The 57,671-nt window shown below is 62.9% G+C and carries 51 protein-coding genes (2 of these 51 only partly in view); 40 read left to right on the forward strand and 11 right to left on the reverse strand.

All coding sequences use genetic code 11. From position 1 onward, the window contains the following. The 18 genes from VGK27_14040 to VGK27_14125 form a co-directional block, all read left to right on the forward strand. A protein-coding gene (locus VGK27_14040; protein HEY3491224.1) for an ABC transporter ATP-binding protein crosses the window boundary here: on the forward strand, nt 1-66 show its final stretch. It extends 711 nt beyond the left edge of the window; only the last 66 of its 777 coding nucleotides appear in the window; its start codon lies off the left edge, out of view; it ends in the stop codon at nt 64-66. Nucleotides 67-155: 89 nt separating this feature from the next. Then, the gene (locus tag VGK27_14045; GenBank protein HEY3491225.1) at nt 156-1,109 is read left to right on the forward strand and encodes a 4Fe-4S binding protein; all 954 of its coding nucleotides are present in this window, start codon (nt 156-158) and stop codon (nt 1,107-1,109) included. A gap of 3 nt (nt 1,110-1,112) precedes the next feature. Beyond that, complete coding sequence (locus tag VGK27_14050) at nt 1,113-1,343, forward strand: sulfurtransferase TusA family protein (protein HEY3491226.1); 231 nt, start codon at nt 1,113-1,115, stop codon at nt 1,341-1,343. Nucleotides 1,344-1,404: 61 nt separating this feature from the next. Further along, on the forward strand, nt 1,405-2,436 hold the full coding sequence (locus VGK27_14055; protein ID HEY3491227.1) for a sulfate ABC transporter substrate-binding protein: 1,032 nt from the start codon (nt 1,405-1,407) through the stop codon (nt 2,434-2,436). Between the two features lie 28 nt (nt 2,437-2,464). After that, nucleotides 2,465-3,295: a sulfate ABC transporter permease subunit CysT gene (gene cysT, locus VGK27_14060; protein HEY3491228.1), complete on the forward strand. Its 831-nt coding sequence runs from the start codon at nt 2,465-2,467 to the stop codon at nt 3,293-3,295. Nucleotides 3,296-3,305: 10 nt separating this feature from the next. Next, nucleotides 3,306-4,130, forward strand: coding sequence for a sulfate ABC transporter permease subunit CysW (cysW, locus tag VGK27_14065; protein ID HEY3491229.1), 825 nt, complete (start codon nt 3,306-3,308; stop codon nt 4,128-4,130). A 4-nt stretch (nt 4,131-4,134) separates the two neighbouring features. Continuing rightward, on the forward strand, nt 4,135-5,205 hold the full coding sequence (locus VGK27_14070; protein HEY3491230.1) for a sulfate ABC transporter ATP-binding protein: 1,071 nt from the start codon (nt 4,135-4,137) through the stop codon (nt 5,203-5,205). Between the two features lie 20 nt (nt 5,206-5,225). Further along, complete coding sequence (locus VGK27_14075) at nt 5,226-5,918, forward strand: phosphoadenylyl-sulfate reductase (protein HEY3491231.1); 693 nt, start codon at nt 5,226-5,228, stop codon at nt 5,916-5,918. Nucleotides 5,919-6,183: 265 nt separating this feature from the next. After that, nucleotides 6,184-6,987, forward strand: coding sequence for a sulfate adenylyltransferase subunit CysD (cysD, locus tag VGK27_14080; protein HEY3491232.1), 804 nt, complete (start codon nt 6,184-6,186; stop codon nt 6,985-6,987). Continuing rightward, nucleotides 6,987-8,516 carry a GTP-binding protein gene (locus tag VGK27_14085; protein HEY3491233.1) on the forward strand — a complete coding sequence of 510 codons (1,530 nt, stop codon included), beginning with the start codon at nt 6,987-6,989 and terminating at the stop codon, nt 8,514-8,516. Before cysD ends, VGK27_14085 begins: the two co-directional genes overlap by 1 nt. A 97-nt stretch (nt 8,517-8,613) precedes the next feature. Next, entirely contained in the window at nt 8,614-9,645 is a 1,032-nt protein-coding gene (locus VGK27_14090; protein ID HEY3491234.1) for an OmpA family protein, read from the forward strand. Between the two features lie 7 nt (nt 9,646-9,652). Beyond that, on the forward strand, nt 9,653-10,882 hold the full coding sequence (locus VGK27_14095; protein HEY3491235.1) for a 6-phosphofructokinase: 1,230 nt from the start codon (nt 9,653-9,655) through the stop codon (nt 10,880-10,882). 21 nt (nt 10,883-10,903) lie between these two features. Further along, a complete protein-coding gene (locus tag VGK27_14100; GenBank protein HEY3491236.1) occupies nt 10,904-12,550 on the forward strand; it encodes an ATP-binding protein in 1,647 nt (548 codons plus the stop codon). Beyond that, nucleotides 12,547-13,011, forward strand: a complete 465-nt coding sequence (locus VGK27_14105; GenBank protein ID HEY3491237.1) for a response regulator — start codon at nt 12,547-12,549, stop codon at nt 13,009-13,011. The genes VGK27_14100 and VGK27_14105 overlap by 4 nt, the downstream gene beginning before the upstream one ends. Beyond that, nucleotides 13,008-14,888 (forward strand): PAS domain S-box protein, encoded by a 1,881-nt coding sequence (locus VGK27_14110; protein HEY3491238.1) that lies wholly within the window; start codon nt 13,008-13,010, stop codon nt 14,886-14,888. Before VGK27_14105 ends, VGK27_14110 begins: the two co-directional genes overlap by 4 nt. Further along, nucleotides 14,885-16,273 carry a sigma-54 dependent transcriptional regulator gene (locus tag VGK27_14115; GenBank protein HEY3491239.1) on the forward strand — a complete coding sequence of 463 codons (1,389 nt, stop codon included), beginning with the start codon at nt 14,885-14,887 and terminating at the stop codon, nt 16,271-16,273. Before VGK27_14110 ends, VGK27_14115 begins: the two co-directional genes overlap by 4 nt. A gap of 184 nt (nt 16,274-16,457) precedes the next feature. Then, the gene (locus tag VGK27_14120) at nt 16,458-17,000 is read left to right on the forward strand and encodes an RNA polymerase sigma factor (GenBank protein HEY3491240.1); all 543 of its coding nucleotides are present in this window, start codon (nt 16,458-16,460) and stop codon (nt 16,998-17,000) included. Then, nucleotides 16,987-17,430 (forward strand): bacteriohemerythrin, encoded by a 444-nt coding sequence (locus tag VGK27_14125; protein HEY3491241.1) that lies wholly within the window; start codon nt 16,987-16,989, stop codon nt 17,428-17,430. The genes VGK27_14120 and VGK27_14125 overlap by 14 nt, the downstream gene beginning before the upstream one ends. Here VGK27_14125 and VGK27_14130 read toward each other — a convergent pair. The 4 genes from VGK27_14130 to VGK27_14145 all read right to left on the reverse strand — a co-directional run bounded on the left by VGK27_14130 (nt 17,414) and on the right by VGK27_14145 (nt 21,295). Continuing rightward, nucleotides 17,414-18,529, reverse strand: a complete 1,116-nt coding sequence (locus VGK27_14130; GenBank protein HEY3491242.1) for an ABC transporter permease — start codon at nt 18,527-18,529, stop codon at nt 17,414-17,416. The two genes, VGK27_14125 and VGK27_14130, sit on opposite strands and share 17 nt — an antisense overlap. Beyond that, complete coding sequence (locus VGK27_14135) at nt 18,526-19,536, reverse strand: ATP-binding cassette domain-containing protein (protein ID HEY3491243.1); 1,011 nt, start codon at nt 19,534-19,536, stop codon at nt 18,526-18,528. The genes VGK27_14130 and VGK27_14135 overlap by 4 nt, the downstream gene beginning before the upstream one ends. A gap of 26 nt (nt 19,537-19,562) precedes the next feature. Next, nucleotides 19,563-20,612 (reverse strand): efflux RND transporter periplasmic adaptor subunit, encoded by a 1,050-nt coding sequence (locus tag VGK27_14140; protein HEY3491244.1) that lies wholly within the window; start codon nt 20,610-20,612, stop codon nt 19,563-19,565. 83 nt (nt 20,613-20,695) lie between these two features. Beyond that, a complete protein-coding gene (locus tag VGK27_14145) occupies nt 20,696-21,295 on the reverse strand; it encodes a YaiI/YqxD family protein (protein HEY3491245.1) in 600 nt (199 codons plus the stop codon). Here VGK27_14145 and VGK27_14150 point away from each other — a divergent pair. Beyond that, nucleotides 21,294-22,067, forward strand: a complete 774-nt coding sequence (locus tag VGK27_14150) for an SEC-C domain-containing protein (protein ID HEY3491246.1) — start codon at nt 21,294-21,296, stop codon at nt 22,065-22,067. The genes VGK27_14145 and VGK27_14150 overlap by 2 nt on opposite strands. Nucleotides 22,068-22,204: 137 nt before the next feature. Continuing rightward, nucleotides 22,205-30,433, forward strand: a complete 8,229-nt coding sequence (locus VGK27_14155) for a PASTA domain-containing protein (protein HEY3491247.1) — start codon at nt 22,205-22,207, stop codon at nt 30,431-30,433. A gap of 591 nt (nt 30,434-31,024) precedes the next feature. On the opposite strand, the gene VGK27_14160 is transcribed toward VGK27_14155, so the two are convergent. Further along, complete coding sequence (locus VGK27_14160) at nt 31,025-31,336, reverse strand: helix-turn-helix transcriptional regulator (GenBank protein ID HEY3491248.1); 312 nt, start codon at nt 31,334-31,336, stop codon at nt 31,025-31,027. 84 nt (nt 31,337-31,420) lie between these two features. Here VGK27_14160 and VGK27_14165 point away from each other — a divergent pair, with 84 nt between their 5' ends. The 3 genes from VGK27_14165 to VGK27_14175 all read left to right on the forward strand — a co-directional run bounded on the left by VGK27_14165 (nt 31,421) and on the right by VGK27_14175 (nt 32,561). Then, on the forward strand, nt 31,421-31,645 hold the full coding sequence (locus VGK27_14165; GenBank protein ID HEY3491249.1) for a helix-turn-helix domain-containing protein: 225 nt from the start codon (nt 31,421-31,423) through the stop codon (nt 31,643-31,645). A gap of 224 nt (nt 31,646-31,869) precedes the next feature. Then, nucleotides 31,870-32,172, forward strand: a complete 303-nt coding sequence (locus tag VGK27_14170) for a type II toxin-antitoxin system HigB family toxin (protein HEY3491250.1) — start codon at nt 31,870-31,872, stop codon at nt 32,170-32,172. Between the two features lie 14 nt (nt 32,173-32,186). Next, complete coding sequence (locus VGK27_14175; GenBank protein ID HEY3491251.1) at nt 32,187-32,561, forward strand: transcriptional regulator; 375 nt, start codon at nt 32,187-32,189, stop codon at nt 32,559-32,561. Between the two features lie 7 nt (nt 32,562-32,568). On the opposite strand, the gene nudC is transcribed toward VGK27_14175, so the two are convergent. Continuing rightward, nucleotides 32,569-33,381, reverse strand: a complete 813-nt coding sequence (gene nudC, locus VGK27_14180) for an NAD(+) diphosphatase (protein HEY3491252.1) — start codon at nt 33,379-33,381, stop codon at nt 32,569-32,571. Nucleotides 33,382-33,433: 52 nt separating this feature from the next. On the opposite strand from nudC, the gene VGK27_14185 reads away from it, so the two are divergent. Together VGK27_14185 and recQ are read left to right on the forward strand one after the other, a co-directional pair. Next, nucleotides 33,434-33,952, forward strand: a complete 519-nt coding sequence (locus VGK27_14185; protein HEY3491253.1) for a hypothetical protein — start codon at nt 33,434-33,436, stop codon at nt 33,950-33,952. Next, a complete protein-coding gene (gene recQ / locus VGK27_14190; protein HEY3491254.1) occupies nt 33,952-35,766 on the forward strand; it encodes a DNA helicase RecQ in 1,815 nt (604 codons plus the stop codon). The genes VGK27_14185 and recQ overlap by 1 nt, the downstream gene beginning before the upstream one ends. Before the next feature lie 13 nt (nt 35,767-35,779). On the opposite strand, the gene VGK27_14195 is transcribed toward recQ, so the two are convergent. Genes VGK27_14195 through VGK27_14205 form a run of 3 tightly spaced genes read right to left on the reverse strand, consistent with a single transcriptional unit; the run spans nt 35,780 to nt 37,734 of the window. Continuing rightward, entirely contained in the window at nt 35,780-36,814 is a 1,035-nt protein-coding gene (locus tag VGK27_14195) for a metal-dependent hydrolase (GenBank protein HEY3491255.1), read from the reverse strand. 34 nt (nt 36,815-36,848) lie between these two features. Beyond that, complete coding sequence (arfB, locus tag VGK27_14200; GenBank protein HEY3491256.1) at nt 36,849-37,268, reverse strand: alternative ribosome rescue aminoacyl-tRNA hydrolase ArfB; 420 nt, start codon at nt 37,266-37,268, stop codon at nt 36,849-36,851. 22 nt (nt 37,269-37,290) lie between these two features. Beyond that, complete coding sequence (locus tag VGK27_14205; GenBank protein HEY3491257.1) at nt 37,291-37,734, reverse strand: FKBP-type peptidyl-prolyl cis-trans isomerase; 444 nt, start codon at nt 37,732-37,734, stop codon at nt 37,291-37,293. A 96-nt stretch (nt 37,735-37,830) separates the two neighbouring features. Between VGK27_14205 and VGK27_14210 the strand changes: the two genes are divergently transcribed. Continuing rightward, entirely contained in the window at nt 37,831-38,127 is a 297-nt protein-coding gene (locus VGK27_14210; protein HEY3491258.1) for a flagellar basal body protein, read from the forward strand. A gap of 23 nt (nt 38,128-38,150) precedes the next feature. Here the strand turns inward: VGK27_14210 and VGK27_14215 are convergent, their stop codons facing one another. Next, entirely contained in the window at nt 38,151-38,636 is a 486-nt protein-coding gene (locus VGK27_14215; GenBank protein ID HEY3491259.1) for a ferritin family protein, read from the reverse strand. A gap of 90 nt (nt 38,637-38,726) precedes the next feature. Between VGK27_14215 and VGK27_14220 the strand changes: the two genes are divergently transcribed. Further along, nucleotides 38,727-39,182 (forward strand): YhcH/YjgK/YiaL family protein, encoded by a 456-nt coding sequence (locus tag VGK27_14220; protein HEY3491260.1) that lies wholly within the window; start codon nt 38,727-38,729, stop codon nt 39,180-39,182. A gap of 47 nt (nt 39,183-39,229) precedes the next feature. Then, on the forward strand, nt 39,230-40,540 hold the full coding sequence (lpxC, locus tag VGK27_14225; GenBank protein HEY3491261.1) for a UDP-3-O-acyl-N-acetylglucosamine deacetylase: 1,311 nt from the start codon (nt 39,230-39,232) through the stop codon (nt 40,538-40,540). Here the strand turns inward: lpxC and VGK27_14230 are convergent. Further along, complete coding sequence (locus VGK27_14230; GenBank protein HEY3491262.1) at nt 40,537-42,111, reverse strand: tetratricopeptide repeat protein; 1,575 nt, start codon at nt 42,109-42,111, stop codon at nt 40,537-40,539. The genes lpxC and VGK27_14230 overlap by 4 nt on opposite strands. A gap of 185 nt (nt 42,112-42,296) precedes the next feature. Here VGK27_14230 and ychF point away from each other — a divergent pair, with 185 nt between their 5' ends. From ychF to recB, 12 genes are all read left to right on the forward strand, one after another. Next, complete coding sequence (ychF, locus tag VGK27_14235) at nt 42,297-43,388, forward strand: redox-regulated ATPase YchF (GenBank protein HEY3491263.1); 1,092 nt, start codon at nt 42,297-42,299, stop codon at nt 43,386-43,388. Nucleotides 43,389-43,516: 128 nt separating this feature from the next. Then, the gene (locus VGK27_14240; GenBank protein ID HEY3491264.1) at nt 43,517-44,686 is read left to right on the forward strand and encodes a hydrogenase small subunit; all 1,170 of its coding nucleotides are present in this window, start codon (nt 43,517-43,519) and stop codon (nt 44,684-44,686) included. Next, nucleotides 44,683-45,624: a hydrogenase 2 operon protein HybA gene (gene hybA / locus VGK27_14245; GenBank protein HEY3491265.1), complete on the forward strand. Its 942-nt coding sequence runs from the start codon at nt 44,683-44,685 to the stop codon at nt 45,622-45,624. The genes VGK27_14240 and hybA overlap by 4 nt, the downstream gene beginning before the upstream one ends. Then, nucleotides 45,621-46,892 (forward strand): Ni/Fe-hydrogenase cytochrome b subunit, encoded by a 1,272-nt coding sequence (hybB, locus tag VGK27_14250; protein HEY3491266.1) that lies wholly within the window; start codon nt 45,621-45,623, stop codon nt 46,890-46,892. The genes hybA and hybB overlap by 4 nt, the downstream gene beginning before the upstream one ends. Next, nucleotides 46,880-48,577 (forward strand): nickel-dependent hydrogenase large subunit, encoded by a 1,698-nt coding sequence (locus VGK27_14255; protein HEY3491267.1) that lies wholly within the window; start codon nt 46,880-46,882, stop codon nt 48,575-48,577. Before hybB ends, VGK27_14255 begins: the two co-directional genes overlap by 13 nt. Then, the gene (locus tag VGK27_14260) at nt 48,559-49,131 is read left to right on the forward strand and encodes a hydrogenase maturation protease (protein ID HEY3491268.1); all 573 of its coding nucleotides are present in this window, start codon (nt 48,559-48,561) and stop codon (nt 49,129-49,131) included. The genes VGK27_14255 and VGK27_14260 overlap by 19 nt, the downstream gene beginning before the upstream one ends. Nucleotides 49,132-49,261: 130 nt before the next feature. Beyond that, on the forward strand, nt 49,262-50,386 hold the full coding sequence (serC, locus tag VGK27_14265) for a 3-phosphoserine/phosphohydroxythreonine transaminase (GenBank protein ID HEY3491269.1): 1,125 nt from the start codon (nt 49,262-49,264) through the stop codon (nt 50,384-50,386). A 55-nt stretch (nt 50,387-50,441) separates the two neighbouring features. Then, complete coding sequence (mdh, locus tag VGK27_14270; protein HEY3491270.1) at nt 50,442-51,395, forward strand: malate dehydrogenase; 954 nt, start codon at nt 50,442-50,444, stop codon at nt 51,393-51,395. Nucleotides 51,396-51,500: 105 nt separating this feature from the next. After that, nucleotides 51,501-52,691: a Xaa-Pro peptidase family protein gene (locus VGK27_14275; protein HEY3491271.1), complete on the forward strand. Its 1,191-nt coding sequence runs from the start codon at nt 51,501-51,503 to the stop codon at nt 52,689-52,691. Nucleotides 52,692-52,802: 111 nt separating this feature from the next. Beyond that, entirely contained in the window at nt 52,803-53,186 is a 384-nt protein-coding gene (locus VGK27_14280; protein ID HEY3491272.1) for a hypothetical protein, read from the forward strand. Nucleotides 53,187-53,238: 52 nt separating this feature from the next. Beyond that, a complete protein-coding gene (gene recC, locus VGK27_14285) occupies nt 53,239-56,481 on the forward strand; it encodes an exodeoxyribonuclease V subunit gamma (protein ID HEY3491273.1) in 3,243 nt (1,080 codons plus the stop codon). Continuing rightward, on the forward strand, nt 56,478-57,671 hold the 5' end (the start) of the coding sequence (gene recB, locus VGK27_14290) for an exodeoxyribonuclease V subunit beta (GenBank protein ID HEY3491274.1). Its footprint extends 2,424 nt past the window's final position; only the first 1,194 of its 3,618 coding nucleotides appear in the window; it begins with the start codon at nt 56,478-56,480; its stop codon lies off the right edge, out of view. Before recC ends, recB begins: the two co-directional genes overlap by 4 nt.

Below are 57,671 nucleotides of genomic sequence, written 5' to 3' on the forward strand. Positions count from 1 at the left end.
GTCAAGGAACAGGTGCTCGAGGAATTCCATCTCCAGTCCGAAAGACATTTCAGCTACGCGATTTGACCGGGATCGTGCTCCTCGGAAATACCGGATTGACATTGTCTATAGGTCTTGTATAGAATGGAGTCAATTCGTGATCGAGGGGCATGGGAATGGCCGACCGGAACGACAAACCGAAGATCGACCTGGGAAACCTGAAATCGGGCGGGTTCATCAAGGAGCGCGGGAAGGATCTGTTCACGATCCGGCTGCGCGTCCCCGGCGGGCGCATGTCGTTCGACCGGCTGAAGAAGATCGCCGAGGTCGGCGAGAAATATGGCGGCGCGTTCGTGCACCTGTCCGTTCGCCAGTCGATCGAGCTGATCAATGTCGATTTCCGTCACTTCGACGCGGTGGTCGCGGAGCTCGGCGAAGCCGGCCAGAAGGTGGCCTCGTGCGGCGCCCGGGTGCGCGTGCCGGTCGCGTGCGGCGGTTGCGAATACAACCCGAACGGGCTGGTCGATACCCAGCAGGCGGCGCTCGACGTCGATGCGCACCTGTTCGGCACCCCGACCGACCACCACAAGTTCAAGGCGGCGTTCGCCGGTTGCCCGTTCGACTGCCCCAAGTCCGCCACCAACGATGTCGGTTTCCAGGGCGCGCTCTGGCCGACGCTCGATCCGGACGCCTGCATCTCCTGCGGCCTGTGCGCCAAGAATTGCGAGCCGAAGGCGATCGTCATGGGCCCGGACAAAAAGCCCGTCTTCGACCCGGAGGCGTGCATCTACTGCGGAGACTGCGTCAAGGTCTGCCCGACCTCCGCCTGGACCGAAGAGAAGCGGGGCTACACCGTGCGGATCGGCGGGAAGTGGGGGCGATCCCCGCTCGTCGGGACGCTCTTCGCGAAGTTCCTCCCTGAATCCGAAGTGATCCCGTTTCTTGAGGCCGTGCTTGCTTGGTACAAGGACAAGGCCTCGAATCTCGGAAGGATTCGTATCGGTGAGATCATCCGCCGGGAAGGGGTCGAGTCTCTGCTGGGCCACCTCCGTGATCGATTCCCAGCGTATATAGTGGAGGGGACGATCCCCCCCCGGAAGATCGAGACCCAGATCGGGAAGGAGAGGTGACCTATGCGCACGGTTGATCTGCGCGGCATTTGTTGTCCCACGAATTTCGTGAAAGCCAAGCTGGCGCTCGAAGAGGTCGAGCCGGAAACCGAAGTGGAATTCCTGCTCGACGACGGGGAGCCGGTCAAAAACGTTCCCCGGAGCCTGAAAGCGGAAGGGCATGCGCTTCTGGGGCTGACGGAACTCGCGGGAGGCGGTTATTCCCTCAAGCTGAAAAAAGGGGCTGACGAATAAGAATTTTTTTATCGATAAAATCTATAAAAACTATAGACCATAAAAGGCAAAGGGAGATGAGATGAAACCGAAGACGATTGTCGCCGCGGCATTGTCCGCACTGTTGCTGGGAGGCGCCTGGGCCGGAGCAGCTTCGGCCGCAAGCGAGACCACGTTGCTCAACGTTTCCTACGACCCGACGCGGGAGCTGTACCAGGACTTCAACACCGCTTTCGCCGCCCATTGGAAGAAGACGACCGGGCAGGACGTGACCTTCAAGCAGTCTCACGGCGGGTCCGGGAAGCAGGCCCGGTCGGTCATCGACGGGCTGGAAGCCGACGTCGTCACGCTGGCACTGGCCTACGACATCGATGCGATCCAGGAGAAGGGGCTGATCAAAAAAGGATGGCAGAAGCGGCTCCCGAACAACAGCGCTCCGTACACCTCCACTATCGTCTTCCTCGTGCGCAAGGGGAATCCGAAACAGATCAAGGATTGGGGCGATCTCGTCAAGCCCGGCATTTCCGTGATCACCCCGAACCCCAAGACCTCCGGCGGGGCCCGCTGGAACTACCTGGCCGCGTGGGGATACGCGCTCAAGCTGAAGGGCGGCAACGACGCCAAGGCCGAGGCGTTCGTCAAGGCGCTCTACAAGAACGTCCCCGTGCTCGATTCCGGCGCCCGCGGGTCGACGAACACCTTCGTCCAGCGCGGGCTGGGCGACGTCCTGCTCGCCTGGGAGAACGAGGCGTTCCTCGCGATCAACGAGCTGGGCAAGGACAAGTTCGAGATCGTGACTCCTTCGGTCAGCGTCCTTGCCGAACCGCCGGTCACCGTGGTCGACTCGGTGGTCGATCGGCGCGGAACCCGCAAGATCGCGGAGGCTTATCTGAAATATCTCTACACCCCCGAAGGGCAGACCATCGCCGCGAAGCACTACTACCGCCCGACCGACAAGAAGATCGCCGCTGCGTCCTCCAAGCTGCCCAGGCTCAAGCTGTTCACCGTCGACCAGCTGTTCGGCGGCTGGCAGAAGACGCAGAAGCGGCACTTCGCCGACGGCGGGATCTTCGACCGGATCGCGGTGAATGCCGCGGCTCCGGCGGCGAAGTAAGCGCGATAAGGAAAGCGGGAAACCGGACATGGCCGCAAGCGGGCATCGACACAACGTGCTACCGGGGTTCGGCCCGGCGCTCGGGTACACGATCTTCTACCTGAGTCTCGTCGTGCTGATCCCGCTCTCCGGCCTGGCGATCCGGTCGGCGTCGCTGACCTGGACGCAGTTCCTCGCGGCCGTCGCCGCCCCGAGGGTGATCGCTTCTTATCGCGTAACCTTCGGGGCGGCGATCGCGGCCGCGGGCGTCAACACGGTTTTCGGATTGCTCGTCGCGTGGGTCCTCGTCCGTTACCGGTTTCCCGGCCGGAAGATCGTGGACGCCCTGGTCGACCTGCCCTTCGCGCTGCCCACCGCGGTGGCGGGCATCACGCTCGCGACGCTCTATTCGCAGAACGGCTGGATCGGGAAGCAGCTGGAGACCGCCGGGATCAAGGTCGCCTACACTCCGCTGGGGATCGTGGTGGCCATGGTGTTCATCGGGCTGCCGTTCGTCGTCCGGACGGTCCAGCCGGTCCTCGAGGATCTCGAGGCCGAGCTCGAGGAAGCGGCCGCCTGCCTCGGGGCGAACCGTTTCCAGACCTTCACCCGGGTCATCTTTCCGGTCCTGCTCCCGCCGCTTTTGACCGGCTTTGCGCTGGCCTTCGCCCGGGCGGTGGGGGAATACGGCTCCGTCATCTTCATCGCGGGAAATTTGCCGATGGTGTCCGAGATCACGCCGCTGCTCATCATCACGAAGCTGGAGCAGTACGACTATGCCGGGGCGACCGCCATCGCGATGGTCATGCTGCTCTTCTCCTTCGCGTTGCTTCTCGGCATCAACCTGCTCCAGAAATACTCGCGCCGTTTTTCGGGATAAGGAGGGCATCGTGCCGAAAAGGAACCACCGTGCGCTTACCGAACCGCCGGCGCTCCGGATCATTCTCACGCTGGTTGCGCTCTCGTTTCTCGCGCTCTTCCTGATTCTCCCGCTGGCCGCAGTTTTCTCCCAAGCGTTAGAGAAAGGATGGGGAGTCTATACAACCGCGCTGGCCGACGCCGATGCCGCATCCGCGATCAAGCTCACCCTCGTGACGGCGCTGATCACGGTTCCGCTCAACACGTTCTTCGGGGTTGCCGCGGCCTGGGCGATCGCCCGCTTCGAATTTCCGGGGAAGGCCTTCCTGACCGCGCTCGTCGACCTTCCGTTTTCGGTGTCCCCCGTCATATCGGGACTCGTCTTCGTCCTGCTGTTCGGGCTCCAGGGGTGGTTCGGCCCTTGGCTGATCGGACACGGCTACAAGGTGATCTTCGCCATCCCGGGCATCGTGCTGGCCACGCTGTTCGTCACCTTTCCCTTCGTGGCGCGCGAGCTGATCCCGCTGATGGAATCGCAGGGACGCGAGGAAGAGGAAGCCGCGCTGACGCTCGGCGCCTCCGGCTGGAAGACGTTCTTCCTCATTACGCTTCCCAACGTGAAGTGGGGACTGCTTTACGGGATCCTGCTTTGCACGGCCCGCGCGATGGGCGAGTTCGGCGCGGTGTCGGTCGTCTCGGGGCACATCCGGGGGGAAACGAACACGATCCCGCTCCACGTCGAGATCCTCTACAACGAGTACAACTACACGGCCGCCTTCGCCGTGGCCTCGCTCCTGGCCGTCATGGCGCTCGTCACCCTGGTGGCGAAGCAGGTCGTCGAATGGAAGGGGCGGTAAAACGATGAGCATCGCGATCGACGGCCTGACGAAGCATTTCGGGGACTATGCGGCGCTCGACGACATTTGCCTCGACGTTCCGGACGGCGAGCTGGTGGCGCTCCTGGGCCCTTCCGGATCGGGCAAGACGACGCTTTTGCGGATCATCGCGGGGCTTGAGGCGGCGGACCGGGGGCGCGTGCTGTTCGACGGGACCGACGTTACGGACACACCGCTCCGCGAGCGGAAGATCGGATTCGTGTTCCAGCATTACGCGCTTTTCCGCCACATGACCGTGGCCGCCAATGTCGCCTTCGGCCTGTCCGTCCGGCCGAGGAAGGATCGTCCCTCCAAGGGCGAGATCCGGGACCGGGTCCGGGAGTTGCTCCGGCTTGTCCAGCTCGACGGGTTCGCGGACCGGTATCCCTCGCAGCTCTCCGGGGGGCAACGGCAGCGGATCGCCCTGGCGCGCGCCCTCGCGGTCCAGCCGAAGGTGCTGCTGCTCGACGAGCCGTTCGGGGCGCTCGACGCGCAGGTGCGGCAGGAGCTCCGGCGCTGGCTTCGCCGGTTGCACGACGAGATCCACGTGACGAGCGTCTTCGTGACCCACGACCAGGAGGAAGCGCTCGAAGTCGCCGACCGGATCGTCGTCATGAACAAGGGGAAGGTCGAACAGGCGGGAACGCCGGACGAGGTGTACGACCACCCGGCCTCTCCCTTCGTGCTCAATTTCCTCGGCCGGGTCAACCTGTTCCGCGGGCGGATCCACGAAGGGCGGGCGCTGATCGGGGATGCGTCCTTCGACGCGCCGGAACATGCGGATGCGGACAATGCCCCGGGCGTCGGGTACGTTCGGTCGCACGACCTGGAGATCGAGCGCGGCTCGAACGGAAGCGACTCTCTTCCGGCGGAGGTACGCCACATCCGGAAGCTGGGCCCGATGGTCCGGGTCGGGTTGACCCTTGCGGAGACCGGGGAAGCGCTGGAGGCCGAGCTGACGCGGGAACAATACCGGAGGCTGGAAATCCGCCCGGGCGAGCACGTCTTTCTCCGGCTTCGAAACGTGCGGGTATTCACCGCGGACTACCAGATATGACCTACCGAAAGGAGATTCGCATGAACGGGCTCCCGTTCCTGACCGACCAGCCGACCCCGGAGGAGATCCTGGCCGCGGGAATGGCCGCAGCCGAAGGACGCGTCTCGCTCGCCTGCTCGTTCTCGATGGAGGACGTCGTGATCATCGACATCGCGCTCAAGGCGGGGCTTACCCCGGGAATCTTCGCGTTGGATACCGGGAGGCTGAACGAGGAAACCTATGAAGCCGCCGACGCCGTCGCCTCGCGTTACCGTCTCAAGATCGACTGGTACTTCCCGGACCGGGAGCGGGTCGAGCGGCTGGAGCGCGACAAGGGGCTCCATTCCTTCTACGAATCGCTCGATAACCGGCACGAGTGCTGCGGGATCCGGAAGGTCGAACCGCTTTCCCGGGCGCTTGCGGGTCTCAAGGGGTGGATCACGGGCATGCGGCGGGAGCAGGGCGTCACCCGGCAGGCGATCCAGCCGGTCGAGCGGGACGCGGCGCATGGCGGAATCCTCAAGATCAACCCGCTCGCCGACTGGACGGAGTCGCAGGTCGTCGCCTACGTGGCGGCACATCGGCTTCCGGTCAACCGGCTGTACCAGCAGGGCTACCGCTCGATCGGCTGCGCCCCTTGCACGCGGGCCGTGCAGCCCGGCGAGCCGGTCCGGGCCGGCCGCTGGTGGTGGGAAGACCCGGAGCAAAAGGAGTGCGGGTTGCACCGTCGATGAGGGGGCTGCCATGAGATTTGGATATCTGCGGAGGTCCGGCGCTTTATACGTCGCCGGGTGTCTCCTTCCTTGGGCACGTCGGATACTTGGGACCCACCGGGACAGGCAGATGCCATTGCTCCCGTAAGAGAGGGGGGTGGGGGTCTGAGCGAAGTGCCGGTGGATAGGAAGGTTGCGGCTGACTACGGAGCGAACGGCCCCCTCCCCCGATCGCAGGGAATCGGGCATCTGCTAAACGTTCGATCGAAGAAAGGGAGAAGTTGAGATGGCGGACCACCTGGACGCGCTGGAGGCGCAGAGCATCTATATCTTCCGCGAGGCGTACCGCAAGTTCGACAACCTCGCGATGCTGTACTCGATCGGGAAGGATTCCACGACGATGATCCACCTGGCGCGGAAGGCGTTTTTCGGGCGCATCCCGTTCCCGCTGGTGCACATCGACACGAGCTACAAATACCCCGAGATGATCGCCTACCGCGACCGGATGGCCGCGGAATGGGACGCCAACCTGATCGTCGGGCAGAACAGGGAAGCGCTCGCCGAGGGGATGGGCCCCGACAAGGGGCGCCTCGTCTGCTGCGAGAAGCTCAAGACCGACGGGCTTTCGCGCATCATCGAGGAGCACGATTTCCACGGGCTGTTCCTCGGCATCCGGCGCGACGAAGAGGGGAGCCGGGCGAAGGAGCGCGTCTTCTCGCCGCGCGACCGCAACTTCGAATGGGCTTACAAGGATCAGCCACCCGAGCTGTGGGACCAGTACAACACGAACTTCGCCCCCGGGACGCACATCCGGGTCCACCCGATCCTCCATTGGACAGAGCTCGACATCTGGGAATACATCCGCCGGGAGAAGATCGAGATCTGCTCCCTGTATTTCGCCCGGGACGGCAAGCGGTTCCGGTCGCTCGGCTGCATGCCGTGCACGAAGCCGATCGATTCGACCGCGGTAACGGTCGACGAGATCATCGAGGAGCTGAAGACCATCAAGGCGCCGGAGCGCGCGGGCCGGGCGCAGGACCAGGAAAACGCCTACGCGATGCAGAAGCTGCGGGCGAAGGGGTACATGTAATGGGAGCTGCCATCGAGCAATCGGAACCGTTGAAGATCGTCATCGTCGGCCATGTCGACCACGGGAAGTCGACGCTGATCGGCCGCCTGTTCTACGACACCGGCAGCATCCCCGAGGTGCGCTACCGGGAGATCGAGGCGACCTGCAAGGCGCAGGGGCGCGAGTTCGAATTCGCCTACCTGATGGACGCGCTGGAGGAAGAGCGCGACCAGAACATCACGATCGACACCGCGTCGACCTACTTCAAGACGGCCAAGCGGCCGTACGTCATCATCGACGCACCGGGTCACAAGCAATTTCTGAAGAACATGATCACCGGCGCGGCGCGCGCCGATGCGGCGATCCTGCTCGTGGACGGCGCCGAAGGCGTTCGCGAGCAGACGCGGCGGCACGCCTACGTGCTGTCCCTTCTCGGCATCCGGCAGGTGATCGTCGTCGTCAACAAGCTCGATATCGTCGGCTACGACCGGGCCGTGTTCCACGCGGTCGAGAACGACATCCGGTCGTTTCTCCACGCCGTCGGCATCGCGCCGTCGTTCGTCATCCCGGTTTCCGCGCGGGAAGGGGAGAACATGGCGAACCGGCTGGGTCATACACCGTGGTACGCAGGGCCGACCGTCCTGGAGGCGCTCGACACTTTCAGCGATACCGCCGTCGACGAGGATCTGCCGCTTCGCCTGCCGGTGCAGGATGTCTACAAATGGGACGGCCGCCGGATCTACGCAGGGCGGGTCGAGGCGGGCGTCGTTCGACCGGGGGATGACGTCGTATTCCTCCCCTCCGGCAAAAAGACGCGGATCAAGACGGTCGAGAAATGGCAGGAACCCGCGCTCGCGCGGGCGCGCGCCGGTGAATGCATCGGCATCACGACCGAGGACGAGCTGTTCGTCGAGCGGGGCGAGGTGATCGCGCCCGCCGACCAGCCGCCGTCCCTGGCGCGCGAGATTCGGGCAAGCGTCTTCTGGCTCGCCGAAGTCCCGTTCCTGTCGGGGAAGACGTACACGCTCAAGCTGGGGACGGCCGAGGTCGAGGCGACCGTCGTCTCGATCGAGGAGCGGCTGGATTCGTCGACGCTCGAGGTCACCGAGCGCCGTGCGCCGGAGCTATCGCCGACCGAGGTGGGCACCGTCGTCTTCTCGCTGAAGAACGACATCGCGGTCGACCAGTGCGCGGATAACGCGCGGCTCGGGCGATTTGTCCTCGAGGATGGCGTCCACATCGGGGGCGGCGGCATCGTCCGCAGCGTGTCGGACGGGGCAGGTCTCTCCGCGCGGCGGATAGATCTTGGGGCGAAACGGATCGACGGCGACGAGGGGAACGTCGTGGATCTCACGTCGGAACGCGGGAACGTCGAGTTCGACGTGTCCGCCGGATTTCTCGATGCGCTTGCCAAGGGGAACCGAGTGCTCATCCGGCTCCGGGATCTCTCCCAGCTGGCGCCGATCGGGCTTCTGGCCTACGAACATTCTTTCCGATTCGAATTCAGTCGTTCGGGCGACCGCATCAACGTGATCCTATGCAATAGCTGAGGCCCTTGCCCTTCCCGCCCCATGCATCGATAATGGTGGGCGTTCCTCCGGTCGCTCATTCGGATCGTCGAAACGCCAGTTCCAGGGGAGGGTGGTCATGCTGCGAAGATGGATGCCGCTGGCAGTGGTCGTACTTGTGTCTTTGGGACTAGGCGCATGCACCCGGTTCGAGAGCACCTATGTAAGGAAGGTCCAGGAAGCCGACAGCCTTGCGAAGCAACTGGCGGCCCAAAAGCAGAAGTACCAGGAATTGTCCGCGGAAAATGCCTCGCTCAAGTCGAAGCTCGAACAGATGACCGCCGAACGCGACAAGTACGTGGCCGATCTCACCGGGATGACCGCCCGACGCGACCAGCTCGCCACCGACCTTGCCGGAATGACCTCCCTGCGCGACCGTCTCGCGGCCGACAACAAGGAGCTCGATAAAGTGCTCCAGGCGAAGTCCGATTCCCTCTCCCAGTCGATCGCCGAGCTTCGCGGCAAGAATGCCGAGCTCGAGAGCCAGAACGCCCAGCTGAAGCAGCAGATCGCCGGCCTCAACCAGCAATTCGCCAACCAGCAGCGATCGCTCGACGAGAAAACCGCGGCGGCGTCCCGCCTCGAGCAGGAGAACGTGAAGCAGCGCCAGGACATCGCCGCGCTTCAGCGGGCCGAGGAGGAGAGACTCCAGAAGACCAGCAAGACCTACGAGGACCTGCTCCAGAAGATGAAGGGCGAGATCGCCCTGGGCCAGATGACGATCACCGAGCTCAAGGGCAAGCTGACAGTCAACATGGTCGACGCGATCCTGTTCGACACGGGCAAGGCCGAGGTCAAACCCGAGGGGATGGAGATCCTGCAGAAGGTCATCTCGATCCTCAAGGACGTCAAGGACAAGTGGATCCGGATCGAGGGGCACACCGACAACGTCCAGATCATCGGACAGCTGGCGAAGAAATTTCCGACCAACTGGGAACTGTCCGCCGCGCGGTCGATCAACGTCGCGCGCTTCCTGCAGGAGCAGGGGATCGATCCCGCCATCCTTTCGGGCGTGGCCTACGGGGAATACCATCCCGTCGCGAGCAACGAGACGCCCGAGGGGAAGCAGAAGAACCGACGCATCGAAATCATCCTGGTTCCGAAGGAGTAGCTGTCATATGACCCCAGGCAAGAAGACCATCCAGCGTATCGGCGTCATCACGAGCGGCGGAGATGCCGGCGGCCTCAACGCCGTCATCAAGGGCGTCGGGCGCGAGGCGTTCCATCACGGGATCAAGGCCTTCATCGTTCCCAACGGCTACGCCGGGCTCTACAACCTCGTCGACATGGATCGGCTGGCCGAGCTTGACGCCGACCGCGTCAGCCGCATCACCGCGTCGCTGGCCGGCTCCGAGGCGGGCCACTCGCGTGTCAAGATCAGCAAGATCGACGACCCGGAGGCCTACAAGCGGATCCGCGACGGTCTCGCGAAGTTCGGGATCGACGCCCTCGTCATCAGCGGCGGCGACGACACGGGCAGCGTCGTGGTCGACCTGTCGCGGCAGGGGGTTCCCTGCATCCACGCCCCCAAGACGATGGACCTCGATCTGCAGACTTACAGTGTGGGTGGCGATTCCGCGGTCAACCGGATCGCCACGATGGTACGCGACCTCAAGACCACCGCGATGAGCCACAACCGGATCATGGTCGTCGAGGTATTCGGTCGCTACGTCGGTCATACCGCCTTCCTCGGCGGAGTGGGCGCCGAGGCCGACTGCATCCTGATCCCCGAGATCCCGGTCGACATGAATATCGTCTACGAGAACATCAAGCAGACCTACTTCGGCCGGATCGAGCGGAGCGACGTCAAGGCGGGCGCCTACATGATCGTCGTCGCCGAAGGGATCCGGGACGCGAACGGCGAGATGCTCTTCGACGAGACCGCCGCCCCCGATTCCTTCGGGCACAAGAAACTGGCCGGAGCCGGACGCTACGTTCGCCAGCAGATCGAGAAACGGCTCATGGGCGACAAGGCGGTCGTCCAGTTCATGAAGCGCACGGGGATGTTCGTCCCTGGGGTCTACGAGATTCCCGAGGTCCGCGACATCGTGCCGAGCCACCTCGTGCGGTCGGGCGCCACCTCGGCGTTCGACGTCAATTTTGGTTATCGCGCAGGCGCGGCGGCGGTCCTGCTGCTGATCAAGGGCGAGAGCGGCAAGACGGTCGTCAAGGTCGAGGGCAACCAGATCCATACCATGCCGACCGAGAAGGTGATCGTTCGCCGGGAAGTCAATCTCGACGAAGTCGCGCTCTTCGAGACCCTCGGCACCTGCTTCGGCCGCAACCCGCAGAAGGTAGACTATTCCGTGCTCGACGAAAGGCGGACCCCCGGGTTCCCGATCGGCTGACGGGCGCATCGGGGCAGGCAGATGAGCGGCAAGGGCGAATACGGGCACATGTCCGTCTTTCCGCGGATTCCCCGGATTGCGGCGGGCCTGGTCGTTTTGGTAGGCGGGGTGGTCCTCGCCGGTTGGTTTTTCGACCTCGACGCGCCAGGTCTTAACCCCGTGAATATGGTCCGGATGAAGGCGAACGCCGCTTTCGCCTTCATCTGTGCCGGCACCTCCCTGATCCTGACGGATCTCCGGAGCAAGAGGAAGACCGTGAGGATCGCCGGTCGGCTGTTAGCATGCGTGACGGCGCTGATCGGGATCCTGGTCCTGTTCGAATACGCGACCGGGATCGACCTGGGGATCGACCAGGCCCTGGTGCATGAAGCGCCCGGCGCGTTCGGAACCTCCAGCCCGGGCCGGATCGCCCCGAACGCGGCATTCAATTTCATGCTCCTGGGATGCGCCCTCCTGCTGCTCGAATTCCCGGCTTGGGGATGGGTCGTCTCTGTGATCTCCTTCGTCGCAGGGTCGGTGTCCGTGCTCGCGTTGATGGCCTACATGTACAACGCCGAGCCGTTGCCGGGCGTCCTGACCTATACCACCATCGCTTTTTACACCGCCGCCGCTTTCTTTATCCTCGCAGTGGGAGTCCTGTTCGCTTTGCGCAACCGGGGCGCCATGCGGCTCCTGGCTAGCCGCAGGCTGGGCGGCAAGATGGTGCGGCGTCTCCTTCCCATGACCGTCCTGGTGCCGCTCGCTCTCGGCTGGTTGCGGATGGCAGGGTATCGGGCGGGCTATTTCGGGGATGAATACGGGGTCGCCCTGATGGTCACCGGCACGATCGTGCTGCTGATCCTCATGGGCTGGAACAGCGCCGCCGCCGTCGAGCGGACCGATATCTCCCGGCTGCGGGCCGAGGAATCGCTGCGGACGCGCGCCGAGGAGCTGGCGCAGTCCAACGAGGAGCTCGAGCAGTTCGCCTACGTTGCCTCCCACGATCTCCAGGAACCGCTGCGGGCGATCTCGGGCTTCACCCAGATCCTCGCTCGCCGCTACCGGGGCAAGCTCGACGCCGAGGCGGACGAATTCATCGCCTACGTCGTCGAAGGCACGCTCCGGATGCAGACGCTGATCAACGATCTGCTGGATTATTCGCGAGCGGGCCGGATGAGCGGCGAGGTCCTTCCGACGGATTGTTCCGCGGCGCTGGACCAGGCGCTCGAAAACCTGAATGTCTCCATCGCCGAAAGCGGGGCCGAGATCCGCCGGGATCCGCTTCCCGTGGTGAGCGTCGACGAGAAGCAGCTGGTTCGCGTTTTCCAGAACCTGATCGGAAACGCCATCAAGTTTCGCGGCCCTGTCGCTCCCCGGATCCGCGTCCTTGCCGCCGGGGACGGGAAGGAATGGGTGTTGTCCGTGCAGGACAACGGTATCGGGATCGAGCCGAAATATTTCGAGCGGATCTTCCTGCTCTTCCAGCGCCTCCACCGGCGGGACGACTACTCCGGGACCGGGATCGGGCTTGCGATCTGCAAGAAGATTATTGAACGCCGAGGGGGACGGATCTGGGTGGAATCGGAATTTGGCCGCGGGACGACCTTCCACTTCTCGTTGCCGGCGGCGGAGCCGGAGCCAGAGACGGAGACGGAGCTGGAGAGGGAGCTGGAGACGGAGGGAACATGACGCACGACAACGGGGCAAGGCCGATCGAGATCCTTCTGGTCGAGGACAACCCGGGCGACGTGCGCCTGACCCGGGAAGCGCTCCGCGAGGGAAGGGTACTCCACCGGATGACCGTGGCAGCCGACGGGGTAGAGGCGCTGGAGATCCTTCACCGAACGGGGAAACACCGGGATACACCCAGGCCCGACATCATCTTCCTCGACCTCAACCTGCCCAAAAAGGATGGCCGCGAAGTGCTGGTCGAGCTCAAGGCCGATCCCGACCTGGCCGTCATCCCGGTGGTGATACTGACGACGTCGAATGCCGAGACGGATATCCTGCGGAGCTACCAGCTTCATGCGAACTGCTACGTCACCAAGCCGGTGGACCTGACCCGCTTCATCGAGGTCGTGAAAAGCATCGAGGAATTCTGGTTCGCCGTGGTCGTCCTGCCAAGGAGAGGAGCGAGGCCGCAACAATGATCGAATCCCGCATCCGCGTCCTGCTGATCGAGGATAATCCTGCAGACGCCCGGCTATTGCAGGAATCCATGGCCGACGCAACCGGGGCCGCGATCGTGATCGTGATCGCCGATTCGCTCCGGGAGGGCTTCGCGCGAATCGACGAGGGAGGGATCGACGCGATCCTTCTCGATCTCAACCTGCCAGACAGTCGCGGACTCGACAGCTTTCTGCAGGTGCGATCGCGTGTCCCCCGCCTTCCGGTCATCGTCATGACGGGATTCGACGACGAAAGACTGGCGGCAAGGACCATGCGGGAAGGGGCCCAGGACTATCTCGTCAAGGGGGCGCACGACGGCCACCTGATCGCGCGTTCCATTCGTTATTCGATCGAGCGGAAACGGATCGAGGAACAGCTCCGCGAAAGCGAGGACCGTTACAGGGCCCTGTTCGAAAACAGTCTCGATGCGATCCAGCTCGAGCGGGGAGACGGGACGGTGATTGCGGCCAACCCGCCTGCCTGCCTGCTCCTGGGCCGTTCCGAGGAGGAAATCTGCCGGAGCGGGACGGGGCTCAACGAGAACCGGGCGGATCCCGGATTCGCCATCTTCCTCGAAGAGAGGCGTCGCACGGGAAGAACCTTCGGAGAAACGGCGGTTACCCGGAAGGACGGAACGCGGATCCCGGTCGAGGTGTCTTCCACGACGTTCCACGACCGGGACGGGATCGAATGCACCGCTGTTTCCTTTCGGGACATTTCCGAGCGGAAACGGAGCACCGACGCCCTCGCCGCGAGCGAGGCGAAATACCGATCGCTGGTCGAGCAGCTTCCGGACGTCATCTATGTCGCACGGGATGACAATCCAGGCGCCCTGATTTACATCAGCCCCCAGATCGAGCCATTGCTGGGATATGCTCCCGAGGAGCTGATCTCCGATCCGACGCTTTGGGCGCAGTGCCTTCACCCCGAGGACAAGGACCGGATCCTGTCCGATCGGGGGAGCTTCACCGGGGAGGAAGAGGTTCGCCACCAGTACCGGATGTTTTCCCGGCAGGGCGCCGAGAAGTGGTTCCACGACAAGGCGAGGATCATCCGCGACACCGATGGGAAGCCGCTCTTCATTCAGGGCATCCTTACCGACATCACGCGACTCAAGGAGATCGAGCGCATCGCCCTCCTCCAGGAGAAGATGGCCTCGCTGGGGCACATGGCCGCCGGGATGGCCCATGAAATCCGAAATCCGCTTTCGGGCGTCAATATCTACCTGGGGACTGCCGGGCGGTTCATCGAGGATTCCGAAGGCATCGACGACGATTCGAAAGAGAAGCTCCTGAACATCATCGCGTCGGCGCTTGCGGCTTCGGCCAAGATCGAGGACGTCATGCGGCGGGTGATGAATTTCGCACGGCCGGGCGGGGTCCTGCTCCGGCGCACCCGGATCGACCAGGCCATTCGGGAAGCGGTTGAATTTTCCCTCCTCGGGTTCCGCCAGAACCGGGTCCGGATCGAGGTGTCGTTGCCGGAGACGCTGCCCGAGTGTTACGCCGACCTGCGCATCATCGAGCAGGTAGTCCTGAACCTCATCGTGAACGCGGCCCAGGCGATCGAGGGGCAGAACAAGCCGGGCATCGTCTCGGTGGTGGCTGTCTCCGAGGGGGACCACGTTGTTATCCGCGTGTCCGATTCCGGGCCCGGCGTCCCCGATCACCTCAAACAGAAGATCTTCGAGCCTTTTGTCACCACCAAGCCCACCGGCATGGGGATCGGACTGAGTTTCTGCAATCGCGTTATCGCAGAGCACGGGGGGTACATCGAGGTCGGCGACAGCCGCCTTGGAGGAGCGGAATTCATTACGCACATTCCGGTTGACGGGAGAAGGAGGGCAACGGGTTCATGATCTCCTATTCGGTCTACGTCGTCGACGACGAGGACAGCATCCGGTCCGGGCTGACCGCCGTTCTGAAGGGGAAATACCGCACAAGCGGTTTCCCGACGGCCGAGGACGCGCTGGCGGCCGCGAAAGAAGAGATTCCGGACCTGGTGCTTCTCGACCTGGGCCTGCCCGGGATGAGCGGGATCGACGCGCTTCGCGAGCTGAAATCGATCTCCCCCGATATCCAGGTGATAGTGATTACAGCATACGAGGACGTCCGCAGCGCGGTTTCCGCGATGAAATTCGGGGCGCACGATTACATCCTCAAGCCGCTCCAGATGGAGACGCTCGAGGTGAGCATCCGGAACGCGCTCGCCACGGTGCGCTTCAAGAAAGAGGTGGAGGCGCTTCAGGAATTAGCGCTCCGGGAGAACATGCCCGATTTCGTCGGGAAGAGCGACACGATCCAGGACGTGATGGAACTCGTCGGCACGCTGGCCAAGAGTTCGGACACACCTATCCTGATTCTTGGCGAGACGGGAACAGGCAAGGAGCTGATCGCGAGCGCGATCCATTACCGAAGCCCGAATTTCAACGGGCCGCTGATCAGCGTGAACTGCGCGGCCATTCCCAGGGACCTCGTCGAAAGCGAACTGTTCGGATACGAGCGGGGGGCATTTACGGGCGCGAGCGCGTCCGGCAAGACGGGCCTTGTCGAGAAGGCGGCGGGGGGTACGCTGTTCCTGGACGAGATCGGCGATCTGGGCATCGAGGCGCAATCGAAGCTGCTCCGATTCCTCGAGGAAGGGGTGTTCTACCGGGTCGGGGGAACGAAGAGCCACAAGGTGTCCACGCGGGTCGTCTCGGCCACCAACAAGAAGCTCGAGGAACTGATTGAAAAGGGGCTTTTCAGGGAGGACCTGTATTACCGGCTCGCGGTCGCCCGGATCGAGGTCCCGTCGCTGAACGAGCGGCCCGATGACATCCTCCCGATGGCGTGTCACTTCCTGCTCGAATTCAACCGGAAGTTCGGCAGAAACTTTACCGGTTTCACCCCGGATACCGAGGCGGCACTCAAGGCCTATCGATGGAAAGGGAATGTCCGCGAGCTGAAAAACATCGTCGAGCGAGGGACGCTGGTCGGCAAGGGGGCCGAGATCTCGATGCGAGACCTCTGCCTGAAGGAGATGGAATCGAAGGAGGCCGGCTGCGGCGGGGACGGAAACGGGATGGAATTGCCCGAGTTCCCCCCGGGAGGAATCGACCTGGACAATATCGTAAGTACGGTCGAGAAGCTTTACTTCGAAGAGGCGCTGCGGCGGACCGGCGGAAACGAGAGCCAGGCTGCGAAGCTGCTCAACCTCAACCACCACACCTTCCGCTACCGAAGGAAGAAGCTGCGTATCTAGAAGTTTCGAATAAACTCGAATTTACCTGATTAAAATTTATATTATTCGACACCCTCCATGCCTGACGCTGCGGGTCCCGCCTTCTTAACTTGTCGAAATGATTGCCATAAACCGGGCACGGCTGTTTGGTGCGACTCTTGCTAATAATTTTCGAAGGAGTCTTGCGCCATCCGGGGGGCAATCGATGGAACAAACAGAGGTCATCCTCAACTATTACGAAAAGATCTGTTCGCTGGCGACTTCATTCCTCGGGAACGCGGACGATGCCCGCAAGACGACGCTCGATGTCCTGTCGACCGCAACCGTGGTGGCCGAGCGTCGCGGCGCCGATTTTCCCGTTTCCGACTGGCTTTACCGCAACTGCATCCGGACCTGCCTCCGAAAAACCGGGGCGGCAGCCAGCGTTAAGCCGGTCGCGTTGGACGACTGCATGCCCGCTTTCTCGGCGGAGGGGAGGCATGCCATTCCGCTCGACGACTGGACCGGAACGGTCGAACGGATCCCCCTGTCGCTGGTCCGCAACACGATTCGGCGGTTCATCGGGGATCTTCCCGAAAAAAGCCGGGTGGCGGTCATCCTGGTCGATGTCGAGGGGCTGTCGGTCGCCGACGCCGGCCGAATCCTCGGTCTGCCCGTTCCGGCAGTGATTCTCCTTCTCCACAAGGCGCGCCTTTGTCTCCGTGAAAAGTTGGCGCGGTATACACGAGTGGATCATGAACCTGCTTGAATCCGTCGAACGATGGACGGACATCATCTGGACTCCCGAGTATTCGGTCGGGGTCCCGGTAATCGACCAGGAACACCAGGAGCTGTTCCGGCGCATCAATGATTTCGGAAGAGCGGCGATGGGGCAGGGCAACAAGGAAGCGGTCGGGTGGCTCCTGAACAATCTCGGGGGATACGTCATCGCCCACTTTGCAACAGAGGAGGGGTACATGGTCCGTCATGGCTATCCGGATCAGGCCGAGCACATGGCCGAGCACAACCGGATGATCGCCGAATTCACGAAGTTCCGCCGTGAATTCGATATTGCCGGCCCTCGCCTGTCCGTCATCAGCGGCAAGCAGGCCCAGGTCGCCGGTTGGCTCGAGCGCCATATCTGCCACGCCGACCGAGATCTCGGCGAATTCATCCTGCGGGTCACAATGTCCTCCTGAAGGTCAAGATCGAGACGGTCATCATCACGACCGTGAAGCACGCGAGAAACAGGATGTCCCCCGCGATCGTCGCAAGCCCGGCCCCCTTGAACATGATCGCCTTCAGGGCATCGACCGCGTAGGCCTCGGGGTTGACCCGCGCAAAGGCCCGGAGCCAGGGCGGGAAGCTCGCGATCGGATAGACCGAGCCGCTCGGGAAAAAGAGGATGACGTTCAGGAACCCGCTGATCACCCCGACGATCCGCGGATGTCCCGCCCTTCCCAAGATCACGAACATCAGGCTGAGCAGGCATAGCGTCGTGAGCACCACCACGACGAGGAGCGGGACGAATCCGTGCAGCCCTCGTGACAGCGGGATTCCTGTGATCGTCATGCTGACCACGCAGATGACCGAGGCGATCACCGTGGTGATCGAAAGCCCGCTGACGACCAGGCCGGTGACGATGTCGAACTTGGTCAGCGGGGTGAGCAGGTAGCTCTCGTCGATGCCGAGGAACCGGTCCATGACCAGATTGAAGACGCCGGTCGTCAACGTCCCAAGGAAAATCGCCATGATCATCACGCCCGGCACGAGCGACTGGTAGTAGTCCACCTTCGCGTACAGGTTGATGTCCCTCAGGATCACCGCGGTCCGGTCCTCCCGGATCGGTACATAATCTGAGCGGATCGACGACACCGAGGCGCCGACCAGCCCCCGGATCGTTTCCGAAGAGATGGGATCCGGGTTATCGAGAAAAAGCCCCACCTCGGGGCCGCCCTTGACCGACACCCGCTTGCTGAAATCGGAGGGGATGACGAGCGCGGCCTTGTATTTCCCGTCCCGGACGCCCTGCACGGCTTCCCCGGAGTCGCTGACCATGAGAAGCCGCAGCGTCCCCGGGCCTTCCTCGATGGCCCGAAGGTTTTCCATGACCCGCTTCGCCTGAGGCCCCGAGTCAAGGTCGACCACGGCGACGGGGAGGCCCACCAGCTTCCCCTGGAACGAATTCCCCAGGATCACTAGGTAGATGATCGGCATGAGGATGCTCATCGCAATCACGATCGGGTTGCGCTTGAATTTCTTGAGATCCCTTTCGATAACCGCGAGCAGCCGGATCATCTTCCGCTAAGCCTCGTCGGAAGGCCGGCGCCGATCAGGAAGTTGACCTTCCGCGCTTCCTCCTCACGAATCGATTTGCCGGTGTGGTGGATGAAGACGTCCTCGAGCGACTGCTCGTGGACCGTGGCCGACAGGATGGTGCCATCCGCGGCCCGGACGGCGTCGATCAGGAGCGGGAGGTTTTTTCCCCCGTTGTCCACGAAGATCCGGAGCGATTCCTCCTCGACGACCAGTTTGTGAACGAAAGGCAGCCTTTCGATCTCCGCGGACATTTCCGGGGAAATCGCGTCCACGGCCAGCGAGACGATGTCGCTTCCGGGAATCGCGGCTTTCAGCTCGGCGGGGCTGCCCATCGCGACGATCTTCCCCGAGTCGACGATCGCGACCCGCCCGCACAGCGACTCCGCCTCTTCCATATAGTGCGTCGTCAGGAAGATCGTGATGGAATCGCCCCCGGCCAGGTTCCGGAGGAATTCCCACACGACTCGCCTCGACTGGGGATCGAGCCCGATCGTCGGCTCATCGAGGAAAAGAAGGCGGGGGCGGTGGACGAGGACCCGCGCGATCTCGAGCCGACGGCGCATCCCGCCGGAGTAGGTCGCCACGAGGTCGTTCGCCCGCTGCGAGAGGCCGACCATCTCGAGGAGGGAGCGGATCCGCTCCTTGCGCTCCCGCGCATGGATGCCGTAGAAACGGCCGTAGAAGTCCATGTTTTCGAAGCCGGTCAGGTCGAGGTCGCTCGTCATCGCCTGGGGGACGACGCCGATGCGGTTGCGGACTTCGGCGGGGTCGGACGCCACGTCGACGCCCGAAACGATCGCTTTCCCGCGGGTGGGCTGGAGCAGCGTGGTGAGTATCCGGATAAGCGTCGTCTTACCGGCGCCGTTGGGTCCGAGAAAGCCGAAGAACTCGCCCTCGTCCACGTCGAAGCTGACGTCGTTGACGGCTGTGACCGAACCGAATGCCTTCGTCAGTCCGGAGACGATGATCGCTTTTCCATTCGGCATGGCTCGCGCCTTTCCCACCCGGCTATTCAGCGCGCCAGGGGAATCCGGACTTCCACGGTCATCCCGGGCTTGAGCGTCCCGGACGAGTCGTCGAAACGGACCTTCACCCGGAAGGTCTTGATGTCTTCACGCCCGCGGACCACGTCGCGCTGGGTGGCGAACTCCCCGAAGCGGCCGATCTCTGCGATGCTGCCGTCGAAGGTCTTTCCCCCCACGCCTTCCACCGTCACGAACGCCGGCCTACCGAGCGCGATCCGCCCGATCCGAGTCTCGTCGATGTCGACCCTGGCATACAGGCTGCCCAGGTCCACGATCGTCAAGATAGTGGCGCCGGGGCTGACCATCTCGCCCTTCTCGAGCGCCTTGAAGATGACCGTGCCCGAGACCGGCGCCTTGATCCCGGTGTCGGCCAGCTTCGACCGGTAGAAGGCCAGGTTCGCTTCGGTCTCCGCTAGCCCCGCCTTCGCGGATTCGAGCTGGTTTGCGGCCGCAACCTTCTGGCTGATCGCGATCTCCTTCCGGGTGCGAGCTGCGTTCAGCTTTTCCCGCGCCGAATCAAGAGAAGCCGCGTTCACGTCCGAGACGAGCGCCGCCTGGTCGAGCGTCTCCTGGGGGATGAAGCCCTCCGCCAGCAGCGACTTCCTGCGTTCGGTCTCTTGCCGCGTCTCTGCGAGCTGCGACTCCGCCTTGGCCTGGTCGGCGCGCGCGCTCCGGATGTCGGCCTCGGCGCCGACGATGTTCGACGCGGCGCTCTCGACCGCGGCGGACGCGACCCGAATGTCCGCCCGGGCCCGGGCGACTGCGGCGGCTGCCTGGGCTACGGATGCCTTCACGTCGTCGCTGTCGAGGGTGACCAGGAGCTGCCCCTCGCTGACGCGATCGCCCTCCCGGCAGCCGATCGATGCGATCTTCCCGGCGACCTTCGGAGCCAGGTTGACCTCGATGCCGTCGACGATCCCGGTGACTTTGAGGTCGGTCGGTTCCTTGCGGGAGAAATTGAGATAGAGGAGAAAGGCGACGAGGGCCGCCGCCAGGATTATCAGCGGAATCAAGAGCGGGCGGGATCTGAAAGCCATCAAGTATCCCCCAAAGCCGCGGCGATTACGTGCCTTCAGATATTATTGTGTCCCAAGCCGGTGAAACGTCAACATAAGGCCGCTCAGCCCCGTATTAACCGGTTGATGGCCGTATCCAGCGCCTGCAGGAATCGCGAGCGGTCGGCGCGCTCGAACGGTTTCGGCCCGCCGGTCTGGATTCCCGTCTGGCGCAAATGCTCCATGATCGCGCGCGACGCCAGCGCCGTCCCGATCGAATCTTCCGTAAAAGGGCGCCCGCTCGGCGAGACCACGGCGGCCCCCACCTTGAGACAGCGCGAGGCCAGCGGGATGTCGGCAGTCACCACGACGTCGCGTGACGTGACGTTCCCGGCGATCCAGTCGTCGGCGGCATCGAAGCCTGCCTCGACCTCGACCCGCTCGATCAGCGGATCGTCGGGGACGAAGAGGGGCATGTTGGCGACGACGATCACCTTCAGCCGAAAACGTCCGGCCACCCGGTAGACCTCGTCCTTCACGGGGCAGGCGTCGGCGTCGACGAAGACGCGGGGAGCGTCCGGCGGGGCGGGAGTTGGGGTCCGGCGGTGAGGGGTCATTTCGGGCCAATCTAGCACGAAGGGTTCGCCGTTGCATTCCGGCGCGGATTCCCCGATCCTGCAACAGGACGGCCGCTCGGAAAACGGGCCGTCGACGGAGGATTCCATGAGCGCCGCGCTCCTCGGCCGCAACGCGCCCTGCCCCTGCGGCAGCGGTCTCAAGTACAAGAAGTGCTGCTACGAAAAGGACCGCGCGGAGACGTCCAGGGCGCGGGACGAGCGCTCCGCAGTCGACATCGCGCTGGCCTACCTTTACGACGAATTCCCCGACGAGGTCGACGACGCGATCGACCACGGCTTTCTGGGCGGCCTCGAGGACGAGGAGTACGCGCGGCTGGAGCATCTGCCTCCCGAGGACCAGGCCGAGCTGGATATCAACATCGGCGAATGGCTGCTGGCGGATGCGGTGCTGCAGGTGGACGAGGAGTCGGTCTTCGCGCTCGACCTGGTGTTGGGCGAAGGCGGGCCGATGCTGCCGCCGCAGGGTCGGGACCGGCTGATCGCGGCGAGCGAGCGCCCCCTGAGCCTGTACGACGTGATCCGCGTTACAAAGGGCGAGGGGATCGAGCTGCAGGATTTGGTGTATCCGGCCGACCCGCCGGTCCGGGTGCGCGATGCGTCATTATCGGAAAGCGCCCAGCGAGGCGACATCTTCGGCGCCCGGATCGTCCGCCAAGGGGACGACTGGCTCCTCTCGGAAGCGTTCTACCCGATGCCGGAGGATTTCGCCCACGACTGCCTCAATGCGATCTTCCTCGAGCAGGAGGAAGCCGCGAAGGAGACCGCGGCCCGGCCGACGGACCCGGAATCGGACGCGTCCCGCGAGATCCCCGGCCCGATCATCATCGATTACTGGCTGCTGGGGCTGGCGGAGGAGTAGGAACCCTTTTCCTGTAAACTGCTGCCTCGAACCGGATGACATTATCCTGCAGCGGGTATATAGTCCGGCGTCATAAGCAGGCATTCGTACAACCGGCCGCATCGGTTCCTGCACATTTCCCTTCGAAAGGAAGACCGATGCGCCTCAGTTCCATTCCACCGTACAAATTTGTCCCCACCATTCTCTTGTTGTCCCTGCTCCTGATCTTTACGAGCGCCTCTCATGCCGGCACCACCATCACGCAGACGCTTTCCGGACCCGAGCGGTTCAATTGCTCCAGCGGCACATCGACCCGGACGTTTTCCTGCCCGGCCACGCAGGGGGCGTTCACGATGAACGTCGTCAACGGCAACGGCAACGGGGCATCCACGATCTCGTCGGCGATCATCACGATCAACGGAACCACGGTCGTCAGCAGCAAAGACCTGAATGCCAACGTCAAGCAGATCAGCAAGAATGTGACCAATCTTGTGAAGGGCAACAACACGCTGACGGTCCAGACCAAGACCTGCGGCGCCGGCAGCTATCTCACGGTCACGATCACCGGCGTCTACACGCTTGAGGTCAAGATCACCTCGCCGGTCGCCGGTGCGCAGATCGTTTCGCGCAGCACGGCGGTTTCGGGAACGTACGCAGCGTATTCGGGCGCCAGTTTCACGATCAAGGTCAACAATGTGAGCGCCAACGCTTCGGGCGGCACGTTCAGCGCGGCAAGCGTTCCTCTTGCTGGTGGGAGCAACGTGCTCAATGCCGTCCTCACCACGTCCGACGGACTGTCCGACTCGGACAACGTGACGATCAACTCGAACCTGCCGCCGGTTGCCGAGGCAGGCCCCAACATGAATGTCCGGATATTCGACAACGTGATGCTCGACGGGCGCACGAGTTCCGACCCGGAAGGCGCGTTGATCACCTATCGGTGGTCGCTGGCCGCAAAGCCGCAAGGCAGCGCCTCGATCATGAACAACAACACTTCAGTCACGCCGTTTTTCATGCCCGACCTGCAAGGGACCTACATTCCGCAACTGATCGTGAACGACGGGTTCCAGGACAGTGTTCCCGACAACCTTGCCGTGACCGCGGTCCGGCCCAATCCGGCACCGACAGCGAACGCGGGCGCAGACCAGAGTGTCATCACCGGGAGTCAGGTCAACCTCGACGGAACGCTCAGTTTCGATCCCGACGGCGATCCGATTTCCTACACGTGGCGTTTCTTGTCGCGTCCCCCGGCCAGCGTCGCGGCGTTGAGCAATCCGAATGACAATGTATCGTCGTTCATCGCGGACAAGGACGGCCAGTACCTGCTCGAACTGATCGTGAACGACGGCCAGGCGAATTCGCTTCCGGACAATGTTGCGATCGTCTCCTCGACGCCGAACGCGCCGCCTGTGGCGTTTGCGGGGCAGGACCAGACCATCTCAAGGGGAAGCATGATCCACCTGGACGGCACCGGTTCCTACGATCCGGAAAACCAACCGCTCATTTATGCCTGGAGCATCGTGTCGCTACCGACCGGAAGCACCAGCCTGCTGGATAATGTGGCGTCGCCCACCCCGGCGCTGCCGGCCGACAAGTTGGGCGACTACGTCGTCCGACTCACGGTCAATGACGGAGCGCTCGATTCGGCGCCCGACACTGTGATCGCCACGGCGCTCAACGATGCACCACTCGCGGTTGCCTCGGCTTCGGCCTCGAATGTGACGGTCGGTACGGCGGTCACGCTCGACGGATCCGCAAGCCACGATCCCAACGACGACCCGATTTCTTATGCATGGAGTGTCGTGTCGGCGCCGGTCGGAAGTACGGCGAATGTTGTAAATATCACATCCGCCGTTGCCTTCTTTTCTCCCGACAAGGCCGGCAGTTACACGATCAACCTGGTCGTGAACGACGGCCTCGCCAGCAGCCTGCCATCTTCGGTCGGGATCACCGCCTACATTCCGACCGTGTCCGTTCCCGACGTCGGCGGGTTGCCGCAGGCAAATGCCCAGACTGCGATTGTCAACGCCGGATTAATCGCGGGAATCGTCACGAATGCAAACAGCGACAACGTGACCGCGGGCAACGTGATCGGCCAGTCGCCGGTTGCCGGCTCGATCGTCCCGCAGGGATCGGGCGTCAACCTGACCGTCTCGTCCGGGCCACTGATGGCGGTTGTCCCGACGGTGACAGGCTTGAGCCAAGCTGCGGCGCAATCGGCGATCGTCGCGGCTGATCTTTCTGTCGGAAGCGTGACGACTGCCAACAGCAGCACGGTCGCGGCAGGTAACGTATTAAGCCAGATGCCGGATCCGGGAACCAGCGTAATTCACGGGACGGCCGTGAATCTCGTTATCTCGCTGGGGCCTAGGATGGTCAGCGTGCCGGTCCTGCTCGGGATGATCCAGGCCGAATACCAGAGCGCCCTGGCAAGTGCACCATTGTCGTTGGGAACGATCTCCAACGCTCATTCCGATACGGTTGCTCTGGGTCGGGTGATCTCCCAGAATCCCAAGAGCGGAACCTCGATTCTGCAGGACTCTCCGATCGCATTGGTTCTTTCGCAAGGTCCCGAACCTGTGGTGATCCCCCCTGATCCATTGACGGTTATTTCTCCGATCGATCCGACTGTTGCTACGAGTACGTTCGAAACTACCCGATTTCTGTATACCGGCAGCAATCCCATCCAGACCGGTGTGTTGCCCGAGACGATCAATATCCATCGTGCAGCTGTTCTTCGAGGCAAAGTAAAGACGCGCGATGATGTTCCGCTTTCGGGGGTGAAAGTAACCTTGCTGAACCACACCGAGTTCGGTCAGACGTTCACCCGGAACGATGGGATGTTCGATCTGGCGGTCAATGGGGGCGGGCTACTGATTGTGAACTACACCAAACCCAACTATCTGCCGGTCCAACGGCAGATTACTCCCGGCTGGCAGGATTATTCCACACTCCCGGACATTGTAATGGTTTCACTGGACAACCAGGTTACGGTTGTGGACGCCGCATCCCCGGCGGCCATACAGGTGGTGCGCGGGAGCGTGACATCTGATTCCAGCGGGACACGTCAATCGACGCTTTTCTTCTCCAATGGAACACAGCCCAGCATCGTTTTCCCGGACAACAGCAGCCGCCTCCTTCCCACGATCAACGTCCGCGCGACGGAGTACACCATCGGCGACAACGGCCCCTCCGCAATGCCTGCAGACCTGCCCGCTACCACCGGTTACACCTATTGCGTGGAGCTGTCAGCAGACGAAGCGGTAGTTGCGGGGGCTACGGAAGTCCGGTTTGATAAGCCCGTCTATTATTACCTGGAAAATTTCCGCGGGTTTTCTGTCGGCACTGCTGTTCCAAACGGTTATTACGATCGCAATCGGGGGATGTGGATTCCCGATTCAGATGGGCGAGTCGTCAAGATTCTGGGAATCACGAACGGCATGGCCGACCTGGATACGGACGGGAACAGCGTCGTCGACAACGCTGCGACACTGGCGGCTCTGGAAATCACCGATGCCGAGCGAACTCAGCTTGCTTCTTTGTATTCCTCCGGGACGATCCTTTGGCGGGTTCCCATCACACATTTTTCACCTCATGATTTCAACTGGATGCTTGTACCCGTTGCCGGGGCAACTCCCCCGTCTGTGACACCTCCGGTTACGTCCCTCCCGATTTCAGGTTGCACGGCGAATGGATCGATCATCGAGTGTCAGAACCAGGTATTGGGAGAACAGGTGGGAATTACGGGTTCTCCTTTCAGCCTGAACTATCGAAGCGACCGTAGTAGGGGCCGAAAAGACAGATATACCCTTCGAATTGCGTTAAGCGGCGCCACTGTGCCGTCGGTTCTTCGACGAATAGACCTCCAAGTGTATGTGGGCGGCAAACGGTTTGTCCAAAGTTTCCCGAATATTCCGAATCAGATCTTTGAATTTATTTGGGACGGAATGGATGCTTATGGGCGAAAGATGCAGGGGAGCCAGCCGGTCACGGTTCGTCTCGGGAATGTCTATCCGGCTTTATATGTCCAGGTCGGGGCCGGTACTGCAATGACAAGAAGCTTCATGCAAGCCGGAGGGGGAAGTCTCACGACCAACTCGGGCGCGATGGAAGCAACGCTTTGGCAAACATTCACGGATTCGATCGGCACTTTTTCAACCCAGGCCGGGTTGGGAGGATGGACGCTCTCGGTCAACCATGCTTACGATCCGGTAGGGAGAGTTCTCTACCCCGGCAATGGTTTGTTTCGCTCGGTGACCGATACGAAAAAGGTGATTACGACCATTGCCGGAAGCGGGCAGTCCGGATTGGACCCAGGCCCGATCAAGGCAACCCAGGGCAAACTGTTGAATCCCTACGACGTGGCCGTTGCTCCGGACGGCACCATCTACATCGCCGATCTATCCAACAACCGAATCCGGCGTGTCGGGACTGATGGAATCATGACGACTTTCGCAGGGAGGGACTTTTACCCCTGGGGGTCGGGTCCGGATAACGTATTAGCCACTCAGTCCGGAATAGGGTCCCCCTCGGGTGTTGCGATTGGACCCGATGGCAGCGTTTATATATCGGATTCCTCCGCTAGCGCTATCCGACGTGTCGGACCGGATAACATCATCCGGACCGTGGCAGGCACTGGCATGAATCCAAATCTAAGGCAAAATACCAGTTCTGGAATCGGAGACGGGGGGTTGGCGACCCATGCTTCCCTGAATATGCCGTTTGGCTTGGCTGTGGCGGCGGACGGCACGCTTTATTTTGCGGATTATGGAGACAATCGGATTCGTCGGATTGGAACCGACGGGATCATCAACACTGTGGCGGGAACAGGATATTGGTGCGACATGTGTGCCCTGCGCGATGGAGGACAGGCGCGGAACGCGGTTGTTCCAGGGCCAAATTCTATCGCGATCGACAGGTCCGGCAACCTGTATATCGCTCACTACAAAGGGGTTCGAAAAGTAACTCCGGGCGGTGTCATTTCCTCGCTCGCCATAAGCGGCCAAACGGTCTTCAATGGGGACGGATTGTCGAGTACACAACCGCTAATGAATCCCTATGGAATCGCGGTTCAGACTGAAGGAGTAGTTTATTTTAGTGATCTCCAAAACAACCGGGTGCGTCGGATTGATTCGAGCGGGGTTGTGACCTCGTTGGCGGGAATCGCGAATAATGGCAGTATCTCAGGGGGCTATTCCGGAGATGGAGGGTTGCCGAGCCAAGCGAATTTTAATATGCCCAGAGGGATCGCTTTCGGACCGGACGGTAGTCTTTTCATTGCCGATCAATATAACTATCGAATCCGGAAGATATCGACCTCCGCTTCGGATTTATCCGTGGACGATATTCGGATCGCTTCCGAGGACGGAAGTGAACTGTATATATTCAACGGCTCAGGAAAGCATATGCGCACGCTGGATGCCCTGACCGGTGCGGTCCGATACCGGTTTGGATACGACGATACGCATGGGTACCTTACAACGGTAACCGACTTCGACAACAACGTTACCACTGTCGAACGCGACCTTTCCGGGAACCCCCAAGCCATCCGCGCGCCAGGAGGACAGCGCACATCCTTTACCCTGGATTCGAACGACTATCTGGCCTCTATTTCCACCCCGGCAGGAAACACCTCCCATTTTGTCTTTTCCAACGATGGTCTGTTGAACGAATATCGCGATGAAAACGATTTTCGGCATTTATTCCACTACGATCCGATGGGGCGTCTCGACCGGGACGACGACCCGGAAGGTGGATTTACGAAGCTGGACCGGCTCGATGGATCGGGAAATTTCCTCGTGAAGGGGAATACGGCTGAGGGACGAATAACAAATTATCTGGTTGAGAATTATTCTACCGGGGCATCGAAGTGGACCAACACGTTTCCAACCGGGGCAATTTCTTTGACGGTAATGGGTACGGATGGGAAAACGACCATCACCTCATCCGACAATACGATTTCGGAAATCACGAAGGGGCCCGATCCGCGGTGGAGTATGGAATCTCCGATTCCGGCCAAGGTCTCGGTGATGACTCCCGGGGGGCTGGTTGCCACAACGACTCTAGGCAGATCCGTTTCCTTGAGTAACTCGTCGGACCCGATGAGCCTGATCAGCCAGACCGATACCCTTACGGTCAACGGCAAGACTGCCACGCAGATCTACAACGCGTCGACGAAGAAATTCACCATGACAACATATGCGGGCCGTCAAAGCGTTGCAGGGATCGACAATGCCGGGCGGCCGACTGTGGTCAACATCGCTTCGACCGTGGACAACGTCCTATTCCGGTACGACCGGAAGGGCCGGCTCGATAATGTTGTTCAGGGGGCGTCCACGTGGAAGGCCGATTACGATGGCATGAACCGGCTCACCGCGATGACCGATCCCGACCGGAACTCGGTGATGTACGGTTACGACAATGCCGACCGGGTGGCGAGCGTCACGCTGCCCTCCGGGCGGTCGTACGGGTTCGGGTATGACCCGGCGGGCAACACGATCTCGATCAGGATGCCGAACGGCGCGGTCCACGGCCTCGGCTACACCCGAATCAACCTGGACAACGCCTACACTCCGCCCGGCAATCCGTCTTACGGCACGAAATACAACGCCGACCGGGAATGGGTGAGAACGACGCTCCCCAGTGGCCGCGCGATCGACGGCGGATACGACAACGGCGGGAGAATCCGCAGCACGGTCTATCCGGAAGCCTCGATCGCCTTCGGCTATACCGACAACACTGACCGGGTGATGACGTTCTTGCGGACGTCGGCGGCCGACAACGCGACGCAGACGATGTCGTTCTCGTACGACGGGTTCCTGACGACGCGGATCGCGTCCAGCGGCCAAAGTACCGGCGAATATCGCTACGCCTACAACAACGACTTCGCGGTCAGCTCGTTCGCACTCGACAACGTCTGGACCTCGCTTGCCCGCGACAACGACGGGTTGCTCACGCAGTACGGGCGGTACACGATCGGCCGGGCCGGCCCGGCGGGCGCCCCGTCTTCGCTGACCGACAACACGCTCAGCGTGGGATATTCCTACGATAACTTCGGGCGGCTCGCGACGCGGACGCACACGGTTGCCGGCCAGCAGCGCTATCAAATCACGCTGGGCTACGACAACGTTGGCCGGATCTCCCGGAAGACGGAAATCGTGGCGGGCGCCTCGCATGTCTTCGATTTTGGATACGACCTCGACGGACAGTTGACCGACGTTTTCAAGGACGGCTCGCTGGCCGAGCACTACGGGTTCGACAACAACAGCAACCGGACGAGCACGCTGGCCGCGAGCGCGACCTACGACGCGCAGGACCGGCTCATCCAGCAGGGCGGCGTCAGTTACACGTTCGACGTCGACGGCTACCTGACGAACCGGGGCGCCGACACGTTCAGCTACAGCGCCCGCGGGGAGCTGCTGAGCACCACGGCGGGCGGACAGACGGTCACGTATCAATACGACGCGATGGCCCGCCGGGTGGCCCGCACGGCCGCTGGGGCGACGACGCAATATTTGTACGGGAATCCAGGTCAGCCGTTCCAGCTGACGGCCAGCCGCGCTCCGGACAACACGCTGACAACCTACTTCTACGAGACGAGCGGCAATCTGTTCGCGTTCGAGCGTGGCGGCCAGCGGTACTACGTGGCGACCGACCAACTCGGGACGCCGAAGGTGGTGACGGACAACGCGGGGAACGTCATCAAGCAGGCGGAGTACGACGCTTGGGGCGTGAAGATCAGTGACACGAACCCGGCGCTCGACCTGCCGGTAGGGTTCGCCGGCGGGATCCCGGAGGGGGCAACGGGCTTGGTCCGGTTCGGGTTCAGGGATTACGAGCCGGCAACCGCCCGGTGGACGGCTCGCGATCCCATCCTGTTCGAGGGCGGGCAGGGGAATTTGTATGGTTATGTCGATGGAGATCCAGTTTCTCTCATTGACCCATCTGGTCTTTTTGTGATCGGAAGATATGATCAACGAACAGGTGAATTACATTTGTCTGATTTTGAAAACGGCCGATCTGTTTCTGGGAAATTTTTCTCCGGTGGCCCAAGAGGAGCTCCAGTGCCGAATGGATATTACGATATATTATTCCATGGAGGAAAAGGGAAAGAAGATTTTTATCGACTAGAGTCTGTTGATAGAATATATGGAGATGACACTCATAACAGGACTGGCAGAACATTATTGCGATTACACCGGCCAGGAGGTAGCGCCGGATGTGTAACTTCTAGCGATAATACGTGGAGGGAATGGAGGAGCATTAAATCATTTATCGATAGTACACTTACTGATTCTGTTAAGGTTCGGACAAAATCAAGAAATCCATTTATATCAACGGATACCCTTACCAGATATGGACGGATCCGAGTTGTTGGGTCTAATTGAGGGTAAAGAGATGAAACTGCATAAAAGGAATGTGACCTTGGTATTGGCATGTATTCTGTTACTCGTTTCTTTGTATCAATTATGGTGTGTGTCCGTTACATGGTTTGAGGCAATAAGATTCGCATTTAAGCATGCGCAGAAAGGAGAGAAATGGTATATTTTTAACGTGGAAACGCTACTGTTTGGAGTAGCGTCACTGGTTGTAGTTATAGTTTCAATTTCCTTGATAATGAGGTCAAGTGCTTGCAATCATTATTTGCTATGCAGTGCAATTTCCAGGCTGGCAATGTATGTATCGATTGCTAGTTGTGTCATGTTGCTGATATTGATTTTGCTTCCTGTGACTTCTGTTAATAAGTCTCTTAGTTATAAGAAAACAGACCCTGTACGTGTGCCGATAATTCCATGAAGTCAAATATCACGAGGTACCGGTCTATTGAGTCGTTGCTAGTCCGACCCGGCTGGCGTCGGCCCGATATCTTGATGGCTCTATACGTAGCACGTTATCAATCTGCATCCACTTCTTTATATTGTGTGGAAGGCATTGATTATACGAACGAATCTTCTGTTGGCTGGAATCCGCGAAAACCGTTATCCCGCCTTTGATAAAAATGCCTCAATGGTCCGGAGCAAGGCTTCCTGATCCCGCTTCGGCAGCTTCTCAATCTCTTTTACCTTCCTTAGCAGCCGCTTGTTCTTGATCGTCCCCGCCTCCTTGGCCGATTTTTCCAGGCCGAGGAGTTCGTCGGCCGTCGTTCCCAGGATCTTGGCCAACTGGACGATCAAATCCCCGTGCAGTCGGAGTTCTCCCGTCTCGTAGTTCGACACTAGCGGCTGCGTCACGCCGAGCAGATCGGCCAGCTCCTTCTGCGTGATGCCCTTCTCCTTCCGCAGCTTGACCAACCGTTCCCCGGCATTCTACGACGTTGCTGTATCCGCTTTGCCCAAGGCGATTACTTCACAGACCTGAAGGCATTCCGGCGGGCGATGAGCGATCAACGATTAGCGATCTTACGTGCGATTCGGGCAAATCATCCGGCCTCGGTTTACGAACTGGCAAAAATCGTGAACAGAGACGTGAAAAACGTAACTGCCGACCTGGCGATTCTGGAAGAGCTTGGTCTGGTCGAACTGAAGAAAACCAATACTCCACGGGGCAAGGTCACTCCAACGGTGCCCTACGATTCGATAAACTTGGATATTGCAGTTTGAATGTTAACAGGCGCGTAATAATGACCCGCTTTCGGGGACAATCGGCGTCCGGGTCTGCTCCCCCACGGAAAGCATAACCACCTGACCCATCAAGGTTTTCCCCTGTGGGGCGTCGGGCCTTGTTGCATTCCGAAATGGGTCATTGTGGTAATCAGATTGCCCCCTGCGATCGGTGCCAGTTCGGGATTCTTGCGCGAGTCCCAAGATGGGACTATACTTCGATCATGCGGGTCATTGCTCTCTCAACATTGAAGAACTTCTGGGACGATGCCCCGGCTTTCATGGATGCCCGGGAGCCAACCTTGGCGTGGTACCGGCATGTGCTGAGAACGGACTGGTCATCGCCTGCGGAAGTGAAGAGGGACTTCGCGAACGCGAGCATCCTCAAGGACGGGCGGGTCGTCTTCAACATTGCCGGGAACAAATACCGGATCGTAGTCTGGATCAATTACCCGTACCGGGTTGTCTACGTGAGATTCATCGGAACGCATGCGAATTACGACGCGATCGACGTTCAAACGGTGTGAAAGGGAAGGGGATCATGGATATCCAAGCCATCAGGACCAAGCTGGATTACCGGCGGACGCTAAAAGAGATCGAGACGCTGATGGACGCCACGCCCAACACCCCGAAAGGTGAACGGCTCGACGTTCTCGTCGCCCTCGTTGAGTCTTACGAGCGGAAGCATTACGCGCTCGACCTTCCCGATCCGGTCGAGGCGATCAAGTTCCGAATGGAACAGATGGGACTTGCCCCGAAAGACCTGGAGCCGATGATCGGCCGTCGCAATCGCGTATACGAGGTGTTGAACCGGAAGCGTCCGCTGACGATGAAGATGGCTTGGCGTCTCCACACAGAACTCGGCATCCCGGCCGAGAGCCTGATCCGGCCACCGGCGGATTATCGGGCGGCCTGACGGCCGTCTAGCGTCCGAGGAACCATCCGATCAATTGTCGGGCGATCGTTTCCCGGCGGGGGATGTTGAGCGTGGCGATCTCATCGGGCGTGAACCAGGCGGCGCTCGCGATCTCCTTTTCCTCGGGCACGATCTCGCCCCCCGCGTATTCCGCGGTGAATCCCACCATCAGCTGCCCGGGGAAGGGCCACGGCTGGCTGCCGAAGTAGCGAAGGTTCGCGACCTCGATGCCGACCTCTTCGCGAACCTCGCGCCGCAGGCATTCCTCGAGCGTCTCGCCCGGCTCGACGAAGCCGGCCAGGACGCTGTGGAAGGCGTTGGGGAAGCGGCGCGCCTGGGCAAGCAGCAGGCGATGGTCGCGGACGACGGCGACGATCACGGCCGGGTTGATGCGCGGGTAGAAGTGCGTCCCGCAGTCGGGGCACGCCTTGGCGCGTTCGCCCGGGACCGGGGTCGTGGGCTTTCCGCATCGTCCGCAAAACTGCGTCGTCCGGTCCCAGTCCATAATCTGGAAGGCGCGTCCGGCGAGGGAGAATAAGTCGTCGGACAGCACGCCGAGCAGCGGCCGGAGCGGGCGCCAGGCCATGTCGTCGGGCGCAGAGGGGCCGGCTGCCTCGCCGGAGAAGCAGGGGACGCCGTCGAGGGTGCCGAGGTATTGGCTCCGGACGGGGCGCAGGCCGAGGGTGTCCGGCTTGCGGAAGGTCGGGATCGAGACGCTTTCCCCCCGGACCGACAGGAGCAGCCGGTCGCCGTGGAACAGGCACCAGAGCGCCTCGGGGCACGGTTCCTGCGGGGGATCGATGGCGGGTTCGAATCGCATGGTCCCGAGTATACCCTCGGCGTGACACAATGGGGCAGGGAGGAACGAATCGATGTCGATCCATGACCGGGAAAAGAAACGTGCCGAGAAGGTGCTGAACGTCGGCATCCTTTCGAAGGTGGAATACGAGCGGCGGGTGGAGGCGATCGCCCGCGGTCAATACGTGCCGCTGAAGAACGAGCCGAGGGTGTGGTTCGAATCGCGCCAGTCGATGGAGCAGGTGCTGAGCCCCGAGAACGTCGAACTGCTCCGGATCATCGTCCGCAAAAAGCTCCAATCGCTCCCGGACCTCGAGGCCGCGACCGGCCGGGCGGCCACCAACATCGCCCGGACGCTCAAGACACTGGCGCGCTACGGCGTCGTCGAGATCGTCGACGACGGCGAGACGGTGCAGACGGTCGTCCGGGGCACGAAGTTCGAGGTGACGTTCGGGCAGGACGGCGCGCCTCCGGTCGAAGACACCCGTAAGAAGTTCAAGAAGATCCACCGGAAGGCGCAGGAGGCGGGAATGACGCGGGCCGTCCTCGCGAAGCTCGTCAAGAAGGTGCGCAAGGGGGGCAAGAAGATCTGATGCCGGTCCGCGGTTCCTCCATCGACGGCACCCTCCGCGAGGTCTTCGGGTACGATTCGTTCCGGCCGCACCAGCGCGAGGTCGTCGAGCACGTGATCGACGGCGGCAGCGCGTTCGTCCTCATGCCCACGGGCGGCGGGAAATCGCTCTGCTACCAAGTGCCGGCGCTGCACCGGCCCGGCACCGCCATCGTCGTCTCGCCGCTCATCTCGCTCATGAAGGACCAGGTCGACGCGCTCCGAGCCAACGGCGTATCCGCGGCGTGCCTCAACTCGTCGCTCGCGGCGGGCGAGGCGACGGCCGTCCTGCGCAACCTGCACGCGGGCGTGCTCGACCTGCTCTATGTCGCCCCCGAGCGGCTCATGCTCGACGGCACGCTCGAGATGCTGCGCGGCCTGCCCGTATCGCTGTTCGCGATCGACGAGGCGCACTGCGTCTCGCAGTGGGGGCACGATTTTCGTCCGGAATACGTCCAGCTCGGGCGACTGCGCGGCCTGTTCCCGGATGTCCCCTTCATCGCGCTCACCGCCACGGCCGACGATACGACCCGCGAGGATGTCCGCGCTCGCCTCGGCCTGCTCGACGCGCCGGTCTACGCCGCCGGGTTCGACCGTCCCAACATCCGCTACACGGTCGTCGACAAGACGCAAGGGGGCGCCCAGCTCAAGGCGTTCATCGACCGACACGAGGGCGAGTCGGGCATCGTCTATTGCCTCACCCGGAAGCAGGTCGAAGAGGTCGCCGCGCGGCTGCGCGCAGGCGGCATCGCGGCGCACCCTTACCACGCCGGTCTCCCCGCCGCCCAGCGGTCGCGGGTCCAGGACGCCTTCCTGCGCGACGAGATGCAGGTCATCGTCGCGACCGTCGCCTTCGGCATGGGCATCGACAAGCCCGACGTCCGCTTCGTCGTCCACTACGACTGCCCGAAGAACATCGAGGGGTATTACCAGGAGACGGGCCGGGCCGGGCGCGACGGCCTTCCCGCCGAGGCGTATTGCCTCTTTGGCCTTCAGGATGTCGTCACGGCGCGCATGCTGGTCGAGCGGGGCGAAAATCCGCAGCAGGTCCGGATCGAGAGCCACAAGCTCGACGCGATGGTCGCCTTCGCCGAGGCGGTCACCTGCCGCCGCCGGGTGCTGCTCGGATACTTCGGAGAGCCGCTCGACCACGATTGCGGCAACTGCGACGTCTGTCTCGACCCGCCCGAGCTCTACGACGGGACCATTGACGCCCAGAAGGGGCTCTCGGCAGTCTATCGGCTGGGGCAGGGATTCGGGATGGGGCACGTCATCGACGTGCTGCGCGGCGCACACGGGCAGAAGATCGCCGAGCGGGGGCACGACAGGCTCTCCGTTTACGGGGTCGGCGCCGACCAGTCGAAGGACGCGTGGGCGAGCATCCTCCGCCAGCTGATCCACCGCGGATACCTCGTCCAGGACATCGCGGCCTATTCGGTGCTCAAGCTCACGGACGCGGCTTGGCCGATATTAAGGAGCGAGGAGACGCTTCGGCTCGCGCGTCCCCGCATTCGGGTGAAAACCGGGAAGCAACGGAAGGCCGAGGCGCCCGGCGGGCTTGCCCCCACCGACAGGTCGCTCTTCGAGCGTCTTCGCACCCTCCGCAAGCGGATCGCGGCCGACCAGGGGGTTCCGCCCTTCGTCGTCTTCGGCGACAAGTCGCTGCTCGACATGGCCGCGCGCAGGCCCGCCACGCCGAAGGAATTCCTTGAAGTGCACGGCGTCGGCAATGCGAAGCTCGAACGGTATGGAGACGAATTTCTGGCGACGATCAACGACCGGGGGGAGGCGGGGTGAACCTTAAGCCGATCTATTCCTTGCCGCTCCAGTCGGCGCGGAGCGTGCGGCCCGGACTCGAGACGATCCGGAGCATGAACGGGCGGCGGCCGGCCATCCCGGCGTAACGCAGGTCCGAGAAGATGAACACGTTGTCCGCCCCCGCGTGGATCGTCTCGACCGAGGGGAAGCGGGCAAACCAGAGATAGGTCTTCACATCGGCCAGCTGGCGGACAGCCGTGAGCCCCGGGACATCTTGCCCGTGCGGCACCTGGTCCTTCCATTCGAATGTTCCGCCGACCGGGTTCACTTCGGCCCGGAGCCAGCGCTTGCCGTCGTCGACGAAGCCGTTCCAGGCCAGCGGGCCCACGGGAAGGGGGAAGGTGATCCCGTCCCGGCCGGATGATACGTAACCACGGCAGGTATCCGTCGACGCGAACGCCTGCGACGTGAGGAGCGCCTCGGGCGAGACGGTGACCATGTCAAGGCGCGGCAGTGCCCAGACGTGCGCCACCCGGACGCCGTCCCGCTTCGCCGCCTCGGCGACCGTCGCCTCGGCCCGGTAATGGAGCGTCGCGGCGAACCCGACGTAGATCGACAGCACGGCGAAGGCGATGCGCGCCGGCGCCGGACGCGGTCGGAACCTCGAGAACCAGAGCCCGGCGATGATGATCGCCGAGAAGGCGAGGTCCACGACGAAGAGCAGGTCGAGGGAGATCCGGGCGTCGGAAAAAGGCTGGAAGATCTGCGTTCCGTAGGCATTGAGCAGATCGAGGGCGATGTGGGAAAGCTGGCCGGTCAGCACGAGCAGAAATAGCCCGGCCATGTTTTTCCAGCGGCCGAACCGGTGGAAGAGGGCGGCGACGAGGATCGACGAGATCAAGACGCCGACGAAAGAATGGGAGATTCCGCGGTGGAAGCGGATGAAGAATTCGTTTCCGAAGAGGGAGACGATCTGGTCGAAGTCGGGAAGGACCGATCCGAGAACGGCTGCGGCTTTGGCTTCGCCTCCCCATTTTTCGGTCGGTACGGACTTGGCGATGAGCCAGCCGGTCAATCCGTGCGTCAACGTATCCATCGCTTTTCAGTATAACACGATCGGCCTACTCGTCCGACGGACCCGTGCGCCTTCGCTTGGTTTCGCCCTGGCGACGCTTCGATTCCAGCCGCCTTTCCTTGGACCCGCGGGACGGTTTCGTCTTCTTCCGGGGCGGCGGGGGCGGTTCGAGCGCTTGGGCGATCAGCCGGCCGAGCCGGTCGCGCGCATCCTGCCGGTTGCGTTCCCGTGTCCGGAAACGGTGCGCCTCGATGACGAGGAATCCTTCGGCCGTCATTCTTTTCCCCGCGAGCCGGATCAGCCGGGCGCGGGCGTCGTCTCCGAGCAAACGGGTGGCGACGGCGTTGAAACGGAGCCGAACCGCCGTCGCCACCTTGTTGACGTTCTGCCCGCCGGGACCCGGTGAGCGGATGAACTCTTCCTGGAGCTCGCTTTCGGGAACCGCGAATGCGGGGACGTCGGGCATCAGTCCGGCCGACGCGCTTGCCTTACTTCACGATCGACAGGAGCTCGACCTCGAAGTTGAGAACCGAGTTCGGGGGGATGGCCGGGGGGGCGCCCATGGCGCCGTAGGCGGTGTCCGGGGGGCAGACGAGCTTCGCCTTGCCGCCAACCTTCATCTTCTGCAGCCCCTCGGTCCAGCAGGGGATGACCCCGCCGAGCGGGAACTCGGCCGGAGTGCCGCGCTGGACCGACGAGTCGAACACCTTTCCGTTCAGAAGTTTTCCGGTGTAATGGACCTTGACCGTGTCGGAGGCCTTCGGCGAGGGGCCGCTGCCGTTTTTCACCGGGATGACGACGGCGCCCGAGGCGGTCGTGATCGCGCCTTTCGCCTTCTTGGCCTGGGCAACGGGATCGGCTTTCTTGTCTGCGGCATGGGCCGAGGCGGCGACGGCAAGGCAGAGGAACAGGGCAAACAACGGCTTTTTCATCTGGGATCTCCTTGTGGGATGGGTCGAACCGGGTGATATTTTACCCGATTCCTTCCGATAAGTTCATCAGCCACTGTCGCAAGGAGACAAAGACCCATGGACAACGCCGCCTCGATCGCCGCTTCCGCCCTCAACGCCTTCTCGGTCCGCCAAGGCGTGACCGCCAACAACATCGCCAACGCAGAAACGCCCGATTTCAAGGCGTCGTCGGTGCGGATGGAAGAGGTTCCCGCCGGGGGCGTGACCGCCACCCCCGACAAAGGGAAGGATCCGGTCGACATCTCGAAGGAGGCCGCGAACCTGCTCGTCAACAGCAGCCTCTTCAAGGCCAACGTCGCCACCGTCAAGACGGTCGACGAGATGACCCGGGCGCTGCTCGACATCAAGGCCTGAAGCTTAAGCCGGCGCCTGCAAAGCTATAGCGGCTTCAGGTTGCCGAACTCTCTCCACTCCAGGAAGTTCTTGGGCGCCAGCGTAAATTGGTAAAGGTTTTCGAGAATCCGGTAATGGTCGCGTTCCTCGGAGGCGATCCGCAGCAGCAATTTCACGAGCTCGGGATCGGATTCCTTCTTGGCTGCATCCTCGTAAAACTTGACGCTTGCCTCCTCGTTCTCCATCCCGTGCCGGTAGCCGTCGAGCGATTCCGCGAGCAGCTCGGCATTCTTTTGGTCCGCGATCAGTTCCTTGAAGAGATTCTTGCCGGTCTCGAGCGTATTCGATTCGGCGAAGCTTCCCTTCAGCCCGTCCCGGAGCGCCTTGAAGGTCGCGTAGTGCTTCGTCTCGTCCGCCGCGAGGTTGGTGAAGATGGTCTTTAGCCCGACGCTGCCCGTTTCGGAAGCCAGTTTCTCGTAGTACTCCTTTCCGTCCGTTTCCATCTGCATGGCGAATTCGAAGATGTTCATGGCAAGACCCCCTTTCGTTTAACCATTGGATGCCGGTTGTCCCGGCAGGTTACGCGGCTTATCCTGATAAATATCATCGGGAGGAAGAAAATGATCCTGGATACGCTCGAAAACGCGGACCGCTACGCCGGGCTTCAAGACGGGTTCCGCCAGGCGTTCGCGTTCCTGCGCGGCGCCGCAAGGGACTGCCCACCTGTCGGGCGCGTAGAAATCGACGGGGACCGGCTGTTCGCCGTCGTGTCGGACGGCCCGGGGCGGAAGCGGGAGGCGGGACAGCTCGAGGTGCATGCGCGCTACATCGACATCCAGTACGTGGTGTCCGGGACCGACGAGATGGGGTGGAAAGGGGCTGGGAAGCTGGCGTCGCCATCGACGCCCCTCGATCCCGAAAAGGATGTCGCCTTTTATCCGGATGCCCCCGACGCCTGGATACCGGTGCCCGCCGGATCCTTCGCCGTCTTCTTTCCGGAGGATGCCCACCTGCCCCTCGTTTCGGAGGCGAACATCCGGAAAATCGTGGTGAAGGTCGTGGTATCCTGCCCGTGATCCGGCGGGTCGGCCGGCCGAAAAGAATAATTCCAGGAGTGTAGGCAATGCCCGAAACCGGACCCATCCTGATCGTGGACGACGAGGCCAGCATCCGCAAATCGCTCGAAGGCGTGCTGGGCGACGACGGATTTACCTGCCTGCACGCGGCCGACGGCGCCGAGGCGCTTTCTCTGCTGCGATCGCGCAACCCCGCGCTGGTGCTGCTCGACATCTGGATGCCGGGCATGGACGGGATCGAGACGCTTCGCCGGATCAAGGAGATCAGCCCGCAGACGCCCGTGATCATGATGAGCGGCCACGCCACGATTGCCACCGCGATCAAGGCGACCCAGGCGGGCGCCTCCGACTTCATCGAGAAGCCGCTCGAGCTCGACCTCACGCTGGGGGCGATCCGCCGCGCGCTGGCGTCGCGGGCGTCGGGCGCCGCAGACCTGGCCGGAGATGCCGAAACGCCGAATCCGCCGGTGGGCGTCCCCGAGCTTCAGAGGCTTGTGTTCGAGAAGCAGGCGCTGCCCGGGAGGGCGATGCCCCAGAAGACGCTCGCGCACGGCGCCGTGATGTACGGGCAAGGGCTCCATTCCGGCAAGAAGAGCGGGCTGATCCTCGAGCCGCTCGGCCCCGGCTCGGGCATCCATTTCGTCGGCGTGTCCGACAACCGCGCGGTCCCGGCGCACCTCGACTTCGTCGGCTCGACCGGCTACGCCACCTCGATACGGCTCGGAAGCACGCAGGCCGCTACGATCGAACACGTCATGTCGGCGCTCAACGCCTACGGAATCTGCAACCTGCTCATCAAATGCAACGGGGAGGTGCCGGTGCTCGACGGCTCGGCCGCCGAGTTTTGCGCCCTCTTCGAGGAGGTGGGGCTCGAGAACCAGGTCGGCGACGATTGGCACCAGATCGTGGTCAAGGAGCCGATCACGCTGGGCGAGGGTCGCGAGACGATCCGTCTTGAGCCGTGCGACGGGTTCGAGGTCGACTACACGCTCGACTATCCGCACCCCGTCGGGATGCAGCATTTCGCTTTCCGGCTCGACGACCCGGCCGTCTACCGGAAGGAGATCGCCCCGGCGCGCACCTTCGGCTTCGTGAAGGACATCGGACATCTGCAACGGCAAGGGCTGGCGCTCGGCGGCCGCTTCGACAACTTCATCCTCTTCGGCGACGAAGGGCCGATCAACGACACGCTGCGATTCCCGAACGAGCCCGTTCGACACAAGATCATGGACGCGATCGGCGACTTCTACCTGCTTGGCCGGCGCTTGCAGGGCCGCGTGGTCGCCCGCATGACCGGCCACTCCGACAACATCGCGCTCCTCCGCAAGGTGCGCGAGCTGATGCGGGACAAGCCCTAGCGACGCTCCCTGCCAGATCGCAGGCGGTAGAGGACGCGCTCCAGGTTGCCGGCGGCCTCGTGATCGTTTGGATATCGGCGAAGCAGCTCCTGGTACTCGATGGCGGCTTCGTACATGCTTCCCTTCCGTTCGAGGAACAGCGCCAGGTTGAAGCGCGCATCGGAACGCTCCGGTTCAATCAACAAGGCCTCCCGAATGAGCCGGACCGCCTCGTCGTAGTCCCCGCGTTCTCCCATTTCAGCGCCCAGATTCGTCAAAATCGACGGGTTCCTCGGATTGACCTCCAGGGCGTGGCGATACAACGTGACGCTGTTTTCCCAGTAACCTGCCTGCCGATATGCCGTCACGGTCAAGAGGGCCAGCACTGCGACTGCGGCCGCTCCCAGGAGTGCGGTCCTGTGGCGAAAGGGCGCGGCCAGTTCCCAGGCCGGCCAGGCCACAAGCAGGAAGATCCCGATGAGCGGCAGATAGGTGTAACGATCCGCCATGGCCTGACCGCCCACCTGGACCAGCCCTATCACCGGTACCAACATCCCGATGAACCAGAACCAGCCTACGAAAATAGACGGATACCGTCTCGCTGCGCGGCAGGCGAAAATCGTCAGGATCGCGAGGAGGAGCAATCCTGCGACGGCCGCTCCGACTGAATGGGCGATTCCCGGGTGGGGATATTCGACGGCCAGGCGGGCGGGCCAGAACGTCTTGCAGAGATAGCGCACGTAGGCAACCGGTATGTTCAGCAGTCGGGCGGACCAGGGGATGACTTCCAGCGACTTGACCGCGCCGCCCCGGTCCTGGACGACGGCCGTCACCACGCAGGAAACGGCCGAAAGCAGGAATAGCGGGATTTTCTCGATGGCGAGCGCGGAAAGGGGGGCAGGGGGCCGGAGGGGGCCGCCGCTCCCTTCGGTATCCGCCGACCCGGCAGGGGTACATCGCATGCGCCGGAACGGCCAGTAATCGAGCAGCAGCAACAGGAAGGGGAGCGTCACGAGCATGGGTTTTGCCATCAAGCCCAGCGCGAACAGGAAAACGACCGGGACCATCCGTTTCCATTCCGGCCGCCGGCAATATCGCTCGTACGCCAGCAGCGACAACATGAAGAAGAACCCGCTCAGGACGTCCTTCCGTTCCGAGATCCATGCCACCGATTCGACATGAAGCGGATGCAGGGCAAACAACGCTGCGACGAAGGCGCTACGGCCGAAAGCGCCCGTCATCCGATAGAGGAGAAGCAGGAGGAGAAGCGTGTTCGCGATGTGGATGAAGACGTTTGAGAGGTGGTGGCGGCCGGGATCCATCCCGAAAAGGGAGACGTCCAGCATGTGGGAAAGCCAGGTCAGCGGATGCCAGTTGCCGACGTCGCCGGTCGTAAACGCCCAGCGGAAGCCGTCCGGCGTCAGCCCGTCACGGACGATCGCGTTGCTGCTGACATATAGAGGGTCGTCGTAGGAAAGGAAGCCATGTCCGGAAACCTGGCCGTAAACCGCCAAAGTGGCCGCAACGACAAGCAGGATCGTGACGGTCGAGAACAAACGGAAATGATACTTTCGTTGGATCCTGTCCGACAATGTCAGTCCCCGTGCCCTCTTCTTTCTGGTACGCCAGTATAAGCTTCCCGCTGCCGGATGCCGAGGCCTTTCCGCCCCGGTGCAATTCCGTTTCGTCGGGGAGCCGGGATGTGCTAACATGAACGCCCCCTCAGGGAAAAATCCGTTGCCCGAACCTCCGGGCGAACCTAACAGGATGTGACGTCATGGGTTTCCGTTGCGGCATTGTCGGCATGCCGAATGTCGGCAAGTCGACGCTTTTCAATGCGCTCACGATGGCGGTGATCCCCGCCGAGAACTATCCCTTCTGCACGATCGAGCCGAATGTCGGCATCGTCCCCATGCCCGACACGCGGCTCGATGCGCTCGCCGGCATCGTCAAGCCGAACCGCGTGGTCCCCACGACGATGGAGTTCGTCGACATCGCCGGGCTCGTGGCGGGCGCCGCCAAGGGAGAGGGGCTTGGCAACAAGTTCCTGGCCAACATCCGGGAAACCGACGCCATCGCCCACGTCGTCCGCTGCTTCGAGGACGACGACGTGATCCACGTCGAGGGGATGGTCGATCCTGTGCGCGACATCGACATTATCCATACCGAACTGGCGCTCGCCGACCTCGAGACGGTCGAGAAGGCGATTCTTCGCGTCGGCAAGTCCCTCAAGTCCGGGAGCGCGGAAGCCGCCGCCCAGTACGCGCTGTTCGAGAATATCCGCGACTGCCTGGCGAAGGGCGACCCCGTCCGGTCGATGGGACTCGACGTCGAGCAGCGGAAGATGGCCCGCGAGCTCTGTCTTTTGACCGCGAAGCCGACCGTCTACATCGCCAACGTCGACGAACACGGCTTCGAGGGGAACAGGCACCTCGACGCCGTCCGCGCGCTGGCTGTCAAGGAAGGCTCCGAGGTCGTCCCCGTCTGCGCCGCGATGGAGGCCGAGATCTCCCAGCTCGACGACGCCTCCCGCGTAGAGTTCCTGGCCGACATGGGTCTTGACGAGCCGGGGCTCAACCGGGTCATCCGGGCCGGGTACCGGCTTCTGGGCCTCCAGACTTACTTCACGGCGGGCGTGCAGGAAGTGCGGGCATGGACGATTCCCGCGGGCTGCCTTGCGCCGCAGGCCGCGGCGGTCATCCACACCGACTTCGAGAAAGGCTTCATCCGCGCGGAAACGATTGCCTACGAGGATTTCATCGGCCACCGCGGGGAGACGGGAGCGAAGGAGGCGGGTAAGTGGCGGCTCGAGGGGAAGGAGTACCCCGTGAAGGACGGCGACGTCCTTCATTTCCGTTTCAACGTCTGACGGCGATCCGGGACCAAGGAACTCGGGAAATCATGTCTGTTTTATTTTGAACAAATTCGGATCGTGGATCGGCTTTCGGAGTAAAATGCCGCCAACGCAGATATAGCTATCTTTGGAGGTATCGAGCGATGTCGGATGAAAGCGGGCTATTGACCGGGCTCCAGTCCCGGAGCACCAGTCGGCGTGATTTTCTCAAGATCATCACCATCGCGGCCGCCTCCGTCGGGCTCCCGGTCTCGGCCGTCGGAAAGATGGCCGAGGCGGCAGCCACGAAAGGCAAGCCTTCGGTCATCTGGCTTCATTTCCAGGAGTGCACCGGCTGCACCGAGTCGCTGCTCCGGACCTCCCACCCCGCACTCGCCACCCTGATCCTCGACCTCGTCTCCCTCGATTACCACGAAACGCTTTTCGCCGCCGCGGGCTATCAGGCCGAGGATGCGCTCAATGCCGCGATCAAGGCCCACGACGGGAAGTTCATCCTCGTCGTCGAGGGGGCGATCCCCCAGAAAGACAACGGGATCTACTGCAAGGTCGGCGGGAAGACAGCGCTTCAGATCCTGAACGAGGTGGCGCCCCACGCCGGGGCGATCGTCGCGATCGGGTCCTGCGCCTCCTTCGGCGGCATCCCCGCGGCCGAGCCCAACCCGACCGGAGCCACCGGCGTTCCGCAGATCCTCAAGGGCAAGACGGTCGTGACGCTCCCGGGATGCCCCGCCAACCCTTACAACCTCCTCGGCACGGTGCTCCAGTTCGCCACCTACGGCACCCTGCCGGCGCTCGACGAGTTGGGCCGCCCCAAGTTCGCCTACGCCCGGGTCATCCACGAAGACTGTCCCCGCCGTCCCCATTTTGACGCCGGGCGTTTTGCCGAAAAGTTCGGCGAGGGGGCGCACCGGGAAGGCCACTGCCTCTACAAACTGGGGTGCAAAGGCCCCGTGACGCACGCCAACTGCTCGCTGCTTCCCTACGTCGAGATGCCCGGCGCCTGGCCCGTCGGCATCGGCCATCCGTGCGTCGGATGCTCCGAGCAAGCGGTCGCTTTCCGCACTCCGATGTTCGAGGTCGTGCCGATCCACGGCGCGACGCCTCCCTCGACTTACGCCCCCATCACGGCGGGCGGAGGGAAGGTCAGCATCCCGGCGGCGCTTGCCGTGGGCGGGGCGCTCGGCGCGCTCGTCGGCGCGAGCGTGGTCGCCTCGAAGAAATTCTCCGAGCGCGTCGGCGATCAGGATGTTCCCGGCGATCGTCGCCGATGGGACGACAAGCAGGAGAAAGGCGACTCCGGAGAATCGAAATGAGCGCGGGGCTGACGCGCCGCGAGCTGCTTCGGCTGGCATGCATCGGCAGCGCCGCCGCCGCCGTCGCGCCGGTCGAGACGGCGACGGCGGCCGTCCACTCCGAGAAGCCGCAAGCCGCGCCCGGGGCGGTCGGCATGCTTTACGACGCGACCGTCTGCACCGGCTGCAAGGCATGCATGGCGGCCTGCAATCAGGTCAACGAACTTCCGGCCGATTCCGCCGGGTCAGGCGGTCTTTACCACGCGCCGCTCGACCTCAACTCGAAAACCAAGAACATCATCAAGCTCTACCAGGCGCCCAATGCCGGCAAGTGGTCGTTCGTCAAACGCCAGTGCATGCATTGCCTCGACCCGGCCTGCGTCTCCGGGTGCCCCTTCGAGGCGCTCTCGAAAGATCCCGAGAAAGGCGTCGTCCGGTGGGACGGTTCCCGCTGCATCGGCTGCCGGTATTGCGAGATCGCATGCCCCTTCCAGATCCCCAAGTTCGAATGGGACAAGTGGAACCCACGCATCGTGAAATGCGAGTTCTGCATCACGCAGCGCCTCGAGAAGGGCGAGCAGCCGGGGTGCACCGGCGCCTGCCCGACCGGCGCGGTGATCTTCGGCAAACGCGACGCGCTCCTGGCCGAGGCCAAGCGCCGCATCGCCGCATCGCCCGGCAAATATTTCGAGAACCGCGTCTACGGCGAGAAAGATGCGGGAGGCACGCAGGTCTTCTACCTCGCGGCGGTTCCATTCAAGGACCTCGGGCTCCCCGAGCTGGGGACCGATTCGATCCCCTACTATGCGACCAAGGTCAACGCGAAGCTCTATAAATGGCTGTCGGGGCCGCTGGTCCTATACGGAATCCTGGCGCTCGCGGTCAACCGGAACTGGAAGCACCATCGACACGAACAGGAACAACATGAGGCCAAGGGCGGCCTTCCGGAGCAGTTATGAGCAATCCTTGGCAGCGCCTGGTTCCCGTCTATAACAAAGAGACGCATTCCCGGTCGTTCTGGATCTTCGGGGCGATCACGGTTCTCGGCTTCGTGCTCGCCGGGTTGCGGATGGTCAGTCCGCTCGGTCGATACAGCGGCATGAACGATGCCTATGCCTGGGGCGTCTGGAAGATCTTCAACGTCATGACGCTCACCGCGATCGGCTCCGGCAGCCTGGCCGTCGGACTCGCGGCCTGGGTGTTCGGCAACGAGAAGCTGCACATCGCGATGCGCACCGCGCTCGTCACCAGCTTCCTGTTCTACTTCACCGGCATGATGGCGCTGATCGTCGACGTCGGGCGCCCCTGGAATTTCTGGCAGATCATTCTCCCCTGGCGCTGGAACGGCCACTCCGCGCTCCTCGAGGTCGCCGTCTGCATGCCGGCGTACGCTTTTCTCTTCCTGCTGTTCGAGAATGTGCCGCTTGTCCTCGAGCGTTTTTCCTACACGGGCTCCGATCGGGTCAAGGGCGCGATCAAACGTTTCGACCCGGTCATGAAGAAGGTTTACCCGTTCGTGGTGGCCGGTGCCTACCTCCTGCCGCTCATGCACCAATCGTCGCTCGGCGGCCTGATGCTCCTTTCCGGTCCCAAGGTGCACCCGCTCTGGCAATCTCAGGTGCTTCCGCTGCTCTACGTCCTGGCGGCGTGCATTTGCGGATTCGCCTTCGTCAACTGGACGCTTCTATTCACGTGCTACCGATACCGGCGCCCCATCAGCATCGAGGTCGTGTCCGAAATCGGCAGTCTCATGTCCTGGGTCACTTTCGCGTGGCTTGTCATCCGGATCAGCGACATCCTGATCCGCGGCCAGGTCCACGCCGTGCTCGCCTTCGACCGGTACAGCTTCCTGTTCCTGACCGAAACCCTGCTTATGGCGATTCCCGCGATCCTGCTCCGCTTCAAGTCGAAGCGCGAGACGCCCCGCACACTCGTGACCTGCTCGGCGCTGGCAGGATTGGGCGGCCTGCTCTATCGCTTCACCCCGACCGCGTTCGCCTTCACCCCGGCGAAGTCGTACAGCTATTTCCCGACGCTGCCCGAGGTGCTGATGACCATCGGCTTCATCTCGTTCGGGATCCTCACATGGCGAATCGCCGTGCGTTATTTCGCGATCCTGCCGGGCACGAACGAGGAGTGGCACGAGAACAACTGGGAACCGCTCTTCGTGTCGCTGCGGAGCCGGTTCCATAAAAAACCGCAAGGAGCTCCGACATGGCAAGAATAACCATCGACCCCGTCACCCGAATCGAGGGACACCTGCGCATCGACGTCGAGGTCGACGGAGGGGTCGTTCGCGACGCCTGGTCGGTCGGAACCATGTGGCGGGGTATCGAGACCATCCTGAAATACCGCGACCCGCGCGAGGCCTGGATCTTCACGCAGCGCATCTGCGGGGTGTGCACGACCGTCCACGCCATCGCCTCCGTGCGCGCCGTCGAGAACGGGCTCGGGTTGGAAGTGCCGCTCAATGCGCAGTACATCCGGAACCTGCTGGTGACCGCACACGCGTTGCACGACCACATCGTCCACTTCTACCACCTGTCGGCGCTCGACTGGGTCGACGTGGTCTCCGCCCTCAAGGCCGATCCCGCCAAGGCGGCAAGCCTCGCCGAGAGCCTCTCTCCGTGGCCCAAGAACGGCAGGCGCGAGATGGAGGCGACCAAGGCGCGGCTCGCGGGCTTCGTCGCGGGGGGGCAGCTCGGCATCTTCACCAACGGCTACTGGGGTCATCCGGCGATGCGCCTCTCGCCCGAGGTCAACCTGATGGCCGTCTCGCATTACCTGCAGGCGCTCGACATCCAGCGCAAGGCGAACCAGGCCGTTGCCATTTTGGGGGGCAAGACCCCCAACATCCAGAATCTCGCGGTCGGGGGCGTCGCCAACCCGATCAACCTCGACAGCCCGTCCGCCCTCAACATGGAAAAGCTCTACACGGTCAAGTCGCTCCTCGACGAGGTGGCCGCGTTCGTCCAGCAGGTCTACGTGCCCGACGTCTGCGCCATCGGCGCGATGTACCCCGACTGGTTCAAGTACGGCGCCGGCGTCACCAGTTACCTGGCGGTGCCCGAGCTGCCGCTCGATACGAAGGGCACGGTCTTCGACATGCCGGGCGGCACGATCATCGGCGGCCAGCCCGGAAGCTACAAGCCGATCACCTCCTTCCAGGACAAGTATTTCCGGGAGAACGTGACCGAGGGGATCGCCCGGGCGCACTATGACGGCGCGTGGGAGAAGCACCCGTGGGAAGAGACGACCGATCCGAAGCCGGGAGAGGTCGATCATGCCGGCAAATATTCCTGGGTCAAGGCGCCGCGCTTCCAGGGTAGGCCGATGCAGGTGGGCCCTACGGCTCAGGTCTACATGGCCTACGTTGCCGGCCACGAGCCGACCCGCCGATGGGCGGGGGCGGCGCTCGAGAAGGCGTCGAAGATCGCGGGCGTCCAACTGACTCCCGAGATCCTCCACTCCACGCTCGGGCGTCACGCCGCGCGCGCCATCCGGGCGGCAGTCATCAGCGAGCTCGCCCTCAAGCACTGGAACCTGCTCGCCGAAAACATCGGGAAGGGCGACGTCGCCACCTTCAACGAGCCCAAGATCGGCAACGAGGAGTTCCGTGGCGTCGGGTTCCACGAGGCGCCTCGCGGAGCGCTTTCCCACTGGGTCGTCGTGAAGAACGGGAAGATCGCCAACTACCAGGCGGTCGTTCCCTCCACATGGAACGCGGGGCCCCGTGACGGCAAGGGACAGAAGGGGCCTTACGAGGCATCGCTCGTCGGCAATCCGGTGGCCGATCCGAAGAAGCCGCTCGAGGTCCTGCGCACGATCCACTCGTTCGACCCGTGCCTTTCGTGCGCCATCCACACGGTCGACATGCAGGGGAACGAGCAGTCGTGCATCAAGGTGCTGTGACCGGGCCCGCCGTTCAAGGTCCGCCGAACATCGCCGTCGTTGGGCTCGGGAACGTCCTGATGGGCGACGACGCGTTCGGCCCCTACGTCGTTGCCGCGCTCGAGGCGCACCACGTCTTCCCCGAAGGGGTCGACCTGATCGATGCGGGGACCCCCGGGCACGAGCTGTCGGCATATCTCGACGGTCGAGATGCCCTGATCGTGATCGATGCGGTCCAGGCCGACGGGCCTCCCGGCTCCCTCCGGCTGTTCACATTCGACGAGGTCTGCGATCGTCCGCCGTCGCTGGCGCTGAGCCCCCACGAGCCCGGCCTTCGCGAAGCGCTGCAGAAACTCGCATTTTCCGGTCGCGCCCCGGGGCATTTCCTCCTCGTCGGCGCGGTTCCCGCCCAGGTCGAGCTTTGCACCCGGCTGAGCGAACCGCTCCTCCAGGCCGTGCCCGCCGCCGAAAGCGTCGTTCTCGGCGCTCTCGCCGGGTTCGGGATCGTCGCCGGCGAAAAAGTTCCTCCATCTCCCCTGGCTCCATGGTGGGAACGCACGGACCCCTCTCCATAGATTCGTCTTGACGCTTGCCTCCGCCCTTGGAAGAATGAGGGCTTCTGACCAGTCGTTCCACACCGGCCCGCGGCCGGCATCGGGGCGTGACCCGCGGAAATCCCCACCGCGCCCAGAAGAGGACACCCACATGACCCGCAAGATCAATTTCAACGCCGGACCCGCAGCACTCCCGCTCCCCGCGCTCGAACGCGCCAAGGCCGAGTTCCTCGACTTCGCAGGCAGCGGCATGTCGGTCATGGAACACAGCCATCGCGGCAAGGAATACGAGGCGGTCCACAACGAAGCCATCGCGCTCGTCCGGGAGCTGCTCAACGTCCCCGACGACTACGAGGTGCTCTTCCTGCAGGGCGGCGCTACGGCGCTGTTCGCGCAGATCGCCCTGAACTTTCTCGAGAAGGATGCCACGGCGCAGTACCTCATCACCGGCGCCTGGGGCGAGAAGGCGCTCGGCGAAGCCAAGCTGGTCGCGGCGCTTGCCGGGGCCGGCATCGCGGTGCAGAGCATCGGCGTGGGCGAAGGCAAGGACAAGAGCTACACTCGCGTCCCGGCGCCGTCCGAGGTCAAGGTAGACCCCAAGGCCGCCTACCTCCACATCACCTCAAACGAGACGATTCACGGCGTCGAGTTCAACGTCGAGTCCTCGCGCGCGTTTCCCGAGACCGGGAACGTGCCGCTCGTCGCCGACATGTCCAGCGACTTCCTGTGGCGCTCGTTCGACATCCGCAAGTTCGGCATCGTCTATGCCGGGGCCCAGAAGAACATCGGCCCGTCCGGCGTCGTGGTCGCGATCATTTCCAAGGCGCTGATCGAGAAGGGGCGCAAGGACATCCCCAAGATCTGGCAGTTCCGCATCCATGCAGAGAACAAGTCGCTCTACAACACGCCGCCCACTTTCGGCGTCTACATGATCCGCAACGTGCTTTCCTGGCTCAAGGACCAGGGCGGGCTCGCCGCGATCGAAACGGTCAACCGCAAGAAGGCCCAACGCCTCTACGGCGTCATCGACGCGAGCAACGGCTTCTACCGGTCCCCGGTCGAGAAAGAAAGCCGCTCCGTCATGAACGTTGTCTTCCGCCTCCCGAGCGAAGCGCTCGAGGAGCAGTTCATCGCTGAGGCCAAGAAGGCGGGCATGGTGGGTCTCAAGGGGCACCGCTCCGTCGGCGGCATCCGCGTCTCCACCTACAATGCGGTTTCCTATGAATGGGTCGACACGCTTTGCACCTTCATGGAGGCTTTCCAGAAAGGCAAGTGACGGCATCTTTGGCCTTGATCGATGCAAGTACTACACACTCATTAGGGAGGTAGTCATGGCAAGAAAGAAGATTGCGCTCATCGGTGGTGGTCAGATCGGCGGCGTTCTCGCACAGCTCTGCGCGCTGCGCGAGCTCGGCGACGTCGTGTTGTTCGACATCGTCGCGGGTATGCCCCAGGGCAAGTGCCTCGACATCGCCGAAGCGTCGCCCGTCGACGGATTCGACGTCAATCTCAAGGGCACCCAGGACTACGCCGACATCGCCGGCTCCGACATCGTCATTGTCACCGCGGGCCTGCCCCGCAAGCCCGGCATGAGCCGTGACGACCTCATCGAAGTCAACTCCAAGATCATGGCGTCCGTCGCCGACGGCATCAAGAAGTACGCCGCCGATGCCTTCATCATCGTCATCTCCAATCCGCTCGACGCGATGGTCACGCTGCTCCAGCGTCTCACGGGCATCCCCTACAACCGCATCGTCGGCCAGGCCGGCGTCCTCGATTCCGCGCGCTTCGAGGCGTTCATCGCATGGGAACTGGGCGTGTCGGTCAAGGATGTCACCGCCATGACGCTGGGCGGTCACGGCGACGACATGGTTCCTCTGGTCCGTTACGCCGCCGTCAAGGGTATCCCCGTGATGGAGCTTCTCGAGCAGAAGTACGGCAGCGAGGCCAAGGCCAAGGAAGTGATGGAAGCCATGGTCAAGCGCACCCGCGGCGCCGGCGGCGAGATCGTCAAGCTGCTGGGGAACGGTTCCGCATTCTACTCCCCGGCTTCTTCCGCGATCGCAATGGCCGAATCGGTCCTCAAGGACAGCAAGCGCGTCCTTCCGTCCTGCGTCTATCTCAATGGCGAGTTCGGCGTGAAGGGCTACTTCGTCGGCGTTCCGGTCGTCCTGGGCGCCAATGGCGCAGAAAAGATTCTCCAGTTCAAGCTCGATGCCGAGGAGCAGGCGATGATGGACAAATCGGTCGCCGCCGTCAAGAGCCTGGTCGAGACGCTCAAGTAGCACAAGCGATCCGTCGGTCTCCGTCGTTTCCGGAGCCTGATGTGTTCTGACCGGCCGGGAAGGCGCAATTTCCCGGCCGGTTTTTTTATATGGGAGGACAAATCGATGAAGCTGACGCCGATTACCGAAATCGATCCAAGGGTCCGCGCCCTGCAGCGGCAGATGTCGGCGGACGGCCTCGACGCGGTCATCATCGCCCAGAACGCCGACCTGTTCTATTTCACGGGAACGATCCAGAGCGGGAACCTCTATGTCCCGGCAAGCGGAGATCCGGTCTACATGGTCCGTCGCGATCTCGCCCGCGCGCGGTCCGAATCCTGCCTGAAGGAGATCGTCCCGTTCGCTTCGATGCGCGACATTCCGGGGATCCTGTCCGAATACGGCTATCCCGTGCCTAAACGGATCGGGATGGAACTCGACGTCCTTCCCGTCAACCTTTTCGATCGCTATCGCAAGGTCTTCCCCGATGCCTCCTGGATCGACGCCACCCCGCCGATCCGCCGGGTCCGGATGATCAAGTCTCCTTACGAGTTGACGCTGATGCGGGCGGCGGCCGTGCAGCTCGACACGATCTATCGGGCGGCGGCCGGGATCATCCGGGAGGGGATGAGCGGGATCGAGCTCGCAGCCGAGCTCGAGCTCCTGGCACGTCGGGACGGGCACCAGGGGCTCATCCGGATGCGGGGGTTCAACGGCGAGATGATGTACGCCCACGTGTTCTCCGGAATCGATACCGCGGTCCCCGCATATACCGATACCCCCTTGGGGGGGGTCGGCCCCCATCCGGGTTTCGGGCAGGGGGCGAGCTGGCGGAGGATCGCCCGGAACGAGCCGATCATCCTCGACTTCGCGGGCAGCGTCGAGGGATACCTGGTCGACCAGACGCGGCTTTATGTCATCGGGGAACTCTCCGATCGACTCAGGAAAGGCTATGACGACATGCGAAAGATCGAGGCGCTGATGTGCCGGATCGTCGCGCCGGGCGTGACCTGGGGCGAGGTCTACGACCGTTGCTGCGCACTGGCGATCGAGATGGGCTACGCCGACAGCTTCATGGGAGCGAAGGGCGCGAAAGTCTCGTTCATCGGGCACGGGCTCGGGGTCGAGATCGACGAATACCCGTTTATCGCCCGAGGCTTCGACGACGTGGCTTTCGAGACCGGGATGGTCTTCGCCTTCGAGCCCAAGGTCGTGTTTCCGGGCGAAGGCGCGGCCGGAATCGAGAATACGTTTCATTTATCCGGGAAGGGACTTGAACGGCTGACAATTTCCGACGAGGCGATCGTAAAGATCTGATGGAACGAAATGTAACTGCCGTAACCCATTTCGGGTATCATCTTGTTGTCATGGACCGCGGCGACATCCTCAACGCACAGAGGAGTTGCAATGTCACATAGAAGACCTGAAATGCCCGGAGCCGCCGACCACCTCGCCTCGAAGCTCGAAGTCGCCGTCGGTGACAGCCTCTATGCCTCGGTGTCCGGTCCTCCCATCTGGTCCCGCCTTTTCTGCTTCTGCGGCGACGGCATGTACCGCGTGTCCGTCCGATGCACCCGCAACTTCCTCGACGTGTCCATCCGGTCCGTGACCTCCGAAGGGGATGAAGACGAGGGCATCTCCGTCATGTTCTGCGCAAGCATCGGTCATCGCTCCCGCATCCAGGTCGAGCACTCCGCGAAGGGGCTCGACGCCGATGTATTCGCCGCCGTCCGGTTCGGGACCCAGGTCGCTGAAACTGCCGCGGCGAGCTGGGAGCGGGCCCGGCGCGAGCAGGATGCCGGTCCCGGCTGATCGCGTTCGTCCCCAGGCAACTCCCCCCCGATCCGGTTACCGAGGCGAAATCATGAGCGGTCTCCACATCCATGCCGGGAACCGGGTCGAACGACTGGTCGATGTCCTGTCGTCCATCGTCTCGACTCCCTTGGCCGACCCCCTGGCTCCCGAAGTCATTCTCGTCCAGAGCAAGGGGATGGAGCGCTGGCTGGTCCGTGAACTGGCGTCCCGGCAGGGTATTTGGGCCAATGGCCGATTCCCCTTCCCGAACGGGGTCGTGACCGAGCTGTTCGAGGCGGCCGGATGCCGGGCGGTCGGCGCCGAACTATTTACCCCCGAAACGCTGACCTGGCGCATCATGGCGCTGCTGCCCGGATTGCTGCACAGGCCAGGATTCGAGAGCCTCCGAAATTACCTCGGGGACGATACCTTCAACCTGAAGGGGTTGCAGCTCTGCGGGCGCATTGCAGACACTTTCGACCAGTACACGCTCTATCGTCCCGAAATGGTTCTTTCGTGGGAATCGGGCGCGGAGACGGACGATTGGCAACCGCAGCTCTGGCGCGAGCTGGTTCGCGGGCAGGGGACCGCCCATCGCGCCGCCCTCCGACGGCAGTTTTTCTCCCGGATCAAGGCGGGCGGCCTCGAGGCGTCGGGGCTCCCGGAGCGCATCTGCATCTTCGGCATCCCCGCGATGCCGCCGTTCCACCTCGAGATCTTCTCTTCGATCGCCTCCCGGATCGACGTTCACCTGTTTTTCATGAACCCGAGCGTCGAATATTGGGGGGACATCGTCTCGCGCAAGGAGCTGGCGAGGCTCAAGCTCCGGACCCGGAAGGGGGGGCAGGGAGAGATCCACTACGAGACCGGGAACCCCTTGCTGGCTTCCATGGGGCGTCTGGGACGCGACTTCTTCGAGCTGCTGCTCGGCGCCTCCGGCACGGAGGGGGAGGGCCATTTCGAAGACCCCGGGGAAGCGTCGATGCTCGAAGGCCTCCAGTCCGACATCCTGCTTTTACGGGAACGGGGCAGGGATGGCGCGCGGACCCCGGTCCATCCCTCCGACAGGTCGATCCGCATCCACTCCGTCCATGGTCCGATGCGCGAGATGGAGGTGCTGCACGACCAGCTGCTCGAACTTTTCCGGGCCGATCCCGCGCTCGAACCACACGATGTCGTGGTCATGACGCCCGATATCGAAGGGTACGCCCCCTACATCACGGCGGTCTTCGGCGCCGGAGCCGGGTCCGGGCCTTCGATCCCGTTCTCCCTGGCCGACCGCCCCGCTTCAGCCGACAGCCCGGTCATCCGTCTCTTCCTCGACATCCTCGCCATGTCCGGCAGCAGATTCGGCGCCGGGGAGGTGGCTTCGCTTCTCGAGTCGCCCGTCCTTCGGGAGCGGTTCGGCTTCACCTCCAGCGACGTCGAGCAGATCCTGGGCTGGATATCCGATGTGCGGATCCGCTGGGGGATCGACGCCGAAGACCGCGGACGCTTTGGGCTGCCAACCTTCGGAGACAACAGCTGGAAGGCGGGGCTCGACCGGCTGCTGCTCGGCTACGCGATGTCGGGCGACGGCGAGACGCTGTACAAGGGGGTGTTGCCTGCCGAAGGCGTCGAGGGGAGCAGGGCGCAGCTTCTTGGGCGCTTCGTGGCGTTCGCGGGCACGCTTTTCGACGCGGTCAGGGCGCTCGACACCCCGCGCACGCCGGCCGACTGGAGCGATCACCTCGCCGCTGCGCTTCCGCGCTTCGTCGATGGGGATGCCGCGGAATACGGGCGGGACTTCCACGAGCTCTCCTCCCGGATCGCACGCCTCAAGGAGGTAGCCCGCTCGGCCCGGTTCGACGCACCGGTCGCCATCGATGTCGTCCGGCATCATCTCGAGCGGCAGTTCGGGGAATCGCGGGCGGTCCGGGGCTTCCTCGCCGGGGGCGTGACCTTCTGCGAGATGCTCCCGATGCGAAGCATCCCTTTTCGGGCGGTGGCCCTGGTAGGGCTCAACAGCGGCGTCTATCCCCGGCAGAGCCGTCCCCCCGGGTTCGACCTGATCGCGAAATCGCCCCGGCCCGGGGATCGTTCCCTCCGCGACGAAGACCGCTACCTGTTCCTCGAATCGTTGCTGTCCGCCCGTCGTTGGCTTTCCATCAGCTACGTGGGACAGAGCATCGTCGACAACAAGGAGATCCCGCCCTCGGTCCTGGTCAGCGAGTTGATCGATTATCTCGAACAGGGATTTGCGCCGCCCGACGGCGTCCGGCGACTGGAAGACCATCTGGTCGTGCGGCACCCGCTGCAGCCGTTCAGCCCGGACTATTTCGAGGAGAAACGGGGGCTCTTCAGCTACTCGGTCGAGAATCTCGAGGCGCTCAGGGCCCGCGGCACGGTCGCCGAGAATCGCCCCTTCATCGGGGAGCCGCTCCCCGATCCGCCTGCCGCCTCGCGGCATGTCTCCGTGGCGGAATTCAAGCGCTTCTTCCGGTCTCCGGCCGAGTATTTCCTTCGGAACAGGTTAGGCATCCACCTCCCCGAAGAGGAAGACCGCGCCCAGGACCGCGAGCCGTTTGCGGTCGAGGGGCTGGAGCGATATCTGCTCGTCCAGCGGCTATCCGAGCGGATGATCTCGGGGGGAGCGCTCGAGCCGCTCTACCCGTCGATCCGGGGAGGCGGGATGCTTCCCCCGGGCGCCCCGGGCGATCTCGCGTGGCGAAAAGCGGCCGAGGAGGCCGAGGCATTCGCCCGGTCCGTCGCATCCAGGCTCACCTCCGGCGCACTGCCGCCGCTCGATGTCGACCTGTCGTTGGGGCCTTTCCGCCTGTCGGGGCGCATCGACGACATCCGGAGCGACATCATGCTCCGATATCGTTGCGCGTCGCTCAAGCCTCGCGACCGGCTGACCGGCTGGATCGACCATTTGATCCTTTCGGCAACGCGCACTGCCGGCTACCCCGCGGAAACGATCCTGCTAGGCAAGGACGGCGAGGAGGTTAGGTTCACGGCGGTGGACGATCCGGCCGCGCCGCTCACCGGGCTATTGTCGATTTATTGGCAGGGACTTTCCGAACCGATCCCGTTCTTCCCCGCCAGTGCCTACGAATATGCGAAGGCATCCGCGACCGGATCGCCGGCCGGCGAGGCGTTGTCCGCTGCCCTCAAGGCCTGGCGCAGCAGCCCGTTTGCCAGGGGGGAGGGCGACGACCGCTGGCTGGCGATGGCTTTTCCCCGTCTGCCCGACCCGGTCGGGGCACCGCGGTTCGCGTCGATCGCTTTGGACGTATTTTCCCCGCTGCTAGACAACCAGAAAGCCCGATGATGAAGGCCAGGCCTTTTGACATGCTCGAGCCGTTGACTCCGGGACGGCGGCTCATCGAGTCTAGCGCCGGCACCGGCAAGACCTACACGATCGCTTCCCTTTACGTCCGTCTCCTGCTCGAAAAGGGGTTGCAGGCAGGACAGATTTTGGTGGTGACCTTCACGCGTCCGGCTACCGAGGAACTGAAAGGGCGCATCCGGCAGAAGATCCGCGACACGCTCGCAGCGCTCGACGGCGAGCCTTCCGAAGACGAATTCATCCAGCGCTATGTCCCGACGATTCCCGACCCGGAACAGGCGCGCTCCGCGCTGTCGAACGCGCTCCGCATGTTCGACGAGGCGGCCATCTTCACGATCCACGGCTTTTGCGGCCGGATGCTCCAGGAAAATGCCTTCGAAAGCGCTTCGCTGTTCGACACCGAGCTGGTTACCGACGAGTCCGACCTCCGCCGGGAAATCGCAGACGATTTCTATCGGTTGCGCGTGCATGGGGTCTTCTCGCCGCTGTTCCTGTCCTATGCGATCGAACACGGCTTCACGCCGGATGCCCTGGCCGCGTTCATCCGGGGCAACGTCGCAAGGCCCTTTTTCCGGATCATCCCCGATGCCTCCGAGATCGCGGGGAAGGGAGCACCGTCGGCCGAGCTCGAGACCGCGTTTTTCGCGGCACGCGAAACCGCGATTGCCGCCTGGGAATCGGGGCGGGATGCCGTCGCCTCCGGGATGGCGTCCTGGGACGGGCTGAACAGGAACAGATATCGGACCGCTTCGGTCGCCGCAATGATCGCCGCAATGGACCGCTATGCGGATTCGCCGCCGACGTCGTCCCGTTTCCACAATTATTCGAAGTTCCGTCAGTCCGAGATCGTCGCGGCGACGAAGGCGCGCTGCGAACCGCTGCGGCACCCGTTCTTCGAGGCCTTCGAAAGGCTCGACGAAGCGGTTTCCGCGCTCCTCGACGGCTTCGAGCAAGACATGATCGCGACATGGCTCGCGCTGGCCGGGTACGCCCGGGACGAGATGGCCGAGCGGAAATGTCGACGCAATGTCCGTTCCTACGACGACCTTTTACGCGACATGTTCGACGCGCTCAAGGGGCAGGGTGGGGCGACCATGGCCGCAACGGTGCGGGAGCGGTTCCAGGCGGCGCTCATCGACGAGTTCCAGGACACCGACCCGCTCCAGTACGAG

The organism is Candidatus Deferrimicrobiaceae bacterium (assembly GCA_036504035.1).
Classification (GTDB): Bacteria; Desulfobacterota; Deferrimicrobia; order Deferrimicrobiales; family Deferrimicrobiaceae; genus JANXPS01.

What these genes read in the sequence shown, in the direction of transcription:
- VGK27_14045 (HEY3491225.1), top strand. Translation starts at nt 156, where the DNA reads ATGGCCGACCGGAACGACAAACCGAAGATCGACCTGGGAAACCTGAAA.
- VGK27_14050 (HEY3491226.1), top strand. Translation starts at nt 1,113, where the DNA reads ATGCGCACGGTTGATCTGCGCGGCATTTGTTGTCCCACGAATTTCGTG.
- VGK27_14055 (HEY3491227.1), top strand. Translation starts at nt 1,405, where the DNA reads ATGAAACCGAAGACGATTGTCGCCGCGGCATTGTCCGCACTGTTGCTG.
- cysT (HEY3491228.1), top strand. Translation starts at nt 2,465, where the DNA reads ATGGCCGCAAGCGGGCATCGACACAACGTGCTACCGGGGTTCGGCCCG.
- VGK27_14070 (HEY3491230.1), top strand. Translation starts at nt 4,135, where the DNA reads ATGAGCATCGCGATCGACGGCCTGACGAAGCATTTCGGGGACTATGCG.
- VGK27_14075 (HEY3491231.1), top strand. Translation starts at nt 5,226, where the DNA reads ATGAACGGGCTCCCGTTCCTGACCGACCAGCCGACCCCGGAGGAGATC.
- cysD (HEY3491232.1), top strand. Translation starts at nt 6,184, where the DNA reads ATGGCGGACCACCTGGACGCGCTGGAGGCGCAGAGCATCTATATCTTC.
- VGK27_14085 (HEY3491233.1), top strand. Translation starts at nt 6,987, where the DNA reads ATGGGAGCTGCCATCGAGCAATCGGAACCGTTGAAGATCGTCATCGTC.
- VGK27_14090 (HEY3491234.1), top strand. Translation starts at nt 8,614, where the DNA reads ATGCTGCGAAGATGGATGCCGCTGGCAGTGGTCGTACTTGTGTCTTTG.
- VGK27_14095 (HEY3491235.1), top strand. Translation starts at nt 9,653, where the DNA reads ATGACCCCAGGCAAGAAGACCATCCAGCGTATCGGCGTCATCACGAGC.
- VGK27_14100 (HEY3491236.1), top strand. Translation starts at nt 10,904, where the DNA reads ATGAGCGGCAAGGGCGAATACGGGCACATGTCCGTCTTTCCGCGGATT.
- VGK27_14105 (HEY3491237.1), top strand. Translation starts at nt 12,547, where the DNA reads ATGACGCACGACAACGGGGCAAGGCCGATCGAGATCCTTCTGGTCGAG.
- VGK27_14110 (HEY3491238.1), top strand. Translation starts at nt 13,008, where the DNA reads ATGATCGAATCCCGCATCCGCGTCCTGCTGATCGAGGATAATCCTGCA.
- VGK27_14115 (HEY3491239.1), top strand. Translation starts at nt 14,885, where the DNA reads ATGATCTCCTATTCGGTCTACGTCGTCGACGACGAGGACAGCATCCGG.
- VGK27_14120 (HEY3491240.1), top strand. Translation starts at nt 16,458, where the DNA reads ATGGAACAAACAGAGGTCATCCTCAACTATTACGAAAAGATCTGTTCG.
- VGK27_14125 (HEY3491241.1), top strand. Translation starts at nt 16,987, where the DNA reads ATGAACCTGCTTGAATCCGTCGAACGATGGACGGACATCATCTGGACT.
- VGK27_14130 (HEY3491242.1), bottom strand. Translation starts at nt 18,529, where the DNA reads ATGATCCGGCTGCTCGCGGTTATCGAAAGGGATCTCAAGAAATTCAAG.
- VGK27_14135 (HEY3491243.1), bottom strand. Translation starts at nt 19,536, where the DNA reads ATGCCGAATGGAAAAGCGATCATCGTCTCCGGACTGACGAAGGCATTC.
- VGK27_14140 (HEY3491244.1), bottom strand. Translation starts at nt 20,612, where the DNA reads ATGGCTTTCAGATCCCGCCCGCTCTTGATTCCGCTGATAATCCTGGCG.
- VGK27_14150 (HEY3491246.1), top strand. Translation starts at nt 21,294, where the DNA reads ATGAGCGCCGCGCTCCTCGGCCGCAACGCGCCCTGCCCCTGCGGCAGC.
- VGK27_14145 (HEY3491245.1), bottom strand. Translation starts at nt 21,295, where the DNA reads ATGGAATCCTCCGTCGACGGCCCGTTTTCCGAGCGGCCGTCCTGTTGC.
- VGK27_14155 (HEY3491247.1), top strand. Translation starts at nt 22,205, where the DNA reads ATGCGCCTCAGTTCCATTCCACCGTACAAATTTGTCCCCACCATTCTC.
- VGK27_14165 (HEY3491249.1), top strand. Translation starts at nt 31,421, where the DNA reads ATGAGCGATCAACGATTAGCGATCTTACGTGCGATTCGGGCAAATCAT.
- VGK27_14170 (HEY3491250.1), top strand. Translation starts at nt 31,870, where the DNA reads ATGCGGGTCATTGCTCTCTCAACATTGAAGAACTTCTGGGACGATGCC.
- VGK27_14175 (HEY3491251.1), top strand. Translation starts at nt 32,187, where the DNA reads ATGGATATCCAAGCCATCAGGACCAAGCTGGATTACCGGCGGACGCTA.
- nudC (HEY3491252.1), bottom strand. Translation starts at nt 33,381, where the DNA reads ATGCGATTCGAACCCGCCATCGATCCCCCGCAGGAACCGTGCCCCGAG.
- VGK27_14185 (HEY3491253.1), top strand. Translation starts at nt 33,434, where the DNA reads ATGTCGATCCATGACCGGGAAAAGAAACGTGCCGAGAAGGTGCTGAAC.
- recQ (HEY3491254.1), top strand. Translation starts at nt 33,952, where the DNA reads ATGCCGGTCCGCGGTTCCTCCATCGACGGCACCCTCCGCGAGGTCTTC.
- arfB (HEY3491256.1), bottom strand. Translation starts at nt 37,268, where the DNA reads ATGCCCGACGTCCCCGCATTCGCGGTTCCCGAAAGCGAGCTCCAGGAA.
- VGK27_14205 (HEY3491257.1), bottom strand. Translation starts at nt 37,734, where the DNA reads ATGAAAAAGCCGTTGTTTGCCCTGTTCCTCTGCCTTGCCGTCGCCGCC.
- VGK27_14210 (HEY3491258.1), top strand. Translation starts at nt 37,831, where the DNA reads ATGGACAACGCCGCCTCGATCGCCGCTTCCGCCCTCAACGCCTTCTCG.
- VGK27_14215 (HEY3491259.1), bottom strand. Translation starts at nt 38,636, where the DNA reads ATGAACATCTTCGAATTCGCCATGCAGATGGAAACGGACGGAAAGGAG.
- VGK27_14220 (HEY3491260.1), top strand. Translation starts at nt 38,727, where the DNA reads ATGATCCTGGATACGCTCGAAAACGCGGACCGCTACGCCGGGCTTCAA.
- lpxC (HEY3491261.1), top strand. Translation starts at nt 39,230, where the DNA reads ATGCCCGAAACCGGACCCATCCTGATCGTGGACGACGAGGCCAGCATC.
- ychF (HEY3491263.1), top strand. Translation starts at nt 42,297, where the DNA reads ATGGGTTTCCGTTGCGGCATTGTCGGCATGCCGAATGTCGGCAAGTCG.
- VGK27_14240 (HEY3491264.1), top strand. Translation starts at nt 43,517, where the DNA reads ATGTCGGATGAAAGCGGGCTATTGACCGGGCTCCAGTCCCGGAGCACC.
- hybA (HEY3491265.1), top strand. Translation starts at nt 44,683, where the DNA reads ATGAGCGCGGGGCTGACGCGCCGCGAGCTGCTTCGGCTGGCATGCATC.
- hybB (HEY3491266.1), top strand. Translation starts at nt 45,621, where the DNA reads ATGAGCAATCCTTGGCAGCGCCTGGTTCCCGTCTATAACAAAGAGACG.
- VGK27_14255 (HEY3491267.1), top strand. Translation starts at nt 46,880, where the DNA reads ATGGCAAGAATAACCATCGACCCCGTCACCCGAATCGAGGGACACCTG.
- serC (HEY3491269.1), top strand. Translation starts at nt 49,262, where the DNA reads ATGACCCGCAAGATCAATTTCAACGCCGGACCCGCAGCACTCCCGCTC.
- mdh (HEY3491270.1), top strand. Translation starts at nt 50,442, where the DNA reads ATGGCAAGAAAGAAGATTGCGCTCATCGGTGGTGGTCAGATCGGCGGC.
- VGK27_14275 (HEY3491271.1), top strand. Translation starts at nt 51,501, where the DNA reads ATGAAGCTGACGCCGATTACCGAAATCGATCCAAGGGTCCGCGCCCTG.
- VGK27_14280 (HEY3491272.1), top strand. Translation starts at nt 52,803, where the DNA reads ATGCCCGGAGCCGCCGACCACCTCGCCTCGAAGCTCGAAGTCGCCGTC.
- recC (HEY3491273.1), top strand. Translation starts at nt 53,239, where the DNA reads ATGAGCGGTCTCCACATCCATGCCGGGAACCGGGTCGAACGACTGGTC.